Origin of the sequence: Halalkalibacter suaedae (genome assembly GCF_017939705.1) — a bacterium.
Classification (GTDB): Bacteria; Bacillota; Bacilli; order Bacillales; family Bacillaceae_D; genus Halalkalibacter; species Halalkalibacter suaedae.
This window is the reverse complement of sequence record NZ_JAGKSQ010000008.1, coordinates 57,672-115,342: the sequence shown is the minus strand read 5'-3', so window position 1 is coordinate 115,342 and position 57,671 is coordinate 57,672. Positions and strand designations below refer to the sequence as shown.

General features: G+C 38.5%; 56 protein-coding genes, 1 tRNA gene and 1 pseudogene (2 of these 58 cut by a window edge). 16 read left to right on the top strand and 42 right to left on the bottom strand.

The window, feature by feature from the left end; all coding sequences use genetic code 11:
- Positions 1–89 carry the final stretch of a reverse transcriptase-like protein gene (locus tag J7W16_RS17490; protein WP_210598769.1) on the top strand. Its footprint begins 571 nt before the window's first position, so only the last 89 of its 660 coding nucleotides appear in the window; the start codon falls outside the window, past its left edge; it ends in the stop codon at positions 87–89.
- Between the two features lie 23 nt (positions 90–112).
- On the opposite strand, the gene J7W16_RS17485 is transcribed toward J7W16_RS17490, so the two are convergent.
- From J7W16_RS17485 to J7W16_RS17450, 8 genes are all read right to left on the bottom strand, one after another.
- Positions 113–955 (bottom strand): PHP domain-containing protein, encoded by an 843-nt coding sequence (locus J7W16_RS17485; RefSeq protein WP_210598768.1) that lies wholly within the window; start codon positions 953–955, stop codon positions 113–115.
- An 8-nt stretch (positions 956–963) separates the two neighbouring features.
- A complete protein-coding gene (locus J7W16_RS17480) occupies positions 964–1,434 on the bottom strand; it encodes a DUF4352 domain-containing protein (RefSeq protein WP_210598767.1) in 471 nt (156 codons plus the stop codon).
- A gap of 67 nt (positions 1,435–1,501) precedes the next feature.
- Positions 1,502–2,326 (bottom strand): ammonia-dependent NAD(+) synthetase, encoded by an 825-nt coding sequence (nadE, locus tag J7W16_RS17475; RefSeq protein ID WP_210598766.1) that lies wholly within the window; start codon positions 2,324–2,326, stop codon positions 1,502–1,504.
- A 15-nt stretch (positions 2,327–2,341) separates the two neighbouring features.
- Entirely contained in the window at positions 2,342–2,638 is a 297-nt protein-coding gene (locus J7W16_RS17470; protein ID WP_210598765.1) for a hypothetical protein, read from the bottom strand.
- A 505-nt stretch (positions 2,639–3,143) separates the two neighbouring features.
- On the bottom strand, positions 3,144–3,380 hold the full coding sequence (gene tlp / locus J7W16_RS17465) for a small acid-soluble spore protein Tlp (protein WP_210598764.1): 237 nt from the start codon (positions 3,378–3,380) through the stop codon (positions 3,144–3,146).
- Positions 3,381–3,454: 74 nt separating this feature from the next.
- Positions 3,455–3,874 carry an acyl-CoA thioesterase gene (locus tag J7W16_RS17460; protein WP_210598763.1) on the bottom strand — a complete coding sequence of 140 codons (420 nt, stop codon included), beginning with the start codon at positions 3,872–3,874 and terminating at the stop codon, positions 3,455–3,457.
- A gap of 15 nt (positions 3,875–3,889) precedes the next feature.
- Complete coding sequence (locus tag J7W16_RS22310) at positions 3,890–6,181, bottom strand: AAA family ATPase (RefSeq protein WP_210598762.1); 2,292 nt, start codon at positions 6,179–6,181, stop codon at positions 3,890–3,892.
- A gap of 21 nt (positions 6,182–6,202) precedes the next feature.
- Positions 6,203–7,132: a DMT family transporter gene (locus tag J7W16_RS17450; protein WP_210598761.1), complete on the bottom strand. Its 930-nt coding sequence runs from the start codon at positions 7,130–7,132 to the stop codon at positions 6,203–6,205.
- Positions 7,133–7,339: 207 nt separating this feature from the next.
- Here J7W16_RS17450 and J7W16_RS17445 point away from each other — a divergent pair, with 207 nt between their 5' ends.
- Positions 7,340–7,972, top strand: coding sequence for a TVP38/TMEM64 family protein (locus tag J7W16_RS17445; RefSeq protein ID WP_210598760.1), 633 nt, complete (start codon positions 7,340–7,342; stop codon positions 7,970–7,972).
- Here J7W16_RS17445 and J7W16_RS17440 read toward each other — a convergent pair.
- The 6 genes from J7W16_RS17440 to acnA all read right to left on the bottom strand — a co-directional run bounded on the left by J7W16_RS17440 (position 7,957) and on the right by acnA (position 12,752).
- Complete coding sequence (locus J7W16_RS17440; RefSeq protein WP_210598759.1) at positions 7,957–8,412, bottom strand: VanZ family protein; 456 nt, start codon at positions 8,410–8,412, stop codon at positions 7,957–7,959. The genes J7W16_RS17445 and J7W16_RS17440 overlap by 16 nt on opposite strands.
- A gap of 176 nt (positions 8,413–8,588) precedes the next feature.
- A complete protein-coding gene (locus J7W16_RS17435; protein ID WP_210598758.1) occupies positions 8,589–8,735 on the bottom strand; it encodes an acid-soluble spore protein N in 147 nt (48 codons plus the stop codon).
- A 65-nt stretch (positions 8,736–8,800) separates the two neighbouring features.
- The gene (locus J7W16_RS17430) at positions 8,801–8,929 is read right to left on the bottom strand and encodes an FbpB family small basic protein (protein WP_210598757.1); all 129 of its coding nucleotides are present in this window, start codon (positions 8,927–8,929) and stop codon (positions 8,801–8,803) included.
- Between the two features lie 65 nt (positions 8,930–8,994).
- Positions 8,995–9,702: a DUF421 domain-containing protein gene (locus tag J7W16_RS17425; RefSeq protein ID WP_210598756.1), complete on the bottom strand. Its 708-nt coding sequence runs from the start codon at positions 9,700–9,702 to the stop codon at positions 8,995–8,997.
- A gap of 35 nt (positions 9,703–9,737) precedes the next feature.
- The gene (locus J7W16_RS17420; RefSeq protein WP_210598755.1) at positions 9,738–9,881 is read right to left on the bottom strand and encodes a hypothetical protein; all 144 of its coding nucleotides are present in this window, start codon (positions 9,879–9,881) and stop codon (positions 9,738–9,740) included.
- Positions 9,882–10,040: 159 nt separating this feature from the next.
- A complete protein-coding gene (gene acnA / locus J7W16_RS17415; protein ID WP_210598754.1) occupies positions 10,041–12,752 on the bottom strand; it encodes an aconitate hydratase AcnA in 2,712 nt (903 codons plus the stop codon).
- A 279-nt stretch (positions 12,753–13,031) separates the two neighbouring features.
- Here acnA and sspO point away from each other — a divergent pair, with 279 nt between their 5' ends.
- Both sspO and J7W16_RS17405 read left to right on the top strand, forming a co-directional pair.
- Positions 13,032–13,193, top strand: a complete 162-nt coding sequence (sspO, locus tag J7W16_RS17410; RefSeq protein WP_210598753.1) for a small acid-soluble spore protein O — start codon at positions 13,032–13,034, stop codon at positions 13,191–13,193.
- A gap of 27 nt (positions 13,194–13,220) precedes the next feature.
- A complete protein-coding gene (locus J7W16_RS17405; RefSeq protein WP_210598752.1) occupies positions 13,221–13,364 on the top strand; it encodes a small acid-soluble spore protein P in 144 nt (47 codons plus the stop codon).
- A gap of 26 nt (positions 13,365–13,390) precedes the next feature.
- Here J7W16_RS17405 and J7W16_RS17400 read toward each other — a convergent pair whose 3' ends face one another.
- The 3 genes and pseudogenes from J7W16_RS17400 to J7W16_RS17390 all read right to left on the bottom strand — a co-directional run.
- Positions 13,391–13,906 (bottom strand): acyl-CoA thioesterase, encoded by a 516-nt coding sequence (locus J7W16_RS17400; protein ID WP_210598751.1) that lies wholly within the window; start codon positions 13,904–13,906, stop codon positions 13,391–13,393.
- Between the two features lie 17 nt (positions 13,907–13,923).
- Positions 13,924–15,309 (bottom strand): L-seryl-tRNA(Sec) selenium transferase, encoded by a 1,386-nt coding sequence (selA, locus tag J7W16_RS17395; RefSeq protein ID WP_210598750.1) that lies wholly within the window; start codon positions 15,307–15,309, stop codon positions 13,924–13,926.
- 59 nt (positions 15,310–15,368) lie between these two features.
- Positions 15,369–15,560: pseudogene (locus tag J7W16_RS17390) on the bottom strand (Rdx family protein); the annotation flags it as partial.
- 156 nt (positions 15,561–15,716) lie between these two features.
- On the opposite strand from J7W16_RS17390, the gene selD reads away from it, so the two are divergent.
- A complete protein-coding gene (selD, locus tag J7W16_RS17385; RefSeq protein ID WP_210598748.1) occupies positions 15,717–16,766 on the top strand; it encodes a selenide, water dikinase SelD in 1,050 nt (349 codons plus the stop codon).
- A gap of 55 nt (positions 16,767–16,821) precedes the next feature.
- On the opposite strand, the gene phnC is transcribed toward selD, so the two are convergent.
- The 5 genes from phnC to selB all read right to left on the bottom strand — a co-directional run bounded on the left by phnC (position 16,822) and on the right by selB (position 22,279).
- On the bottom strand, positions 16,822–17,556 hold the full coding sequence (gene phnC, locus J7W16_RS17380) for a phosphonate ABC transporter ATP-binding protein (protein WP_210598747.1): 735 nt from the start codon (positions 17,554–17,556) through the stop codon (positions 16,822–16,824).
- A 12-nt stretch (positions 17,557–17,568) separates the two neighbouring features.
- Positions 17,569–18,330 carry a phosphonate ABC transporter, permease protein PhnE gene (gene phnE / locus J7W16_RS17375; protein ID WP_210598746.1) on the bottom strand — a complete coding sequence of 254 codons (762 nt, stop codon included), beginning with the start codon at positions 18,328–18,330 and terminating at the stop codon, positions 17,569–17,571.
- An 11-nt stretch (positions 18,331–18,341) separates the two neighbouring features.
- Positions 18,342–19,280, bottom strand: a complete 939-nt coding sequence (gene phnD / locus J7W16_RS17370) for a phosphate/phosphite/phosphonate ABC transporter substrate-binding protein (protein WP_210598745.1) — start codon at positions 19,278–19,280, stop codon at positions 18,342–18,344.
- A gap of 79 nt (positions 19,281–19,359) precedes the next feature.
- Entirely contained in the window at positions 19,360–20,394 is a 1,035-nt protein-coding gene (locus J7W16_RS17365) for a glycosyltransferase (RefSeq protein ID WP_210598744.1), read from the bottom strand.
- Complete coding sequence (gene selB, locus J7W16_RS17360; protein WP_210598743.1) at positions 20,372–22,279, bottom strand: selenocysteine-specific translation elongation factor; 1,908 nt, start codon at positions 22,277–22,279, stop codon at positions 20,372–20,374. Before selB ends, J7W16_RS17365 begins: the two co-directional genes overlap by 23 nt.
- A gap of 308 nt (positions 22,280–22,587) precedes the next feature.
- Between selB and J7W16_RS17355 the strand changes: the two genes are divergently transcribed.
- Positions 22,588–22,684, top strand: a tRNA-Sec gene (locus J7W16_RS17355).
- A 167-nt stretch (positions 22,685–22,851) separates the two neighbouring features.
- Here the strand turns inward: J7W16_RS17355 and J7W16_RS17350 are convergent.
- On the bottom strand, positions 22,852–23,499 hold the full coding sequence (locus J7W16_RS17350; protein ID WP_210598742.1) for a class F sortase: 648 nt from the start codon (positions 23,497–23,499) through the stop codon (positions 22,852–22,854).
- A gap of 338 nt (positions 23,500–23,837) precedes the next feature.
- A complete protein-coding gene (locus J7W16_RS17345) occupies positions 23,838–25,202 on the bottom strand; it encodes a copper amine oxidase (protein WP_210598741.1) in 1,365 nt (454 codons plus the stop codon).
- Between the two features lie 178 nt (positions 25,203–25,380).
- Between J7W16_RS17345 and J7W16_RS17340 the strand changes: the two genes are divergently transcribed.
- Both J7W16_RS17340 and J7W16_RS17335 read left to right on the top strand, forming a co-directional pair.
- Complete coding sequence (locus J7W16_RS17340) at positions 25,381–26,409, top strand: IS1595 family transposase (protein WP_210598740.1); 1,029 nt, start codon at positions 25,381–25,383, stop codon at positions 26,407–26,409.
- 36 nt (positions 26,410–26,445) lie between these two features.
- The gene (locus J7W16_RS17335; RefSeq protein WP_210598739.1) at positions 26,446–27,009 is read left to right on the top strand and encodes a DMP19 family protein; all 564 of its coding nucleotides are present in this window, start codon (positions 26,446–26,448) and stop codon (positions 27,007–27,009) included.
- 194 nt (positions 27,010–27,203) lie between these two features.
- Here the strand turns inward: J7W16_RS17335 and J7W16_RS17330 are convergent, their stop codons facing one another.
- The 6 genes from J7W16_RS17330 to J7W16_RS17305 all read right to left on the bottom strand — a co-directional run bounded on the left by J7W16_RS17330 (position 27,204) and on the right by J7W16_RS17305 (position 33,588).
- Positions 27,204–27,980 carry an anti-sigma factor gene (locus J7W16_RS17330; RefSeq protein WP_210598738.1) on the bottom strand — a complete coding sequence of 259 codons (777 nt, stop codon included), beginning with the start codon at positions 27,978–27,980 and terminating at the stop codon, positions 27,204–27,206.
- The gene (locus tag J7W16_RS17325; RefSeq protein WP_210598737.1) at positions 27,973–28,536 is read right to left on the bottom strand and encodes an RNA polymerase sigma factor; all 564 of its coding nucleotides are present in this window, start codon (positions 28,534–28,536) and stop codon (positions 27,973–27,975) included. Before J7W16_RS17325 ends, J7W16_RS17330 begins: the two co-directional genes overlap by 8 nt.
- A 360-nt stretch (positions 28,537–28,896) precedes the next feature.
- The gene (locus J7W16_RS17320) at positions 28,897–29,985 is read right to left on the bottom strand and encodes a PQQ-dependent sugar dehydrogenase (RefSeq protein WP_346726958.1); all 1,089 of its coding nucleotides are present in this window, start codon (positions 29,983–29,985) and stop codon (positions 28,897–28,899) included.
- A gap of 345 nt (positions 29,986–30,330) precedes the next feature.
- On the bottom strand, positions 30,331–31,704 hold the full coding sequence (locus tag J7W16_RS17315) for an MFS transporter (RefSeq protein WP_210598736.1): 1,374 nt from the start codon (positions 31,702–31,704) through the stop codon (positions 30,331–30,333).
- 444 nt (positions 31,705–32,148) lie between these two features.
- Positions 32,149–32,736 carry a hypothetical protein gene (locus tag J7W16_RS17310; RefSeq protein ID WP_210598735.1) on the bottom strand — a complete coding sequence of 196 codons (588 nt, stop codon included), beginning with the start codon at positions 32,734–32,736 and terminating at the stop codon, positions 32,149–32,151.
- A 225-nt stretch (positions 32,737–32,961) separates the two neighbouring features.
- Positions 32,962–33,588, bottom strand: a complete 627-nt coding sequence (locus J7W16_RS17305) for a TetR/AcrR family transcriptional regulator (RefSeq protein ID WP_346726957.1) — start codon at positions 33,586–33,588, stop codon at positions 32,962–32,964.
- Positions 33,589–33,856: 268 nt separating this feature from the next.
- On the opposite strand from J7W16_RS17305, the gene J7W16_RS17300 reads away from it, so the two are divergent.
- A complete protein-coding gene (locus J7W16_RS17300) occupies positions 33,857–34,651 on the top strand; it encodes an SDR family NAD(P)-dependent oxidoreductase (RefSeq protein WP_210598734.1) in 795 nt (264 codons plus the stop codon).
- Positions 34,652–35,099: 448 nt separating this feature from the next.
- A complete protein-coding gene (locus J7W16_RS17295) occupies positions 35,100–35,894 on the top strand; it encodes a SurA N-terminal domain-containing protein (protein ID WP_210598733.1) in 795 nt (264 codons plus the stop codon).
- Between the two features lie 75 nt (positions 35,895–35,969).
- On the opposite strand, the gene J7W16_RS17290 is transcribed toward J7W16_RS17295, so the two are convergent.
- A complete protein-coding gene (locus J7W16_RS17290; protein WP_210598732.1) occupies positions 35,970–37,247 on the bottom strand; it encodes a hemolysin family protein in 1,278 nt (425 codons plus the stop codon).
- 378 nt (positions 37,248–37,625) lie between these two features.
- A complete protein-coding gene (locus J7W16_RS17285) occupies positions 37,626–38,411 on the bottom strand; it encodes a TIGR00266 family protein (protein ID WP_210598731.1) in 786 nt (261 codons plus the stop codon).
- Between the two features lie 197 nt (positions 38,412–38,608).
- Here J7W16_RS17285 and J7W16_RS17280 point away from each other — a divergent pair, with 197 nt between their 5' ends.
- Positions 38,609–40,777, top strand: coding sequence for a catalase (locus J7W16_RS17280; RefSeq protein WP_246880088.1), 2,169 nt, complete (start codon positions 38,609–38,611; stop codon positions 40,775–40,777).
- A 78-nt stretch (positions 40,778–40,855) separates the two neighbouring features.
- On the opposite strand, the gene J7W16_RS17275 is transcribed toward J7W16_RS17280, so the two are convergent.
- On the bottom strand, positions 40,856–42,259 hold the full coding sequence (locus tag J7W16_RS17275; RefSeq protein ID WP_246880087.1) for an MFS transporter: 1,404 nt from the start codon (positions 42,257–42,259) through the stop codon (positions 40,856–40,858).
- Between the two features lie 157 nt (positions 42,260–42,416).
- Here J7W16_RS17275 and J7W16_RS17270 point away from each other — a divergent pair, with 157 nt between their 5' ends.
- Together J7W16_RS17270 and J7W16_RS17265 are read left to right on the top strand one after the other, a co-directional pair.
- Complete coding sequence (locus J7W16_RS17270) at positions 42,417–43,574, top strand: MGDG synthase family glycosyltransferase (protein ID WP_210598730.1); 1,158 nt, start codon at positions 42,417–42,419, stop codon at positions 43,572–43,574.
- Positions 43,575–43,766: 192 nt separating this feature from the next.
- Positions 43,767–45,641 (top strand): LTA synthase family protein, encoded by a 1,875-nt coding sequence (locus tag J7W16_RS17265; protein WP_210598729.1) that lies wholly within the window; start codon positions 43,767–43,769, stop codon positions 45,639–45,641.
- Positions 45,642–46,148: 507 nt separating this feature from the next.
- Here the strand turns inward: J7W16_RS17265 and J7W16_RS17260 are convergent.
- Positions 46,149–46,301 (bottom strand): hypothetical protein, encoded by a 153-nt coding sequence (locus tag J7W16_RS17260; RefSeq protein WP_210598728.1) that lies wholly within the window; start codon positions 46,299–46,301, stop codon positions 46,149–46,151.
- Between the two features lie 40 nt (positions 46,302–46,341).
- On the bottom strand, positions 46,342–47,130 hold the full coding sequence (locus J7W16_RS17255) for an alpha/beta fold hydrolase (protein WP_210598727.1): 789 nt from the start codon (positions 47,128–47,130) through the stop codon (positions 46,342–46,344).
- Between the two features lie 226 nt (positions 47,131–47,356).
- Here J7W16_RS17255 and J7W16_RS17250 point away from each other — a divergent pair, with 226 nt between their 5' ends.
- Positions 47,357–47,953, top strand: a complete 597-nt coding sequence (locus J7W16_RS17250) for a spore coat protein (protein ID WP_210598726.1) — start codon at positions 47,357–47,359, stop codon at positions 47,951–47,953.
- 187 nt (positions 47,954–48,140) lie between these two features.
- Positions 48,141–48,980, top strand: a complete 840-nt coding sequence (locus J7W16_RS17245; protein ID WP_246880086.1) for a cupin domain-containing protein — start codon at positions 48,141–48,143, stop codon at positions 48,978–48,980.
- 194 nt (positions 48,981–49,174) lie between these two features.
- Here J7W16_RS17245 and J7W16_RS17240 read toward each other — a convergent pair whose 3' ends face one another.
- Positions 49,175–50,728, bottom strand: coding sequence for a tagaturonate reductase (locus tag J7W16_RS17240; protein WP_210598724.1), 1,554 nt, complete (start codon positions 50,726–50,728; stop codon positions 49,175–49,177).
- Between the two features lie 28 nt (positions 50,729–50,756).
- Positions 50,757–52,262: a UxaA family hydrolase gene (locus J7W16_RS17235; protein WP_210598723.1), complete on the bottom strand. Its 1,506-nt coding sequence runs from the start codon at positions 52,260–52,262 to the stop codon at positions 50,757–50,759.
- Positions 52,263–52,383: 121 nt separating this feature from the next.
- Here J7W16_RS17235 and J7W16_RS17230 point away from each other — a divergent pair, with 121 nt between their 5' ends.
- Positions 52,384–53,379: a LacI family DNA-binding transcriptional regulator gene (locus J7W16_RS17230; protein WP_210598722.1), complete on the top strand. Its 996-nt coding sequence runs from the start codon at positions 52,384–52,386 to the stop codon at positions 53,377–53,379.
- Positions 53,380–53,411: 32 nt separating this feature from the next.
- On the opposite strand, the gene J7W16_RS17225 is transcribed toward J7W16_RS17230, so the two are convergent.
- From J7W16_RS17225 to J7W16_RS17205, 5 genes are all read right to left on the bottom strand, one after another.
- Positions 53,412–54,698, bottom strand: a complete 1,287-nt coding sequence (locus tag J7W16_RS17225; protein WP_210598721.1) for a Gfo/Idh/MocA family protein — start codon at positions 54,696–54,698, stop codon at positions 53,412–53,414.
- Between the two features lie 61 nt (positions 54,699–54,759).
- A complete protein-coding gene (locus J7W16_RS17220) occupies positions 54,760–55,410 on the bottom strand; it encodes a YesL family protein (RefSeq protein WP_210598720.1) in 651 nt (216 codons plus the stop codon).
- An 88-nt stretch (positions 55,411–55,498) separates the two neighbouring features.
- Positions 55,499–56,605, bottom strand: coding sequence for a glycoside hydrolase family 88/105 protein (locus J7W16_RS17215; RefSeq protein WP_210598719.1), 1,107 nt, complete (start codon positions 56,603–56,605; stop codon positions 55,499–55,501).
- A gap of 40 nt (positions 56,606–56,645) precedes the next feature.
- Positions 56,646–56,963 carry a cupin domain-containing protein gene (locus J7W16_RS17210; protein ID WP_210598718.1) on the bottom strand — a complete coding sequence of 106 codons (318 nt, stop codon included), beginning with the start codon at positions 56,961–56,963 and terminating at the stop codon, positions 56,646–56,648.
- A gap of 17 nt (positions 56,964–56,980) precedes the next feature.
- Positions 56,981–57,671, bottom strand: the 3' portion of a protein-coding gene (locus J7W16_RS17205) for an MFS transporter (RefSeq protein ID WP_210598717.1). Its footprint extends 509 nt past the window's final position; 691 of the gene's 1,200 nt are visible here — the last part of the coding sequence; the start codon falls outside the window, past its right edge; its stop codon occupies positions 56,981–56,983.

Below are 57,671 nucleotides of genomic sequence, written 5' to 3'. Positions count from 1 at the left end.
TTGAGCGTACCCAAAACAAAGAAGCAGACCAACTAGCCACTCAAGCCCTTCAAGGGACAAAAATAGAAAGCAAACAAGAAACAAAGTAATGTTCTTTGCTTCTTGTTTGCTTTTACTTAAGTAGCTTTTCGGCAAGTGTATTTTCTAGTCTCGTTACTCCCAGTGGTTCTGGTACACGACCATAGTCTTCATGGTGAAAGTCCGAGCCGCCTGTTCGTAGTAGCGTGACACCAAGCTCTGCTTCAATTACTTCGGTTAACTGTTCAAAACGTTTAACCGCTGCATTATCATGATCGCGATGATACACTTCGATTCCATCTAAGCCGAACATCTTGACCCACTCTTTAATATCATCATCAAAATCATAGTAAACTGGGTGTGCGACAATGGCGACACCACCTGTTTTGTGAATCCAGTCGATTGCTTCTTCAACGGTCATTTCTTTTGCCTTTTCAACATAACCGTGCTGTCCCTCTGCAAGGTATCTCTCAAAGGCTTCAGCTACGTCTTTGACATAGCCTGCATCAATTAATGCTTTGGCCACATGGGGCCTGCCAACAGCTCCACCGTCAACATGCTTTAATACCTGCTCTGGCGTTAAAAATAGTCCAACTTCAGCTAACCTCGATATAATTGTATCCAATCGTTCTCTACGGAGCTTTTTTTGTACTGATAGCATGTCTAATAGAGCTTGGTCCTTTCGATCAAGCTGATAGCCAAGAATGTGTACACTCTTCCCTTTATGCTTTGTCGACAATTCAATCCCAGGAATGACTGTAATGCCGAGCTTATTTCCTACTTGAATCGCTTCATCTATACCATCTACCGTGTCATGATCGGTTAGAGCAATGATTTCTAAGTTTTCTTTTTTACATTTGTGAAGCAGCTCAGATGGGGAGTAACCGCCATCTGAAGCTGTTGAGTGCATATGCAGGTCACTATTAGTACCGCTCATAAAAATATTCAGTCCTTATCTACTGTTAGTTTCCAAATCAATTGTCCAGTACGTAGGTGCTCTGTATAAACTAATTCATAGTTTGTTCCAACTGGTACTAGAAATGCTAGTTCACCTCTTACCATGCGTTCGGGATGAATTTGTCCCCCTAAAACACCCTTTGTTTCAATTGAAGTGTCTCTCTCAAATGCAAACCCTTCCTCATCAACAAGTGTAAATTTAAAAGGTGAAAATTCATATACCTTCTCTGTCGTATTTTGGATAGATAGATCAACAATGATAAACTGCTCCGATTCTGAATATGGTTCAACGTAGAAATCATTTATCAGCATCTCAATACCGTTGATCTCCCTCATTTGATCACTACTTTTACCTAGGCTACCACTAACTCCCGGATCGGCATTTGAAAGGAACATATAGCTTATTAGAGCCAATAAACAAAGGCATAGTAATGTAAACAGAATAATCTTCGTTTTCACTTTTCTCTCCCCCTACTGAACATACAACTTTAAAATATGAGTGAGAGATTCCTTTTATAACCTACTTTTACCTCCACCAATTATCGTAAATTGTAACAGGTGGCTGGCGTTTATGTTCAGTCTTCACATAACGCGACTCGATCTTTTCGGCAATCTCTTCAGCTACGGATTTCCCTTCTAAGTAATCATCTAGTTGGTCGTAGCTCATCCCCAAAGAAACTTCATCTGGAAGACCTGGTTTATCATCTTCTAAATCCGCTGTCGGGACTTTTAAATATAGATGTTCTGGTGCTCCTAGTTCTTTTAGTAACGCCTTACCTTGTCTCTTCGTTAACCCATAAATCGGAGCAACATCACATGCACCATCACCATGCTTCGTAAAGAAACCAGTAATGGCTTCAGCTGCATGGTCTGTGCCAATAACGAGACAACCGTAATGACCAGCTAGATCATACTGAACCTTCATACGTTCTCGAGCTTTTGTATTACCCTTGTTGAAATCTGATAACGGCTCTCCTGTTGCTTCTTCAACTGAGGCGACCGCCGCTTCCACAGCAGCTTTTATATTAACAGTAAGGGCTTTTGTAGGCTTAATGAAAGATATGGCATCCTGAGCATCAGCCTCATCTTGCTGAACACCGTATGGCAATCGAACCGCATAGAAAGAGTATGTTCGCTCTTTTTGCTCAGAATTTAATTCGTCAATCGCCATTTGTGCGAGTTTCCCTGTTAAGGTTGAATCCTGTCCACCAGAAATGCCTAGAACATATCCTGTTGCACCACTATGTACTAAATAATCCTTTAAAAACGTCACACGTTCTTGAATTTGTTTCTTTACGTCAATTGTCGCACTTGTCTGTAGATCCTTAATAATTGATTGTTGCTTACTCATTATATCCATCCTTTCTTACAGTAACCGATTTAACTGTTCTTCTAGACCCTCTTTTACTAGAATTTGACGCTGACGTTCACCTAACAAATCAAAATGAGGATAATGATCTCTTTGGTGAATCCATTCTGCTTTTAGGCCATGCCGTTCACCCCATGTAATGAGCTTGTCTAGGTCAGCACAAGCAACCTTCGTTACAGTGGAGCATTCTGGAAAACGGTCATCGAGCCAATAATGTGTAATAAAAGCAATTTGACCTGTTTGAGCTTGTTTCTTCCAGTCATTTAATTGCTTACGTGAAATGCCAAAAGCCATATGTATCTCCCTACCCTTTAATTGTCTTATTATATCATATTAAAACAAAATGATGAAAAAGGTGAGTGTTTGAGAGCAAAGTCAACCATCTCTAGACAATCGACAAGCTTTCGGCCCCTAGAGAGAATTACCATGATGAGCAGCATCGGCTTCGCTACCGGGATGGGGGGCACGCTTTCCGCAGGCGGGCGTTGAACTAACCGGCTACGCCGGTGGATTTCAACCTGCCCTTTACATCCTGCAGGAGTCGGCCCGCCCATCCCGTCCGCTGTGTAAGAGAATAGATTTATATCAATTTTTTCTTTATAAATATTTTTCAAACAATAGAAGTAGAAGTAAATTGAGGAACACATTGATGTATATTAAGGAGACTGGTTTAACAGTAAGAACCTCTTTGAAAATTTCTCAAAGAGGTTCTGTCTACGGTATTAGCCAACCATTCTCATAGCTAACTTCACTAATATTTAAATACAATTACATATAATTTTAAAACTAATAAACCAGCTTACTTTTGGTTGTTGTAGCCGTTTTCGCGGGCGTTTGCTTCGTCCTTGATTTCAGCTTCGAAAGCCTCGATGCTTTCTTGGCGACGGTGATTTTTTTCTTGAACCATTTGTTTTTGCTCATTAGTCATCTCAGTGTGAGCAACTGATTCTTCAGCAGCTTCGATATTGTGCTCGGTATTTTCCTTCATTTGCTGTAGCTTCTCTACATTATCATTGCGATTATCTGGCTTTGCCATTTCGATACCTTCTCTCAACTAAAATTGTGTTGCACCATTAGTATGGAGAGGCGACATGGCGTTATACATTGTTTTTACTTTTTTTTAATTTCTTCGTACTTTTCATACCAGCTTGGAAAGGCCTTCTTAAAAGCCGTTGGTTTGAATGTATCCTTTTTCACAACAATATGAGTTGTTGTTCCAATGACACATTTGTCACCCTCTCCGTTGATAATGTGATAACCATACACGGTTTTGATGCCATCATTTAATTCAACCCATGTATGTACAAATGCCTTATCGCCATAACGGATCGGCTTCTTGTAGGTAGCTTGAACATCATAAACTGGTGCAAAATAACCTTCTTCTTCCATCTTCATATAATTAAATCCTAACTCTTCAATCAAACTTGCACGACCAAGTTCAAAGTACTTTAAATAGTTAGCGTGATAAATAACACCCATCATATCTGTATCCGCATATAGAATTTGAATTCCTTTTTTCGATATATACAAAGTGAAACATCCTTTCTATGTTGAACGTAAATCTTCATCAGTAATCGTCATTAACTGTTCTTTCGTCATTTCCTCATACGTGCTCAGTCGAATTGACTGGGCCTGGACCATTTGATTAAACAAATCGACCGCGTATCTAGCATTGCCACTACTTACACCTTCACTTAAGCTTCGTCGTAAGCTGTCTTTCGCTTCAGCTGTTAACAAATAGCCCGCATGATCAGCTCGCTGCAAGACAATCTCACACAGCTCGTCTACATTATAATCTTCAAAGTGAATAAATTTCTTGAACCTTGAACGAAGTCCTGGATTGCTTTGAAGAAGTTGATTCATTTCATTCTCATACCCAGCAAAAATAACAACAAGATTTTCTTCATGCTCTGTCATTTCTTGAACAATGGTGTTGATCGCTTCTTTCCCAAAATCACCTTGAGTTTCATTTAGCAGTGCATAGGCTTCGTCTATAAATAAAACCCCACCTAATGCATCCTTGATTTTTTCTCTTGTTTTTTCAGCGGTTTGACCTACATAACCTGCAACAAGATCGGCACGACTTGCAACAATCAAGTGTCCTCTTTTGAGAAATCCTAACTCATTTAGTGCTTGTGCATACAGCTTAGCCACCGTTGTCTTACCAGTTCCGGGATTTCCTGTGAACACTGAATGTAGTTCTAATGGGAGCACATTCAGATTCTGTTCACGCCGTAATTTTTGAATATGAACAAAAGAAGTCAATGATAGAAGCTCCTGTTTCACTTTGTTTAATCCAACTAATTCATTTAACGAATCAATAGCTGGCTTCAAATCTTTTGTATGATCTGAAACCTGGAAGTCAGCTCCCTTTAGGAGAACAAAATCATCTGCCTCAGCATCACTTAGACTTAGGTGAGCACCTTTTTGAAAGATCGCTTCAAGGATAATAGACTTAGCTGTTCTGGCATTTCCAAAGCTCTGATCAACTTTTGCGATTTCTATCTGTTTGGCTAATTCCTTTTTTCCATCGCTCGTTAACAAATAATCATTTTCAATCGCAATTTTCTCAGAGATATCAAGAAGCTCATCAATCGAGTAATCATCGATGTGAACTTGATTATGATCAGGAAAGCGACTTCTCAGTCCTGGGTTAGCTCTTAAGAATGTTCTCATCTCTTCAGGATAGCCAGCAAGAATCACAGCAAATGAGTGAGCCTTAGGTCCAGTCATCGCTGAAACAAGCGTATCAATAACGGTTTGTCCGTAATCGTTTGAAGCGAATGCCTCTCGCTTCAAGCTATAGGCTTCATCTATAAAAAGTACTCCACCACTAGCTCGCTCGATCGCCTTCATTGTTAGTTCTTCCGTTTGACCAACGTATGCTCCAACTAACTGCGATCGATCCATTTCAAACACTTCATTTCTCTTCAGTAGCCCCAATTCATAATAAATCTTCGCGATTAATCGGGCTAAATGTGTTTTTCCTGTCCCTGGGTTCCCCGTTAAAATCATATGTAAGCTAATTCCGTCCTTTGCCTGAAATCCATGTCGAGCTCTCTCTTGCTGATAATGAAGAAATTGATACAATTGCTTAATGCGTACCTTTACATCATCTAATCCAATCATCTTGTCTAGTTCGTCTATAGCCGATTCACTGTTTTGAGTCGCCTGGTTAACAAACAAGTCGCTCCACTGACTATTAATTTGTTCGATCCGCCGAATGATTTTAGTTAATTCAGCAAACAACTTCGCTGAATGATAGACGCCACTTACGGATTTAACGTATTCAGGCGTAACCTTTACAAGTTCATCAAACAAGAGATTTAATTCTTTAAGGTAGGAGAGTGCCTGATATGCATCCTCTTGTTCCCTCACAAGATCTGACTCTGCTATTCCATTCCACAAAGCATGGATTTGTTCATAATAAGGAAAAAATCGCTCTGCGATAGCAAGATAAGAGCTCGTCGTCTCCTTCTTCGTCGCTCCATTATCGGTCTCACGAATTGGTGCAAACTTAGCAGGTAACGGCAATTGCTTAAGCTTGTCAATTAATTGTTCTGCTTTAAGTTCTTTAATTCTCCAGTTCGTCGAGTCGAGTTCTAATGCTCGTTCGACCCAAACTGAGATAAACTGATCAAAATACCCCATTCGCTCAAAGCGAGCTTTTGCCAACCAAGCGAGTAAGATCGATAAGTCCTGTCTAGGAAAATCAGGCTTTTTTTCGGCCACCTTTAAATATTCCCATGCTCTCGCTTCTCGAAGAGGAAACTTCCCTGATTCAATCCCCTCTATCCAATCAAGTACTTCCGCTGCCGTAATTTGCTCTTGTAGCACTATATCACCACTTTCATTTCATTATCCCGTTTTTGTGCTCATATGACTTTGCTTGTGTCTACGTTTTACCGATGTCCCTACGTATACACCACTTATAACAAAACAGGCTCCAATAATCGTTCCAATTGTAAGAACCTCTCCAAGAAATAGTGTTGCCATAACAACAGCGGAAACAGGCATGACATTAATAAAGATAGAAGCCTTAGCTGCACCTATTTTTTGTATACCATAATAATACAGGATAAAACCTAGTACCGTCACAAATACGCTCATATGTCCAATGGCTAACCATGCAGATAATGTACTGTCCGAGAAACGCTCCCACGGTTGTTCGATAAGAGAAAATGGTAGAAGAAATAATGTCCCAAAGCCGACAGCATAGGTTGTAGAAACAATCGAACTATATTTTTGCAAGACAACTCTACCTAATACACTATAGAGTGCCCAAGTAATGACAGCACCTAGTAAAATAAGATCAATAAATTCAAATTGAAACTTCAGTATGACCATCGGATCACCATCCGTTATGATCGTGATTACACCAAAAAAGGCCAAAAGCAAACCAACCACATTTCTTCTTGTAATCGCCTCTTTCAGAAACACTCCTGATAAAAGCATGATCAACATCGGATTTGCCGCAATAAATAATGAACTCTTGATTACCGGAGCATATTTACTCGCATAAAAGAAACAAATATTGTATAGTGCGATTCCCGTTAAACCGAGCAGCATAAATAAAATCCAATCTTTCTTTGTATGTTTCGGTCGATCTTTTTCAAACATCCACATAATCGGGAAGAGTAAAAGTGCTGCACCAAAAAAACGTAAAAATGAGATTGTGGCTGGATCAAAGCTTTCAATTGCGATTTTCCCAGCGATAAATGCACTTCCCCACGTACTCGTTGCGAGTGTAAGCATCCCATAGATGAGCCATCGCTTTTTCCTATCCATCATTCCTGACCCCTTTTTTTCTTTTCATTTTACGCCTTTTCTTCGTAAAACGAAATAACTATTCTCATTAAATCGTTTGATTGTCTCGGATCGAATGTTTGATGACTCGTCCTATGTTGATGCTCATATGAAAAGATCGTTCACATTCGCAAAGCGACTGAAAATATGAGAAAATAAAGACTTATTCATCAAGGAAGGAAGTTTAAGTTGAAGAAAATTATCGTTATTATCGGTTATTTACTGATTGGCCTGCTTATTTATTTATATGGTGAAGGATTACTTGAATGGATTAGAAAAGGAACAGACTATATCATAATCACTTCATTACTTGCTACATTGTTTGCCTTGTTCCCAATCATTCCATATCCACTTATAGGAGGCGTGTTAGGGGCTGCCTATGGTCCATTAACTGGTGGCCTTATTACCTGGATTGGCTCTTCACTTGCTTCAATTATTATGTTTGCATTTGTTAGGTACGGCTTTCAAGACTTAGGAAAGAAATGGCTCTATCGCTATAACAAGCTTTCAAAAATAACTACGATCTTTGAACGGAACGCATTTATGACTATTTTCTTAACAAGGCTTATTCCAGTCATTCCATCAATTGTCGTTAATATTTATTCTGCATTGAGTCGAGTGTCTTTATTGCAATATTCCCTTGCCTCTACAATTGGTAAAGCACCGTCAATGCTGTTATTTGCAGTTGTTGGCAATACACTTGTCACTGAACCAAAAGAGCTTTTCTATATTGCCTTATTCTATATTGTCTTTCTAGTCATAGTGTACATTTCATTTCGTTTCTTTCAAACATTCACCGTTAGAGATCAAACAAAAAAATGAACTTTTCTCTTCAGCCATAACAGTACACTAAAAATCAGATAACCAATAGCGGTTCCTAACGTATTAAGAATGATATCATCAATATTCGAGACGCGATAGGTGAACATAAATTGACTCATTTCAATACACAGGGAAACAAAAGCACCAATGATCACAACTAGAAGAAAGCGACGGAAACGTTTATGTAAGGCTGGTATCAAAAAACCCATAGGTAGAAACATGACAATATTCCCAATAAGGATTCGGATCGGATCAACAATCGTTGGACTAAAGACTGCAATCCGGTAAATACTGCGAAAAGGAATCACATTATAGTTTCTGCCTCCAGGTCCAGCAGGTCCAAGTGATGCACCGTAATTCCACGCAAACAATGTCACGTAAAACAATGCTCCAAGATATAGAATAAACAAAATTGTTAAAATGCGTCGTTGATCTTTCATAGCTTCCCCCTAATACAAATACATAACTCTTCCCATTATTTCGTGATCTCTATTTTCTGACAAGGGCTTTTTTGAAAAAAATGAATATATTTCATTTTATGAATAGCTCGTCAACTATACAACAAAAAAGATCTCTCAAAAGTTAAAAATTAACTTTTAAGAGATCTTCGCTTGATTTATCCTTTTGGAGGAATATAATCTGGTTGTTCATTACTCTTTGTATTCATTTTCTTGCCATTATTTGAACGGGATTTAACTGGTTGCGTCCCAAGGTGATCTGGACGAAACTGGGCAAAATTTGATTTTGTACTGTTGCTTTTCATTATAACCCCTCCTCAAGAATAGGTTACCTCAAAGCAAAAAAACTATTCGACATCATCCAATTCCATTATTTAACCGCAGCTCTACGTTTTTCCCATCTCTCTTCAATTCGATCTAAAGCATCTGGATCGTTCATTAATTTTTCTTTATTTTCCCTGACTAGCTCTTCAAAAGACAATTTCTTAACTTTACGCACAGAAACACTCCTTATGTATCTTTTTAGCCATTCTGATACAAATGATGTGTTTTTATACCTTTTATTTAATCCTTTTTAGGACTAATGAACGTTTGTCCAGATTCATCCGCTGTCATTAAAAAGATTTCTTCAGGATTAGCAAAGCCTTGTTTCTGAATCTCGCCTCTCAGCCAATCAATTGTCCCGACTTTTTTCACATTAGCATGAACAATTTTTCCATCTTCAATAAGGACCGATGGATAGCCTTTTGATTTAACATCTTTTTGCATATCTTTTAATGTAACACTCTCGTAGCTCGATTTCTTTATCACACTAATTTGGCCATTCATCTCTAATATCGCATAATCAATCTCTGATAAATCACTAGCACTATTCAGACGCAAGTCCATCAAAAAGGCCTCTAAGGTTATTTTAGACTTACGAAGCTCTTTGTACAGAATTTCACCATGCTTCATTAATATAATCGGTTCATCTTCAATTACACGCCTAAATCTTGGTGCTTTAAGGGCAATATACGAAAGAGACAAATGCAATGTTGCCGTCATTGCTGCAGCGCCTACAGGACCAGCAAGCGGCAGCTCGCCATCAGTCAGTGGTTCTCCTAAAATGTCTCCAATAACAACCCCAAAGATAAAATCTAATGGGTCAATTGAAGTCATTGTCCGTTGTCCTAATACTTTTACAATTAGAAAAATGTAAACATACACAATAGTTGCACGAATCATGTAGCCATAAACAGGTAACGATTCGGTACCATTCCAAAAATCCAACAATGGTGACCCTCCGTTCTTCGCCCTATAGTTGTAGCTTACTGTTTATTATTACGATCCATTTTCTCCGCTTCACGCTCTGCAAAAGATGTGAATTCTGTTTCAGGATGATTGTCTTTTCCATATTTCTTTGCATTATTATTTCTTTGGGCGTTGGCATTGCCTTTTTTCTGTCTTCCCATTTCTTCTTCATCCTTCCAAGTTTAGATTTAATCTTTTTTAGGATGTATCTTTTTTCTTTTTTTATGTAATTCAAAAAACTAAATACAGTATGTGAAATTTTATTAAGCATTAAAAAGAGGTCTAAAGGAATTCACCTTTAGACCTCTTTTCATATATCTTTAAGCAAGCTTATTACGTAGTACCATTTGTAGGATACCACCATGACGGTAGTAATCCATTTCAACTTCACTGTCAAAGCGAACAAGAACATCAAATTCAGTTACTTTGCCGTCTTTGGCAGTTGCAACAACCTTAACCATTTCGCGAGGCATGACATCATTTGTAATTTGAACATCAAATGACTCTTCCCCTGTTAAACCTAATGATTCAGCACTATCGCCTTCTTTAAATTGAAGCGGAAGAACACCCATAAGCACAAGGTTACTACGGTGAATACGCTCATAGCTCTCAGCGATAACCGTCTTAATACCAAGTAGGTTTGTTCCTTTTGCTGCCCAGTCACGTGAGCTTCCCATTCCGTAATCTTTCCCAGCTAGGATAGCAAGACCAGTACCTTCTTCCTTATACTTCATCGCAGCATCATAGATCGATAACACTTCACCTGTTGGCCAGTAAGTAGTGAATCCACCTTCTGTACCTGGAGCGATTTGGTTGCGGATACGAATGTTTGCAAATGTACCTCTCATCATTACATCATGATTTCCACGTCTTGAACCGTATGAGTTAAAGTCTTTAGGCTCGACACCCTTAGAAATCAAGTATTTACCTGCAGGCGTATCTTTACCAATTGCACCCGCTGGCGAGATATGGTCAGTTGTAACAGAGTCACCAAATTTACCGACAACACGTAATGAAGATAATGGCTTAATATCTTCTGGATCTGGAGACAAGTTTTCAAAGAACGGAGGATTTGCAATGTACGTAGAATCTTCGTTCCACTTGTAAAGTGCTTCATCCGTCGTTTCAATTTTGTTCCAGCTTTCGTTGCTATCAAAGACATCCTTATATTCACGTAGGAATAATTCAGGCGTTACTGTTTCTTTAACAACATCTGAGATTTCTTGTGCAGTTGGCCAAATGTCATCAAAGTAGACTTCTTTGCCATCTTTGTCTTTTCCAAATGAATCCTTACGAAGATCAATATCAACCGTTCCTGCTAATGCATATGCAACAACAAGTGGTGGTGATGCAAGATAATTAGCCTTCACTAATGGATGAATGCGACCTTCAAAGTTACGGTTACCTGAAAGAACAGATGTTACTGTTAAATCATTCTCAGCAATCGCTTCTTCAATTTCTTCTTCAAGTGGACCAGAGTTACCAATACAAGTTGTACAGCCATAACCAACGATGTTGAATCCTAGCTTCTCCATGTATGGAAGAAGTCCAGAATCTGTTAGATAGCCTGTAACAACCTTTGAACCAGGTGCAAGTGATGTTTTAACAAATTCAGGTACTTCTAATCCGCGTTCAACAGCCTTCTTGGCAACAAGACCTGCACCAAGCATTACGTATGGATTAGACGTATTCGTACAGCTAGTAATTGCAGCAATTGCAATTGACCCTGTCTTCATCGTTGTTTCACGACCGTCTTTGTATGAAACCTTAACTTCCTTATCAAACTCAGCTTCTGTTTGCCCTAGACCTTGTGTACCTTGTGGGGCAACTACTGCATCACGGAAAGATTTCTGCATGTCAGTAAGCTTAACAAGATCTTGTGGACGCTTAGGACCTGAAAGATTAGCTTCAATTTCACTTAGATCAATTTCAACAACATCTGTGTAAGTTGGATCTGGTGTTTCACCAGCAACGTAGAACAAGCCATTTGCTCTGTTATAAGCTTCAACAAGCTTGATCTGTTCTTCTGAACGACCAGTTAAACGAAGATAGTTAAGTGCCTCTTCATCAACAGGGAAGAATCCACAAGTAGCTCCGTATTCTGGTGCCATGTTTGAAATCGTTGCACGGTCAGCTAAAGGCATTTCAGCTAAACCAGGACCGAAGAATTCAACAAATTTCCCAACTACCTTCTTCTCACGAAGGACTTGAGTTACCTTCAAGGCAACATCCGTTGCAGTCGTTCCACTTGGAAGTGAACCAATTAATTTCACACCAATTACATCTGGAACTGGGAAGTATGAAGGTTGTCCAAGCATACCAGCTTCAGCTTCAATACCACCAACACCCCAACCAAGTACACCAATACCATTGATCATCGTAGTATGTGAGTCAGTACCAACAAGCGTATCTGGGAATGCAACGGTTTCACCATCTTGCTCAACAGCATGAACAACATTTGCAATGTACTCCAAGTTAACTTGGTGAACGATACCTGTTGCAGGTGGAACAGCATTATAGTTATCAAATGCTTTTTTAGCCCAGCTTAAGAACTCATAACGCTCTTGATTTCGTTTGAATTCAAGGAACATATTGTGCTCTAATGAGTCATCAGTTCCAGCTTTATCAACTTGAACCGAGTGGTCAATAACAAGATCAACCGGAATTTCCGGGTTGATTTGATCTGGGTCTCCACCTAAATCAGCCATTGCTTTTCTTAGAGAAGCAAGATCAACAACCGCCGGAACCCCTGTGAAATCTTGAAGGATAACACGAGACGGCTTAAACGGAACATCAATGTCTTTTAACTCATCAGTTCCCCATTTTGCTAAATTTTCAACATGCTCTTTTTTAATTACATATCCGTCATACTGACGTAAAACAGATTCAAGCAAAACTCTTACTGAATAAGGTAGGGCTGAAACGTTCCCAATTCCTGCCTCTTCTAGAGCTTTTAAAGAATAATAGTTAATTGTCTTTCCATCCAAAGTAAAGGATGAACGTGCCTTAAATACATCATTACTTTTCGACATATGTATGCCCCTCCTTCGCAAAACTATCATACCGCAATCTCTACGTATTGTCTAAAATACGGACTTCAGGCAATTTTTAAAATTAAAGCGCTTAACAAAACGTGCATTTAGTCCTATTTAAGGATATCAAAACTTTACAAAAGAATAAATGTCTTTTTTAAAATTTTTCTAAACTACTTAAAAGCGTTTTCACTTGACATAAAAAGTCTTCATTTTTCCAACGATCCTCTTGTATAACTTTCTGATGAACACAAAAAATAAGATTCGGAGGTGAGGACATTGGCTAAAAAGAAATCAAACCATGAGGTAACACATATGACTGACTCAAATGCACAAGCTAAAAGTGCTGGAATTAACAGCGGATTTATGGAAGAGGCTGCTGGTGAACCGTTAACAGAAATGCAGCGCCAAAATAACAAGAAAACCAAAAAACGTCAATAAAACCACTATACAAGGGGGATCACGATCATGACAGAGCATAATACGTATAAGGACCAGCGTCGTAATTCACCAAAAGGCCAACACACATCTGGACAACCAGAGCCTTTAAGTGGGTCAAAAAAAGTAAAACAACGAAATCATGTCAATCAAGCACATGGTGGACGTGGATAAATATTAAATGGAAACAGGGAACGGGGTTATTCCTCCGTTTCCTGTTTGCTATCCTCAGCTTTTTGTCTCTCTTTACGAATATCACGACGCTTCTGCCTTTGCATATGTCGTTCCTCGGCTCCCGTGTGTTGCCATATTTCTTCCTCTGTCTCAGGAATCACTGGCGGAACAGGTGTTGGCTTGCCGTCATCATCAAGGGCAACAAACGTCAAATACGATGTTGCTGTTAAGCGGCGATCTCCTGTCACTAAGTTCTCGGCTTCAACCTTAACATAGACTTCCATTGAAGTTGTTCGTGTATACGTCACATATCCAACTAAACAAATAGCCTCACCAGCACGAATCGGTGCGATGAAATCAAGGCTATCACTTGACGCAGTAACAACCATTGCTCTTGCATGTCTCATTGCACAAATACTTGCGACTTTATCGACATAGGCCATGACATTTCCACCAAATATCGTCCCGAGAAAATTCGTGTCAGGTGGCAATACAAGATCAGTTAATTCTGTTCTTGACTCAGATGCTTTCTTTCCTTGCATATCATCACTCTTCTCTACTAGTTTGCAAATTCTTGTAAACGAGCCTCTAGATCAGCGAACTCGGCTTCATCAATTGTTCTAAAATCAAATAATAATGCATCTTCTTGGATTCGTCCAACGACTGCGGGACTCCCCTTACGTAACTGTTCCTGGATTTCATGTGACTTTATTGACTGATGGTTTAATTTTAACAAGCAAGTATCTAGTTCCACCTCTGGCATCGTGCCACCACCAACTTGTGATGTTCCATCAATAATCTCAGAAAGAAAGCTTGCTGGGATCTTTGGCTTAAATAATGCGATCCTTGCTCTAACCTCTTCCTTCGTTAATAGTATCGCCTTTAATGTTGGGATTGTCGTTTTAGCCTTATCTAAATCCCGGTACTCACTCAGCGTTGCCTCAAGTGCAGCCAAGGTCATCTTATCAACTCTTAGTACACGTGCAAGCTGATGCTTTTTTAATTTATCAATTAGATCCTTTTTTCCTGCAATCATACCAACTTGAGGTCCACCGAGTAATTTGTCGCCACTAAAGGAAACAATGTCTGCATGCATTAATGCCTCAGAGACAGTTGGTTCATTGCCGATGCCATCCTGACGCAGGTCATAGATTGCCCCACTACCTAAGTCTTCGTATAAGATTACCTTATGTTGTTCGGTTACGTGCTTTAACTCACTTGCTGGAATTTCTTTAGTAAAGCCAATAATCTTAAAATTGCTTGTATGGACTTTCATAATCATTGCTGTGTTTTCGTTAATCGCTTGCTCATAATCTGATTGATGGGTCTTATTTGTTGTTCCAACCTCAATAAGGTGTGCTCCGCTTTCTTCCATAATCGACGAGACACGAAACGAGCCACCAATTTCAACTAACTCTCCTCGTGAAACAATAACCTCTTTTTCCTTCGCTAATGCTTTTAAGATTAAATAAACAGCTGCAGCATTATTATTTACAACCATCGCTGCTTCTGCACCAGTTATTTCTTTGACAATGCCTTCAATCAGATCATGCCTTGAACCACGCTTGCCTTCAATTAAGTTATATTCTAGGTTTGAATATGATTGAGCCGTTTGTGCCACTTGTAGAGTCGCTCGCTCACCGAGTCTAGCTCGTCCAAGATTTGTATGTAATACTGTACCTGTGCCATTAATAACACGTTGAAGACGTTTCATCGAATGTTCACTAAGGCGTTCTGACACACGCATGAAAATCTCATCAACGAAATCAATTATATCGTTTGACTGTACCCACGTTTCTTCCAATAATTCCTTACGTAGTTCAGCAACCGCCTCTTGTACCCATTCTGTTGCTTTCGCCTTCGACCATTTTTCTTCTAGCTTAGCAAAACGCTGATCCTGCTGAAGCTCATGAATGGCAGGGAGATGTCTTAGCATTTGTTTCATTGTTTCTACACCTTTCACTAGGTATTTTCGCAGAAAAAACACCAAAAAGGTGTTTTTTCTTACTCGCTCATTGCTTCCATCTTTTCAATCACTTCTGTTGATTCTGGAAATTCTCCGGTTTCTTTTTTTGAATAGAGCTTTTCTCCATTCACAGTCACTTCAAAAACTCCACCAGAGCTAGTGACTAGCTTAACCTCTTTGACTTTGCCACGAAAATGATCTAAGATATCGTCCGCGAAACTCACGGCTTTCGGTGCATAGTTTCACATCATGCAAAATTCTACAGATAATTTATATTCCATTCCAAATCAAACTCCTTTACTTTGTTTTCCTCTCTATTGTAGGATAATACAAGACAGGATGCAAAAGATAAAGATAGTTATTGAAAGATTGTAGGAGGTGTCCAAATGGACAAGCATGATAACATTAAATTAACTTCATTCTCGACAAAAGCTGGTTGAGGATGCAAAATTGGTCCAGAAGACCTGTCGCAAGTTTTGCGACATTTACCTAAACAAACACATGACCCTAACTTACTCGTTGGGCTCGATACATCTGATGACGCTGGTGCTTATAAATTAACAGACGACTTAGCAATGATTCAGACAGTTGATTATTTTACACCTGTTGTTGATGATCCATATATGTTTGGACAAATCGCAGCAGCTAACGCATTAAGCGATGTCTACGCAATGGGCGGTAAGCCGACAACGGTAATGAACATCGTCGGTTTCCCTATTACAGTTTTGCCACCGGAAGTGTTAGCTAATATTCTCCTCGGTGCTGCAGACAAAACAAAGGAAGCTGGAGCAATTATTGTTGGTGGGCATTCCATCGACGACCAAGAGCCTAAATTCGGGCTATCGGTTACAGGTCTTGCTCATCCAGATCGTATATTTAAAAATGTTGGTGCCATTCCTGGTGATGTTCTCGTGTTAACGAAGCCGATCGGTGTTGGTATTTTAACGACTGGCATTAAGCGGGATGCTGTTACAGAAGCTCAGGAAAAGGCTGTAACTGAAACAATGGCTGAGCTTAATAATATTGCAGCTGAACATCTTGAAGGACTTAATCCACATGCGGTTACGGATGTTACAGGGTTCGGTCTACTCGGTCATAGCTTCGAAATGGCTAAAGGCAGTGATGTAACATTCGAATTACAAATGACAAATGTTCCAATGCTAGAGGGCACGCGTGATCTTGCTGAAAAAGGCATTGTCCCTGGTGGTTCAAAAGCAAACGAACGTTGGTTAAAAGACGAAGTTGATTTCTCTACGAGTATTAGTGATGTTGAGAAGAGCATTTTATGTGACGCGATCACCTCGGGTGGATTGCTGATCGCTCTAACTAGAGAAGAAGCAAACAGCTATGTTCAGAGCATGGAGCAAGCCGGCAAACAAGCGACGATTATTGGAACAGTACTTGAAAAAGGTGAAAAACCAATCGTTGTAAAATAATTATTAAAAAGGGGTGCCACAAACGTCTGTATTTGACGTTTGTGGCACCCCTCTTTTACTGATAAATTTCAGCAAATTGATGCTCATCCACTTGATCTGGTTTCCCATCGAAAATTAATTTCCCATCTCTAAATGCAATGATTCTCGTCGCAAATTCTTTCGCTAAATGAACATCATGGACATTAATAATTGTTAGTAAATTTCGCTCCTGATGAATTCGTTGCAACAGCTCAAAGATTGTTCTGGATGTAGACGGATCTAAGCTTGCAACTGGTTCGTCCCCCAGCACTAGCTGCGGGTCCTGCATCAATGCTCGAGCTATACCAACCCTTTGCTTTTGTCCGCCACTCAAATCTTCCACTCTCTTATGGGCAAATTTACTCAACCCTACTTCTTTCAATGCTTGATATGCTCTTTCTTTTTCTTGCTCTGAGAAAATACCTAGTAAATTCTTAATTGGAGGTCGTTTCCCAAAGGATCCTGTCAGCGTATTCTGAAAAACAGTCATACGCGGAATTAAATTAAAATGCTGGAAAATCATCACCATGTCTGAACGAAGATAACGCATTTTCGCTTCAGATAAGTTCGTTAATTCGGTATTCCCCCAGCTAATTTGACCTGATGTCGGCTTTTGAAGGCGATTAATCGCTCGAATAAAGGTGGACTTACCTGCACCACTCTTGCCAAGTACACAAACAAATTCTCCTTTATCCAGTTCAACAGAAACATGGTCAATCGCATTTTCTTCAGCTTTCGGATATCTAACAACTAAGTCTGAAATTGTTAACATCGACATCCCCTCCTATATGACCCTTGAACGTATCCGACCACCAATAAAGTCAACCATAATCACTAAGATCATGATTAAAATTATATCAACGGTAACGGCTGTATAATAAAAACTCTGGAAATGGTTAAATAATTGCTGACCAATCCCACCACCACCAATGAAACCTAAAATTAAGGAGGTTCTAATAGCAACTTCAAATCTATAGAAGAAATGAGACAAAACATTCGGCCAAATTTGTGGAACAATCGCAAAAAGATGTCCAATCCATTTGGTCGCACCAACCGAACGCATCGCCTCTTGCGGCCCTGCCTCTGCCGCCTCAATTAATTCTGAAATCAATTTTCCTAATACACCAATATTATGGAGAATGATGGCAAGCACTGCAGCAAACGGACCAAGTCCAAATGCGGCAACGAATATTAAACCAAATACAATCTCAGGAATCGAGCGAAGGGCACTTAACCCACCACGAATGGTAGCATACATCCCAACTGTTCCACTTGTGTTTTTAGCAGCAAGAAAGCTGAGTGGCAATGCGACAACTAAGGCAAAGGTTGTCCCTAAAAAAGCAACCGCGAGTGTCACAAGACTATGTAACGCCATTCTCGGAAAAAGTGACCACTCAACAGGAAAGAAGCGAGTGGTCACCATATCAACAATATTTCCGATTTGCGTAAGCTTTCTCCACTCAAAACCAGTCACATCCATGCTCCACCATGTTGCGGCTAAAATAAGCAAGAAATAAATGATATAACGCCTACGAAACCAAACCATTAAGAAAACCTCTATTCTAATGTAAGCATATTAAATTCACGAGCTGCATCAACAATATCTGAGTAATTACTATCTTCAGCTTCGACAAACTTTGTTGCCCCACCAAAGATACTTAAAATTTCGGGATCCTCAATCGCAAAAAATGCTTCTTGAAGCTGCGTCACTAGTTCATCACTTGTTTGTGCAGGAACAACCCAAGGGTATTGGTACAGTTCTTGTGATTCCCAAAGGATTTTAATTTCGTCCGCCGAAACCGTCCCTTGTTCAATTAATTCGTTTAAAATAGCACTGTCAATCGCCCCTGCATCAACATCCTGATTTTGAACAAGGGTTGCAACAACATCATGTGAACCAGCAAATTGAACTTGATTAAATTCATTTTGATCTTCACTCTCATAATAGCCAAGATCACGAAGATGTAAGCCTGGAATTAAATGACCCGATGTTGATGAAATACTACCGAAAGCAAAATCAACTTCACCAGCATCTGCAAGAAGCTCATCTAAGTTCGCCCACTCATTATCAGCATGGGTAATAATGTATGAGTGATAAAATGAACTCCCATCTACTTCAATCGTTACGATTGCTTTTGCACCACTCTGTTCATGAGCAATAACATACGTTAACGGGCCTAAAAAGGCTAAGTCAACATGGTTATAATTTAACGCTTCAACAACTGCATTGTAGTTTGGATACTGCGTTACAACAACTTCACGTTCAAGCTCCTCTGTTAAATAGCTCTGTAAATTATCAAGACCTGTTTGCATCTCACCTGTTGATTGAGAAGGAATAACGGCTATTTCAAAAGTACTATTATCTGTTTCCGTTTCAGCTACTTCTTCTTCAGTCGTTTCTTCATCCGTTGGTGATTCAACGACTTCGTCTGGATCACTTGACCCACATGCTGTTAGAGCAAACGCAAGCCCTAATGTAATTAACCATTTTTTCATTCTATTTCTCCACCTTTTTATCTCTTTTTCTAAGTACATTGAAAAATCTACCATCATCTCATTACCTTTGTAAAGTAACTTAACTCAAGCAATGGGTATATACTTTTAGAAATTTGTTCATCTCACCCTCTAGCGAGTGATGACTATTCATATAAGTTTGTGCATGTTTCACGAGATTTATTTGAATATTTCTATTTTCTAGGAGCTTTTCTAATTTCAAACGAAATTCTTCTGGCGAGTCAAATAGGATTCCTGTGTGACCAGGCTGAATAATGCTTTCATTCCCAGGATTCCTTCTAGCCATCACTATTTTCCCTACTTGCATTGCCTCAAGTAACGCTGTTGATTGCCCCTCTGATAGAGAGGTATTTAAAACGATGTCTGCTTGTTGATAGATTGCAGCCATTTGAGCAAGCGGAACTTCTTTAAGATAGTGAAACCAACTATGCTTTCTAGAACGTGTTTCGACTTCTTCACTGACAGTAGGATCAAGAGCTGCTCCAATAATTGTAAAAGTCAGCTCGGGATAGCGATCATGCAACTCCTTCAGTTCGTCCCATAAGAAAAACACATCCTTGACCGGTCGTAAGCCTGCCGGCAATAACAGAGCAGGCTTCCCAGGTAAAACTGGAACAATTTCAGCTTCATTTTTAGGAAGCCATACACTTTGCGGGATGACGTAGACACGATCATTAAGTTCAGGGTAGGCTTGAAGTAATTTCTGTCTACCATCCTGACTAAATACTGTAATCCCACAAGACCTATTAACAACTGATTCGATTAAGCAAGTTGCCTCAGGGCTTTTTAAGTCTTCGTTAATATCAGTGCCACCAGAGGTTAGAATATACGGCATGTCTAACTTCAAATGAGGGACTGTTTTCAACCATAATGCAAACCGCTTCAAATGAAGGACATGAACTAGATCCGCTTCGTTAAAAAACGCTTCAATCTCCTCGTTCCACTCTTCTTCTTCATAGGCAAAAACCTTTACTGTGGCATCCCACATTTTCAGCCCTTCAACAAGACGAAGAGCCGTTGTTGAATTTCCACGATGCTGTTTAAAAAATGGAGTAAAAAATAGAATGTTCGGTTTAGTGACTGAGCCAATTTTCAACTTTATCAACCTTCCATTTCCGTTCCTGATCTTGACGAATCGTTAATCCTAACTTGTCGAGCTTTTCAACAAACGGAACAAGATACTTCCTTGAAAGCCCTGTTAACTCTTTTGCATCTTGAAGCAAAAAGACATCGTTCGTCTCATTAAAAAGACTTCTGACCGCTTCACGGAACGGCTCATGATGGATTGATAATTTTTCATCTAGCTGAATTAAATGTTCTTGATGATGAAAATATAGACTAATCTCTTCATGCAGTGACTCAGGTATTTGCTGATTATCTAAATGCCGCTTCAATGCTGTGACCTTCAAACCTTCTTCTTTTAAACTCGCAAGCACATTTTCAACTCGTTTTGCCCATTGTCCAGGAGGATGTGGGGTATGCTCAGTTCCTGCAACATATGGTCCCTCGACAACAAACCAACCCTTCGACGTTCCCTCATCCATGAACCATGTCAACAATCGTTTCGGATACGTCGTAGCATAGCTTTGAATCATTTCTGCCTTTTTCATTCCTGGACGTAATGGAAATTCAGAATGATATCGCTCGAATTCTGTTTGAAACGATGTACGTAAAGAACGTAGCACTGCTTCACTTGTGATCTCACCAGAAGGAAGCTGGAGTAGTTCCGGATGGTTCGTTACCTCAGCCTGAAGCTCTTGCTCTGTGAGATGAAGTTCCTTACTCGCTTCCTTCAGCGTTAACATCTTCCGGTCAAGCAGCAGCTGTTGAAATTGCTCTTCAGGAGAGGATTTCATCTTCTGCTCTAATGCATGTACGGTCTCTTCACCAAAACGATATTTTCCGCCATGGGCATCAATGACGACACCACCACCAATCGTTTCCATCGGTGTCGGGCGACGAAGAATAAAGCGATCACCACGTCTTGTCACAATTGAATCATCAAGTCTCAGCTGACAAACAATTTGTTCGTCCCCTTCACTAAGTTCATTACGATCAAAAAAGACCACTTTTCCATATACTTCAGCTGTTCCAATATGTAGTTTGATTGCCCCACGTTGCTTAACAATATAAGAGAGCTCAGAAACAGTCGTTAATGCGACATCAATCGTATCGGTCGTATCATAATGTCCACTAGCCACGAGCACATGCCCACGCTGAACTTCATCCTTTGAAACGCCACCAAGATTAATAGCTACCCGTTGACCTGCTCGTCCTGTTGTTCTTGCTTGATGATGAACCTGGAGCTGTCTAACCCGAACGGGAATACGTTGAGGGTGGAGCTCTAGCATATCTCCCTCTTTCACTAAACCTTCATAGACCGTACCTCTAACGACTGTACCTTGTCCATGAACTGTAAACACCTGATCAATTGGCAGACGAAACGCACCACCTGCATCCTTACTGGGACGATCCCTTAAGCCATCAGCGATCGCTACTTTCAACTCTTCAATTCCGTCCCCACTTAAACTATCAACAAAGATTAACTCTTCATCTTCTAAAAAGGTCCCTTCAATTGCTTCTCGAATATCGAGTTCAACAATTTCTAGCATCTCCTCATCAATACGATCTTTCTTCGTAACAACAACTAAACCTTTCTCAATCCCCAGTAACCGAAGAATGTCTAAGTGCTCACGTGTTTGTGGCATAATCCCTTCATCAGCAGCAATGACAAGCATGACAAGATCAATCCCAGCCACTCCTGCGATCATCTGTCGAACAAAACGCTCATGCCCCGGCACATCAATGAGCGAAACTTCCATCTCGTCCGTCAATTTTAGTGGAGCATATCCAAGTTCAATTGAAATACTCCGCTCCTTCTCTTCCTTCAATCGATCGGTATCTATGTTTGTTAAAGCTTTCGTTAATGTTGTTTTGCCATGATCAATATGACCAGCCATACCAACTGTGTAGTGTTTCATAACGTTTGACCCTTCCTTGTTGCCTATTTTTCACATTACCTAATCATACTATAATCATGAAATGAAAAACAAAGGAAAGGTTGTTGTCTGAGAAAATAGATTGAAAAAGTGGTTGGGAATGGGTAAATAAGGAATGGACTTTATGTTACTCTAACCTCATTTTGCTAGAGTAATTCATTTATAGTGTTAACTTGCAACTTGAAAATTGAGGTGATCAGATAAAGTGTGTCTATTTAACTCTTGCGGAAGGTTGTCGAAGTGTGTATAATAGTTTAAGTCGGATTTAGATTTACTTATTTTTTTAATTTGGGGCTGGCTGTGACACTGGTGTTCGCCACGGTCTTCAAAACCGCTTGGGAGGCGCGTGCCGTCTCCGGTAGGTTCGATTCCTACACAGTCCCGCCAAACCATACATATTAAAGACTTGTGTTTACCTATTTTAATAATAAAAGATAAATGGTGCCGAAAAAAGGTGCCATTTTTTTATTTTCTCTTCATAACCTAAGCTCATTAGAAGGACCTCCAAACAAAGAAAAGCCCCTGTAAAAAACAGGAGCTTCTTCAAAGCTTTACTACAAGTCAGACTTTAACACCGTGTAGACAACCAGCCTTTCGTCATGTGTACCCGCATCTCTATTAAATTCACCAGTACATGTAATCAAATTTAATTGACGTCTAAATGAGTAGCCGAAAATCTTCTGAACAGGTGCTTCTTCTCTTGGGTATGCCACTTTATCTTGGACAATAAACGTTAGAGGTTCACCTTCTTCTCCAGTGACGATGATTTCATCGCCTTTTTCAAGCTTGTGAAGATCATAGAATATGGCTGGCCCTGTTTTACTATCAACATGTCCAGCTAACACTGCACTCCCTTGATCCCCTGGCTTTGTGCCCAGCTCATACCATGCGACCCCATCTATCGTATCAGGCTCTTCCATTTGCCCATTTGGAAGTAACCCCACATTTTCTATCTCAGCTTCAACATCTATTCTAGGGATTGTGACTCGAATAGGCGTAATGCCAACTCGTTCGTCTCGAATGATCTTAGTCTCCTGTTTCGTTTGTTCTGTTTTGGAGCTTTTCTCCGCCGAATCTAGTTGAAATGGCTCGTTTGTTTCGAATGCTGATGCTTGACCGTCTCCCTCCATTTGCTCCTGTCCTCCACAAGCAGAAAGAACGAATGTGACACTAAAAAAAATGATCCCAAGCCAAGTGTTCATTGACTCCCCCTCCCCTCTTTGCCTTCAGAAAATTTGTGCACCCTGTTCGCTCCATTATTCCATTAAAGTGAAACAAAACGAATAGATTTAGAAATCAAACGGACATCCTATCAGTTATTTTTAATATTTTTGGTCATTTAAATAAGCATACGGACATCTATTCCTTTATTCACCTAATACTAGATTCTTTTTTCATATTATCTTCTTATTAACGGAACCGATGTCCGTAAAAAACTAAAAACAGCTTATTTGTTGATAATAACGGAACAAATGTCCTTTAGACACAGATTTCTTAATAACTTCTAGAAGCAAGAGGTGAACTCCCCTTACTTCCGTTCCTATGCCTGCTTGCGTCTTAAAACAAAGAAACTAGATCCTGCTAGTAGGATCACTATCAGAATAGCTGCAAACTCCATGCTAAAGCCTGATTGAGCCGTTCCACCTAGACCTGTTTTTGGCATATCAGTTGGAGTTTTATCCGTAAATGAGTCTGGAAATTGGTCAACAATCGCAGATGATAGGCTTTCTCCAACACCGAACATATGTGCATAAGCCTCTCTCGCATTCTGATAGGCCGCCTCATAATCGCCAGCTACATAACTATCAAATGACATCACCAGTTGGTCAACATGCATCTGTAAGCCATCTGCTAGAGCTGTAGCTTCTAAACGTTCTTCAGTCGCCGTTTCTAGAAACGCTGAGAAATCTTCGCGGTAATTGTCAAGGTTCATCAAGGCTTCTCGGCGTCCTTCTTCATTCTCCTCAGCTGTTGCGACGACGTAGTCAACAAAATAGCCAATATGCTCGCTCCACATTTGTTCAAACACGTCTCCGCCTTCTTCTCCGTAGACAGCAGAAATCGCATCAGATAATTTGCTTGTATTTTCATTTAATGCAGCTGCAATTGCGTCAAAGTCAGCTGCACCATCGATCCCCTTTTGCATCGCAAAAACCGCAAGACCTGCATGTTCGGACAACAAATGATTAAGATTTGCACGAAGATCAGCAGCTGGTGTGGCTGGCGTCGTTTCTTCAAATTCATCAGGGAATTGGTCCGTTATCGCAGTTGAAAGACCTTTTCCAACACCATACATATGATGAACAGCTTCACGTGCATTCTCATATGTCGCATCGTAATTCCCTTCTACATATTGATCAAACGCCCAAACCAATTGATCCACATGCATTTGTAATCCCTCCGCAAGAGCCGAAGCTTCTAGTCGTTCTTCTGTAGCTGTCTCAAGAAAAGTAGAGAAATCAGTTCTATATTGGTCTAGTTCGGCTAATGCAGCTTGGCGACCTTCTTCATTTTCCTCAGCTGTCGATACAACATAGTCCACGAAGAAACCAATATGTGCACTCCACATTTCCTTGAATTGTTCGCCGGCCTCATCACCGTAGACCGAGGCAACTGCAACCGATAGATCTTCTGTGTTTTGGTTTAGCGCTACTGCAATTTCATCAAAATCCTCTGCTCCGTCGACTCCTTTTTGCATCGTGTAAATGGCGAGAAACGCATGTTCAGATAAGTATTGATCTAATGTAGCTCTTAAATCTGATGCTGGCGTTGAAACCGAAACGGAACCATCATGCATATGTCCGTCCGAATGACCTTCATGTGCAAGCCCTGTCATCGTTGGTACAAATAGTAATGATAATGAAAGTGGTACGACCATCATTGATTTTCTAAGATTTTTTTTCATTTCAAACACTCCTTTTATGGTTTTAATATTTAAGATTCATAGAGCTAACGAAGAAAGTTTGAATTTGGATCACTTTTTTTAATAAAAAGGCTCTGATAAAGGTAAATGTTGATATTTGATACCTATCCGAAATCTTAGTATAATCAACACAAGAACAAACATTCGGGAGGTTGTAAGTATGAGCAAAGCGTTTAGTAACTTGTTAAAACACATTGATACACTACCACATACGAAAAAAGAGCAAGTTTATCAGTGGGTTAAACGCTATGTTCAGCCTTCTTCCTCTGTCGGTGGTCATCTAATCAATGAAATGCGAGAAACTCGCTTTAAAGAAGGGATTGAATGTCCTCATTGTGCTTCTGAACACATCGTTCGTTTCGGTACACCCAATGGTCGTCAACGCTATTGTTGTAGGTGTTGTAGTAAGACCTTTACTGATACAACAAATACTGTTCTTTACCGTACTCGAAAAGGAAACGAATGGATTACATTTGTCGATTGTATGTTCAAAGGTTATTCCCTCCGAAAATCTGCTGAAATCGTAGGGGTTACTTGGGTTACTCTTTTTTACTGGAGACACAAGTTGTTAAATGCCCTTAAACAAATGGATTTTGAGCAATTTGAAGGTATCGTTGAAGTTGACGAGACCTATTTCCTATATTCTGAAAAAGGTAAGAGAGGTATTTCAGACCGCAAACCTCGAAAGCGTGGTGGGAAATCAAAACACAGAGGTATTAGCCACGAACAGGTTTGTGTTCTTGTTGCAAGAGACCGCACAAAATCTACTGTATCTAAAGTTGTTTGTATGGGTCGTGTTGTGAAAACGAAAGTTGATAGGATGATTGGTTCTAAACTAACATCTGATAATGTACTTGTTACAGATGCTTGGAGAGCCTACAAAACATATGCAAAAGAAAAAGGTATAGAGCATTATAGAATCAAATCAAATGATGGAAAGCACGTTATAAAAGGCTTGTATCACATTCAGAATGTAAATGGTCTCCATTCTCGCATGAAACGTTGGATAGACCGTTTTAAAGGTGTGGCTACAAAGTATCTCGACAATTACCTTACGTGGTTTCTGTTTGTTGATAGCCGAAGTAACGAAAGCACAAGACACAATATTAAAGAATTTCTATTAACATCATTTGTATTTGAGATGACAGATACCTATGATAGCCTTCGTTTATCTCGTTTTACCACCTAATTAAAGTTAATCCAATAGAAATGGAGGTTAATTTTTATGAATGAATATCGGGAAATAATTAAGGATTTAATCCAACTAAATCTTCTAACGAAGAAATCAGGTGAAGAAATCATCAATGAGATTGCATTAAACTTATACAATGACGAGAATAATCATTTAACCCAAAAGGATGTATTTTATAAATTACCTGTTGTAATAAGAGACATAATACTTGTAATTAACTTAGATACGGAACTGAATATGCAAGGTATATTGGGTTTCTTAGAGAATTCAACAGGATTATTCTTAGGTGATACGATTGACACTTTACAACGAATACAAGCAAAAGAAGATTACGAAATACTAAAGGCAATAAATTCTATACTGGAACAAAACAATGTATCGACACAGGATTTAAGAAATAATGTTGATAATCAAATGGAATACTCTATAACTTCTTTTTCTGAAACTCACAGTTCTAAATATGATGCTATGGTGTTAGAAATTAGTGAAGTAGCTGATAAACTTTATCTTTATGATGGCGATAGAAACTTATTCGATTACCTTATACAATACGTTGATATAAACAAAAATGATTTAGTAGGAGAACTTAATAGTTAAGTAGAAATCCTATCATTTTTACAAGAACCTCCTTGAAGTTAAGGCGGGAATCATGCAGTAATTGATTCCCGATTTATTTTTGTTAATTATCAACATTAAAATTTAACAGAGCCAATAAAAAATATAAAATAAAAAGAACCTACCCATAAAAGCTAGTCAAACTAGCCTTTCAAAAGTAGGTTCTTTCCGTTCCGTTATAGCTCAGAGAGAGTTAGGATCTCACCCTCCGGCTCTTGATTATTAGGTTTCCGCTCACGAGAAATCGCAATTGCCTCTCCAAGAGACTGGTCATTTAAGTCCATCGAAAAGGTTACAGCACCCTGTCCTTGTTCATTTGTGAGAAAAGAACCTGCTGGATACGGAGTCCCATCTCGGATGATCCATACTTGGTATACTTCCGTTTGCTCAAGCTGTGGCAGATCATCCACCTGGACAACAAGCTGATATGAAGACGCATCTTGTAGAATGGACGCTGTTCCTAGTTGTAAGTCTGAATCCATTTGACTTAAAGGTGCAGAGGCCACAAGCTGTGCACTTGATGTGGTTTCTTGGTCGACCACAGCTAGCAATTCATCCCGTTCTTCTTCAAGTGTCGCGACATTTGTTTCTAACTGATTCATAATTGTCATCGTGTAGACATGAAGACCAATTGATAGCACAAGAGCTGCTACGGCAGCATATCCCCACATTGGTGCACTTTTTTTCATTGGAACAACTACTTCTTCTTTTGGTTCTAAAGGTCGAGTATTTTCGTCAGCAAGCACCGTATCAAGAATTCGTTCCTTCATTCCACTAGGAGGGGCGATTATACCATGATGCAAAGCCATCTCTTCATTTAACCCAATCAGATCGGCATAGAGTGCTTGGCAATCTTCACATTCCTGTAAATGATTTTCAAACTGCTTTTGTTCATCCTCTGATAGAGCATTGTTCACGTAATCTAGTAGTTGTACACATTCTTTCTCATTCATGGTTTTCACCTCTCACTTGTTCCCGACTTAGTTTCTTTCGTAGATGTTTAAGTGCTAGCCTAATCCGTCCCTTTACAGTCCCTAATGGAATCTGACAGGTATCAGCTATATGTTTTTGAGTATGACCTTCAAAATAAAAAAGCTTCACAATCGTTTGTTGGTCGTTCGGTAATGTGGACATAGCTTCGTGAATGGTATCATTTTCTTCCTTCTGAACGACCTTCTTCTCAATGTTCTCTGGATCTTCTCGTTGATCTCGTTCCAAAAGCCCATATTCAGTCTTCTTTTGCTTCCTTAAGGCATCAATGGCTGCATTGCGAGCGAGCGTCAACAACCAGGAAGAGAATGAGCCTTTTGTAGAATCATACATTGATTTTTGCTTCCATAGTTTGAGGAAGAGATCCTGCATGATCTCTTCCGTAAGACCAGAGTCCTTAACAAATCGATAAATGAAAGAAAATAAAATACGTTCGTATCTGTCGTAAAGCAACTCTAGGGCCTCTTTATTATGCTGTTTGATTCGAATATAGAGGTCTTCATCATTGTAGTGGTCCATCACAATCTCCTTTAATCGTTACTCCCCTTACTTAGCAAACGGATACTCATACAAGAAGAATCACTCATCTTTAGATTTCCGCTTTGGCAGATTTAGTATAATCGAACTTGCTTAAGGGTGTCCGATCTTAATAATTCCTTATTGAAAAAACTAGCTTAGAAGAAAGGCACTATGACCCGCTCCTACTCATTGGGGGTACCTTTGAAGTTACAGATTCTTTTTTCCAAACAAGCAATGGGCTCAGAAACGAATAAAGCCACTTTATTTTGAAAGTGGCTGTTTTCATCTAACATTCACTTAAAATAATCGAGTTTATCCGTTCACAGAATGAAGAAACTACTATACTAGTTCTGAACTCCTCTATCTTCTTTCCAATTCCGAAAGTGAAATCCTATACAACTTATCATCATTCTCTCTTGGAGTACCTCGCCCATCCTTGTTATTACTAATGAAGTAAAGATAGTTATCCTCTATACGCACATCTCGTATTCTTCCGATACCACTTATCACTTCATAATACTGACCTGTTTCAAGATCAAATTCTAGAACAGCAGAACCTCTTAATGCTGCAACATATAGCTTCCCGTTATGATTGTCCATCCCTGATGGTGCCCATGTTGAACTACTACCAGAAGTGAATTGAGGTGGGACTAACCCATCTTCCTCCTCAGTTCCTTCAATAAGTGGCCATCCGTAGTTTTGACCAGCTTCAATTACATTAATTTCATCGTTAGCCTCGTTACCATGCTCACTGGCATATAGTGTTCCATCAGGTAACCAAGTAATCCCTTGTGGATTTCGATGACCTAGACTATAGACGTATGAATTCGGGAAAGGATTATCACCTGGAATTGAACCATCTAGATTCATTCTTAATATTTTGCCTGCTAATGAGGTAGAATCTTGAGAGATACTTCTTTCATAAGCATCACCTACAGTAATATAAAGGGTTTCGTCCGGGCCAATTTCAAGTCTTCCACCATCATGCCAGGAATTACCTAGGATGTTATCAAGAAGAACATTTTCTTCAGTCCAAATGTTATCCTCTAGACGCAGGGTTACAACCCGGTTAAACTGTCCTCTGTTGTCTTCGTATGTATAATATGCATAAGCAATACTTGATTTCTCAAAGTTAGGAGAGAGCACGAACCCCATTAACCCATCCTCTGACCCAGTAGATAATTCTTTACTGAGTTCTACATCTTGTCTTATCAGTTCGCCATTTTCTATTTTGGCAATGGTCCCTGGTCTTTCTGTCACATAGAATATATCATTATGTCTCTCAATCGACCATGGGACATTCAGATTCCCTATTACCACTTCTATTTTTCCATTTACTTGCTCTTCCTGATTAATTTCCTCGGTATCCAGTGAATCTTGTTGACCAGTTGGAGAGCACCCAACGAAGAAAAGGAAACCGACCATTACTAAACCAAAGACTTTTTTCACTTCTACTCCCCCATTATCTATATTCCAATAATCTTCTTACACCTTTACCTATCTTAGCTATGTATTAACTATACCATGTTACTTGTCACGACTAGGTTAATATTATGGAGATTCTAGCAAACACTCTGATAAAAAAGAGCTCATTTTAATTTAGCTTTGTTCAAACTAAACCTCAGATATATAATATCATCTATCCCCTCTTACAATTTACAGGCAAAAAGCAGGCAACCTCAGTCACCTGCTTCCTTTCAATATTTTCTAACTTCAGGAGTGATGTCCGTACACTCTCTATCTTTGTTCTGTTCTGATTTTATAAATCAGCTTAAGACACTTTCTCCCGTCCCCTTACTTTTTCATTACTAAACGAAAGAAAAGGCAGTTTGCTATTGTCAATATAGCGAGACTTATGAATACATTGCTATACATCGTCTCATTTCCTTCTGCAATGGAAAAAGGATTAATTAAAAAATCGGTTTTGTAATCTAAGGCTTTCCCAATCAATGCTCCACCAAGGGCTCCAGCCATAAAATTAAATAAATTATATATACCCATTCCGACTCCGATTTCACTTTTAGGTAATGCTTCTGATAGTAAGTTAGCCGTAGACGTTTGAATGAACGGAAAGGCGATGAAAACCAATAAAGTAACAAGTGCGATGACCCATGTGTTCTGTCCAACTAAAGTTGATAACAAACCAAAACCAGAAATCATAAAGGCAAATGCAAGATAGACGACTTGCTTACCTCCCCACTTTTCCGTTAAAACACCCGCCCATTTTCCTGTTAATGCCGCTGCCATTGCTGCAGGAAAGATCGTTAAACCAATAGCGAGTGTGTTTAACCCATTGACATCACTTAACATAAGAGGCAATAGAAACATATTGCCCATCATTGTCATCATTGCAAAAAAACTAGTAATAATGGTCGTCCGATAAGAAACACTTCGAAATAAATCCGGTCGGATAAATGGATTATCGTATTTGAAAATTCTTAACACAAACAAAACAAAGAAACCAATACTAATAATAAGATACCACCATACGAGTAGCGTAATAAAAAGAATGATGGACGCAACAGCTATCGCCACTAGAAAAGCACCTAGCAAGTCTACTTTCCCAGCTTTCTTCTCCTCTTTTGGAATCCACATCCAAAAAAACGGAATTGATAATAATACACATGCTGAAATCAAAAATAAGAAATTCCAATGTAAGATCCCCGCGACAAATCCTCCAATGACTGGTCCTATTCCTGAAGCAAATGCCATTGTACTAGATATAATCCCTAATACCTTTCCTCTTTCTTGTGGGAAGTACCTTGAAGGGACAATGAAAACTAAAGCAAGGATTGAAGAGGCACCTGCTGCTTGAACGATTCGTGCTACAATGACCATAAGAAAACTAGGTGAGAAGAATCCTAAAATCGAACCTACTCCAAACAAACTCAATCCTATCGTTAGTAACGTTTTCAACGGATAAATGTCAGCTAGTTTTCCATACATGAGTGCACCAATCGCATAAACAACAATATATGAAGTCACAACCCAACTGACCTGTGATGGCACGAGAGAAAATGAATAGGCGATATCAGGTACAGCAATCATAAACATTGTTCCGTTCATAACTGAAAATAGCAGTACCGTGCACATGATGAATATAATCTTCCTTTTCTCGGATTGACTGAGTCTATTTTCTATACTCGTTTGCCCCGCAATCGTTGTCATGATCATCACTCCTTTTTGCCCTAACTTCGGCTAAAACCCTACCCATCATAAACAAGACAGTCAAAAAAAGCCAATCATTTGTCTTACTTATATTCACGAAACTTATCCTGTGGAATTAAGGTTTTTTTTAGTGGTTGTCCACTTAAATGCCAATAGTAAAAGAGGCTGGGAATAAAGTGATTAACTAATGGAAAATCCGAACAATTGTGGGTGGCGGACGTAAACCGCTCCTGAAATATACTTCGCTTTCCGCGGGAAGCCGGTGAGCCTCCTCGTGCTTCGCACTGCGGGGTCTCACATTTGGCTTTTAGGTCCTGCAGGAGTCTACGTATATTTCATCCGCTACGCGATTGCATTATTCGGTATTTTAGTTAAGCACTTTAGTTATGTCCCAGCCTCTTTTGATAAATATAGAGGTGTTTATAATCGATTTCTTCAGTACACTTAATTATAACGATGTTGTTGATTCTGACCATTCATTTGGCCATTATTTGCCATCTGTCGATACGGCTGAAATCCTTGGGGTGGCATTTGACTAATCGCCTGCTGTTGCTCCGTTGTTGTTGCTACTGGATGTGTCATCCAACCCATTTGCTCAGCTAGCCTTTCATGTTGTTCAGCAAGTTGAAATTGCTGCATTGCCATTTCAATATGAAGATGCTTAACTTGGATATTCTTCATACTAGAAGCAGAGACAAAATTATCATTTGCCATGGCTGTTGCCGTAAAATGGGCATCAAGTGCCATATCTCTATCAGTGATATCGATATCTGCTGGCGTAGGTTGAGGTTGTTGCATCTGCATTCCATTTTGCGGAATGGGCGGCACCGTGATTTGTTGGTTCGTTTGATGAGGATTCAAAAGCATATTCATAACCTGTACATGGTTTTTCATTGCACCGATTTGTTGATTGAATATCTGATTTAGCTGTTGGTTTTTAGTTAGTTTCGTGTACAATTCTAGTCTACGAATTACACCTTGATGTGAAGAAAGATGATTTGCCATAAGCCCAACATCTACTGTTTTTAACATAATCTACCTCCTAAGCTGTATGTACCTGTTAAGTTGTTCAAGTGATCATCTTTTTATTCGTATAATTCCAGTTAATTCAAACATTTAAAACCATACTCTTTTTACTTTAGGACTACAATGGATGTCCCAAGCTATAACTTTAACCAATTTCTTCTGTTTAACATTATTCTCGATTCTCAAACCTTTTCTATTCATGAATTACTGGCATCAGATAGTCTGACTTCCCTAATTTGATTTCTTCTCTACTACTTCAACACTAATCTCCTTTATACTAATCCTCTGGCTATTTCTTATAATTTCTAGCAGTTGTTCAGCCATATATTCTGAACTATATTGATAGTCGGTATGTACCCATTCCATAATCATTCCGACAAGAGCATAGGAATGATAACTCGCAAGGATATTTATATCTATTGTTTGATTTGATAGTGAGTACGCGAAGTCATTAAACAATAACTGTTTGATCTCTTGACATAGTTTATTTTCAAATCCAGCAAAATTAGTTGAAGAAGCTATTAGTGTATAGAACGATGCATGTGTTTCAACATGTTCAAAGATTTTTATTGCTTTTGAAGTTAAGTATCTAACATCAATTTTTTCAAGGTCCTTGTAAGGTTCTCTGAACGACATGATTAAATCATTGGTAACATCACATATAATCTCATCTAATATGTCCTCTTTATAGACATAATTTTTATAAAAGGTTCCCCGATTGACATCTGCCTCATGTACAATTTCCGTGATTGAGATACTTTTGAAATCCTTTTTTTTCATTAAGCTAAGCAAGGCACGTTTCATTGCAGCTCTTGACTTTAGAATTCTTCTATCCACTTGATCGGATCTCTCACCCACCCCAATACCTCCATTCCAATTTAAATGAACAAATAATTTGACCAATGTCTATTAACATACATTATCACTATCTTTTGCTGATTGATCTTAGCTTTCGGTATGAAATATAATTTTGATATGAAAGATAATCAACATTTGTTCGTTATATTTATTCTATTCTAACTAATTTCTGCAAAATAGCAAAATTTTGTTCTATTTTTCATTCTCAAAACGCCTTTTGTATTCGCATACAAAATCATCTCATCAACGAATAAAAGGAGGAAATACAATGAATGTCTTAAATAAAGTCATTGTTGTTACTGGTGCCGGTGGAGGCATTGGACGTGAGATTGTCTTAAATCTTCTTGCTAAGGGAGCGAGTGTCGCTGCTGTCGATATTAATCAAGAGGCACTAGCTGAAACTCTCAAAATAGCAGGAGATAAAGGTTCAAAAGTCTCAATACATGTGGTCAATCTTACTGAAAGAGAAGCGGTCGAAGCACTTCCTGAACAAGTAATTGCTCATCACGGTTCGGTCGATGGAATCATTAATAATGCCGGAATTATCCAACCATTTGTACATGTAAATGAGCTTGACTACGAAAAGATAAAACTCGTCATGGATATTAATTTTTATGGAACTCTTTATATGGTGAAATCCTTCATACCTTATCTCCTAAAAAGACCAGTGGGACATATTACAAACATTTCAAGTATGGGCGGTTTCTTACCAGTACCAGGTCAATCAATATATGGGGCTTCCAAGGCCGCTGTAAAACTTCTAACAGAAGCTTTACACTCCGAGCTTAAAGATACAAACGTAAAAGTCACTGTCGTATTTCCTGGAGGTGTAGGTACCAACATTATGAAAAATTCAGGTGCAGAGCGTTCAAATCAACCTGTAGATGAAAAACAAAGGCAAAAAATACTAACACCAAAAGAAGCTGCCGAAATAATTGTAACTGGCATGGAGAAAGATAAGTTCAGTGTTCTTGCAGGAAAAGATGTATACCTAATGGATAAGATTTACCGAGTAAACCCTAAAAAGGCAGCTGAATTAATTGCAAAAAAATTAAAGCACTAATTAGTACATTCTGCGGCCATTAAATGTAAGGAAGTAGCCGTACATTGATCGAAAAAGCTAAATGACAATCAACTTATATGTCTTTTAGCTTTTTTTACTTATATTCTACTAATTTATCTCTTTTATAGCCGATTAAAAACAAACTACTCATATATTTACTGTTTTTTTCAATACGATTCTTCTCTTCTAACTAAGATATCCAATCTTATTTACCTCTTCTTATTTGTCTAAAAAAGTAGGATCTAATCAAAAAAAATCAAATGTTATCCTTTGTGTAAATAAGGTCATAATTTCACACATTAATATAAATTCATACAGAAACTTGATATGGCAAGGGTTTAACAGATCAATAACTTCTATTTCCCTTGGCGTCAGTCTTGTTAGTATTACATACAGCAATAATAGATGTTACAATGACAAACATCACGTAATGGAAGGGGAATAATTAATGAACAAGAAATGGTTATTAGGTTTATCACTTGCAGGACTGCTAGCAGTTTCAACAGCTTGCAACTCAGATGAACCAGCTGAAAATAGTAGTGAGGAAGCCGAGTCAACAGAAGAAGTAGCGGAAGGGGAACAAGCTGAGAGTGATGTAGCTAGTGAGCAACCTGAAATGCCTGAACCGGATTTGGAAGGGATTCCAGAGGTTGTGGCAGCAGTGAACGGTGAAGAAATTCTTAAAGAGGAATTTATTGCTACATATCAGGGACAATTCCAGCAAGCTATGCTGCAAGCACAAATGAGCGGGCAAGAGATAGACCAAGATCAATTGAAAGAGCAAATAGCAGAAAGTATGATTGGTCAAACACTTCTAATCCAAGAAGCAAACGATAGAGATCTTCAAGTTTCGGAAGAAGAAATCAATCAAATACTTGATCGAATACAAGAGCAAAACGGGCTCGAATCCAGAGAAGCGCTTATGTCAGCTTTCGAACAACAAGGTTTGAGTGAAGCACAAGTAATGTCAGAGGTTGAAATGCAAGTGAAAATAGATCAGATGATTGCAAATGAATCTGGTGAAATTGAAGTCACTGACGAGGAACTTAATGAGCTTTATGAAATGTTTGTTGCTCAACAAGAGCAAATGGGTGGAGAAGATGGACAAGAAGTAGAGGTCCCCTCTTTTGATGAAATCAAATCAGAGCTTGAAAACCAAGTAAGAAGCCAGAAAGAAGCAGAATTAGCACAAGCGTTTGTTGAAAGTCTTCGTGCAGATGCAGACGTCACTGTAAACTTATAATTTCAAGATTTATTTAGGTTCCTGCCATCGTGAGTCATCATCATTGGCAGGAACCTTGTTATAATTTAATAGAAACTATTCATTTATATTAGTATCAATAGATGGTTCTTCATTCAACATCACTCTAACGTTTATCACTCTTCTTTCATCTGCCTTAGTGACAACTAGTTTTACACCCTCATAGTTAAGCTCTTCCCCTGTAACTGGTACATAATGAAACTCCTCAGCTATCCAACCACCAAGAGTAATATTCCTGCTATCTGGCAGTTCCATTTCCACCATTCTTGCAAAATCATCCAACGGAAAATCACCATAGAATTCATATTCATTCGGGCCTACCTGTTTGGCCTCATTTACTTTCTCGTCATGTTCATCCCAAATTTCGCCTACTAGCTCCTCTAGTATATCCTCTAGGGTAATGATCCCAGAAGTCCCTCCAAATTCATCTATGACAACAGCCATATGGACTCGTTCTTTTTGTAACTTTGGCAAAAGTGAAGAGATACCTAATGTTCCTATCACGTACAATGGCTTTCTAATTATTTTTCTTATGTCTACCTCTTGTTTTTTAACAAGCTGTGAAAGAAATTCTCTTTCAGATAAAACGCCGATGATGTTATCAATTGACTTTTCATATACGGGCACTCGAGAAAATCTTTCTCTCATTAGTATCGCTGTAACTTCTTCAATCGGCATGTCAACATCAATTGCTACAATATCGGTACGTGGTGTTAATATTTCGAGTACTTTTATATCATTAAAGTCTAAGGTATTATGAAGGAGCTCTTTTTCATTTTGTTCAAGTACGCCCTCTTCCTCACTTATCGTGAACATCTCTTTTAATTCTTCCTCCGTTACTGAAGGACTTTGTTCTGATCTCTTCACAAATTTTGTAAGAGAGTTCTTTAATTTAACTAGCAGCCACGTAAAGGGTGTAAATAGTTTCATTAATAGAAGTAAGATAGCTGAAACCCCGAGAGCTAGAGACTCAGCATTTTCTTTGGCTAAGGACTTCGGTAGAACTTCTCCAAAGATAAGAATGACGATTGTCATTACAATCGTACTGATAAGTGGTCCAGTACTTCCACCTAATAATTCTGTTGCTAACTGTGCAGAAATCGTAGCAGCTGCAATATTCACCAAATTATTACCGATTAATATAGTAGAAAGAGCATGATCAAAATTTTGCGAGATATAAAGGGCTTTAGACCCTCCACGCCGATTCTCATCTGCATAGCTTTTTAGTCTTAATTTGTTTGCACTTGAGTACGCCGTTTCTATCGATGAAAAAAACGCAGATAATATAATTAATACGAAAAGTATCACAACTAAATTCAGTGGTATTTCTGACAAGTAGAACCTCTCCCAACCAAAATGAACTACTGTTAACCTACCCGATAATGAGTTATCAAAACGTCTCTATTTCATTAGAGGATGATAAATTGTAGATTAAAAATAAAAAGAGTCCAGGATACAATAAAGTGTCTAACTCAAATCTCGAACAAAACAATCATGTAACGGTTGACATATTGTTCAGATATTCTATTATCACTTTTATCCCAGTCTCAGACCTACTTATCCATTTTAAAGAGAGGATTACTGTTTTTATAACTTTAATCCATAGCCATACGTTTTGAAAACAAAGCTATTTACCATTAATACAACAAAAAGAAACTCCTTAATCCAGCTTACCGATTAAAGAGTTTCTTTGTTTAACATTCGGTTCGCTTCTTACCTGCCATCAAGCATATTAAAGAGTCCCTTCGCGATACTACCCTCGTCCTTTGAACCATCATTATGAGGCATCGCTGCAAAGACACGACTAGCAAGTCTACTAAATGGTAACGACTGAACCCAAACCGTTCCTGGCCCTTCCAATGTTGCAAAGAACAACCCTTCCCCACCGAATAATGCTGTTTTGACCCCTTTAACAAACTCAATATTGTAGTCAATCCCACTTGTCATAGCGACTAAGCAACCTGTATCAACTCTTAATTTATCTCCACGCTTCAGCTCTTTTTTATGAATCGTTCCACCTGCATGAACAAATGCCATGCCATCACCTTCAAGCTTCTGCATAATGAAGCCTTCACCACCGAAGAAGCCGGCACCAATTTTCTTCTGAAATTCAATTCCGACCGACACGCCTTTGGCCGCGGCTAAAAATGCATCCTTTTGACATATAATTTTTCCATTTAATTCCGAGAGGTCCATTGGGATAATTTTCCCAGGATACGGTGATGCAAAGGAAACGTGCTTTTTTTCAGACCCTTGATTCGTAAACGTCGTCATGAAAAGACTTTCTCCAGTGAGAACTCGTTTGCCCGCACCAAAGAGCTTTCCTACCAATCCACCTGAACTTGCACCATCGCCAAAGATTGTCTCCATTCGAATATCATGATCCATCATCATTAAACTCCCTGCTTCCGCAACGACGGTTTCGTCTGGATCCAATTCAACCTCGACAAACTGCATATCATCACCGTAAATCTTGTAATCAATTTCATGATTATTCAAAATAGACTCCTCCAGAAATTTCAAATTAACTTCATATCCTTATAGTAAAAGATTCCAATTGCAAGTGCTATTGTTTTTTGTCGATTCGACCAGTTTGTTTTGTCCCTTAACCATTTGTTTCTATGCTTGAGTGACATGTTCCCTTGTAGACGTGCATATACAATCAATAGTAGATATAGGTGATCCTACATACAGTTATGAAGAAACAGAAAGGGATGAAAATCATGTCAGATCATGAGCGACTCCATAGTAATGAGAATCAGAAAAAGCTAAATAACTTAGATGCTAAGGAAAAGCAATTAGAATCATTTACTATTGATCATACCGGTAAAAGGATGACAACAAATCAAGGACTCCGTGTCTCAAATGATGATGATTCATTAAGAGCTGGTAGACGTGGACCAACAATTATGGAGGATTTTCATTTCAGAGAGAAGATGACTCATTTTGATCATGAACGCATTCCAGAACGAGTCGTACATGCAAGAGGAAGTGGTGCTCATGGCTATTTCCAAGTATATGAGCCAATGCATGAGCTTACTGAAGCAGGGTTCCTACAGGATCCCTCGAAGAAAACACCAGTCTTTGTCCGTTTCTCAACTGTTCTCGGTTCAAAAGGCTCTCCAGATACCGCTAGAGATGTACGAGGATTTGCGACAAAATTCTATACAGAAGAAGGAATTTTTGATCTAGTCGGCAATAACATCCCGATTTTTTTCATACAGGATGCAATGAAGTTCCCTGATGTGATTCATGCCGGAAAACCTGAACCTAACAGAGAAATCCCACAAGCTGCCACGGCACATGATACATTTTGGGATTTCGTTGTTAACAATACCGAAACAGCCCATATGGTCCTATGGGTACTTTCTGATCGAGGTATTCCAAGAAGCTTTCGAATGATGGAAGGCTTTGGCGTTCACACATTTCGCTTTGTCAATAAACAAGGGAAGGCTCGCTTTGTGAAGTTCCACTGGAAGCCTATTCTCGGTGTTCACTCACTTGTATGGGAGGAAGCTCAACAACTAGCTGGAAAGGATCCTGACTATCACCGACGTGATTTATGGAACGCGATTGATGCTGAACATTTTCCAGAATACGAGCTTGGCGTACAAATTCTTGAGGAAGAAGATGAGTTTGCGTTTGATTTTGACATTTTAGATCCAACTAAATTTTGGCCAGAGGAAGACATTCCTGTTAGAAAGATTGGCAAGCTTACATTAGATCGCAATGTTGATAACTTCTTTGCTGAAACAGAACAGGTTGCCTTCCATGTAGCGAATGTCGTTCCAGGTATTGATTTTACTAATGATCCTCTTCTTCAAGGAAGATTGTTCTCGTATTTGGATACACAATTAATTCGATTAGGCGGTCCTAACTTTCATGAAATTCCAATTAATCGTTCTGTCTCAGCTGTTGTCAATAATCAACGCGATGGCTATCACCGTATGACAATTAACCGCGGTGTCACGAGCTATTCCGTCAATTCATTACAGAATAACGATCCTAAACCATCAAGTGAAAAAGAGGGCGGCTATGTTCATTACGCTGAAAAAGTAGACGGACGAAAAATTCGTGAGCGAAGCCCAAGTTTTAATGACCATTATAGTCAAGCGACTTTCTTTTGGAATAGTATGTCTGAGGTTGAAAAACAACATATCATTAATGCATTCCACTTCGAAGTTGGAAACGTTGAAAACAAGCAAATTAGACAACGAGTTGTTGAGGTATTTAACAACGTTGATAGTGAACTTGCTACTCTTATTGCCGCTGGTATTGGAGTAGATCCACCTATGGCACCAGGAGGTACTGGCGTAAAGGCAAGCTCACCAGCTGTTAGCCAGATGACAACAAAAAAGTCTCCGAAATCAAGAACAGTAGCTATTTTAGCTGAAAACGGGGTTAAGTATGAAGAGATCACCCAAGTAATAAAGAATTTGAATATTGAAGGTGTGTCAGCTAATATTATCAGCAAAACACTTGGCTTTATTACGTGTGAGAACGGACAAGAGATTAAAGTAGACAAAACATTCACTACTAGTGACTCTGTGATGTATGATGCAGTCTATCTTCCTGGTGGGACCGAAAGTGTAACTAAACTAAGCGAAGAGGCAAAAGCCCTACAATTTATTAAAGAAGCATATACTCACGCAAAAACAATCGGGGCTTCTAATGAAGGAGTCGAATTAATAGCAGATGCACAAATTTATGGAATCGCGATTGCTTCAGTGGAAAGTTCTTCATCGCCAATCAACTCTCTAGGTGTCATTACGATCAGAAACGCAACAAACATGCAAAGCTTTACACATGCGTTTACTCAAGGTATTGCCAAACATCGTCACTGGAGTCGCGAAATGAACTTGTAGTGTCTAATTACACACCTAGCTTTTAGTCGTGTCACAGAAGATACACTATTAATCTTTTGTGACACGTTCGAAAAAAGATTATCCTTCTTGCTGTGCTCGTTGTTGCAATGTACTTTTGACTTGTTTAATATCTGTTACATTTTTGTTCGCCATTTTAAAGTAACAAATCGCTGATGGAATAATAAATATTTGTAAAAGCGACAACGTGACAATATGATTATACGGTTCTGTTACATGAACCGAGACAACTCCGAGTATGATTCCAACACCTACATTGCCTAAGGTCCTTCCTAAACTATTAAATAAATTAGCAACACTAAAGGCAGTTCCTCTATGTTCAGGTAAATTCACATCTGTAATCAGTGCTAACCAATTTGGCGTATTCGCTGATTGAAAAGCAGATGCAAAGAATGCAAGTACGAATAGTAGAGCAACCAATGGATTCATCACGATTTGTTTAAGCAGACTAATCAAAATGAGCCATGCACTACCCTGATTAGGTATATCCAGATCGGTCATCGGGATTAGAAAAAACAAACAGTAGAGTGGTAAGGTTAACAAGATGAACACACCTGACAAATACGCTCTACCTTTATAGCTTTTACGTTGGGCCTTGTCACCAAGATGACCTAGATAGACTGATGCCATACCACCAATTTGGAAGATCGCATACAAATAACCAGAAGCTATGACTGCTGTCTCCATACTATAGCCCTGCTGAATAATCTTATATATGTACAAGGTTGGAATCCAAATAAGGCTACCTGTTGCAATATTCATAAAGAACGCTTGAATATATAAGTAGACATTGCTTGCCTTTAAGAGAATTAGCTTTAGATGCTCGGCTTTAATAACATAATCATACGATTGCTTGTCTCCCTTAAGACGTTTGAATTCAGGTTCAGCACCTCCCCTATTTGGTTCGGTTACAAATAGATATAAAATTATTAAAAATACGCCAATCAATGCAGTTAGTTCGAATGGCCACCGCCAACTGGTGGACGTCGCAGTTAAGGATGCGATAATTGAACCAGCAATGCCCCCCAGTCCTTGGGCCATCCCCCACAAGCTAAGAATAAGTCCTCTTTTCCGATAAGGGATATAGTCTGTTAAGACACTAAATCCAATTGCCGCCATGCAGCCAAGCCCAATACCAGTTATAATTTGATAGATCAGTAGTTGAACAAAATTTTGACTTAGCGAAGTTAAATAAACTGACAATACCCAAAGAATAGTTCCAATGATTATAAGCATTTTACGCTTATATTTACCAGACAAGTACCCCCATACGAGAGCAGAAATAGCAGTAACTAGAATGTTGACTCCCGAAACAAATCCCAAATCAGCAACATCTATATTCAAATCTGATGCGATGTATTGAAACAGTGGAGGAAATAATCCGATGATAATATGCTCAAAGGCAGCTAGAGCAATAAACACGAAAACAGTATAGTACATTTTGAATTTAGTCGTATGCCTCAATGATTTAATGCTCCTTTACTAGACGTCAGCTAAATTGTTTATTTTTTCCATTCTATCACATTGTACAAACTTACAATATATTTACAAATAATATTATTACGTTTACAATCTTTTGGTATACTTGTTTCAGAAGTGCACGGAAGGATGGATTTAACGAATGAGGAAAAAAATACTAATTATCTCTTCTGAGAATACAGGTCATGGTCATAAAAGTATTACAGAGTCATTATGCGAAAAGATTATTCTCGATACGAATGTCGACATCCATGTCGTCGACGGTTTTTCCCTTGGTGGACGACTTCTTTCAACCATTGGCAATTCCTATGGTCCAATCACAAGAAGCGCCGAAAAACTTTGGGAAATTATTTGGAAACTTACAGCAATCAAAGCATCTTTAGTAAATACATACATAGAAGCAGCTATTCAAAAGAATTTCTTACAATTGATTAAAGATATTGAACCAGATGTGATTGTCTCTGTCCATCCTAATTTTAATGGTTCCATACTGAACATATTAGAGAAAGAAAGATTAGACATCCCTTTCCTAACATTAATTGCAGATTTAGTTAATATCTATCCACTTTGGGCAGATAAACGGGCTAACTGTATTATCAGTCCGACATCCGAGGCTAGAGACAAATGTTTGGAATACGGAATTCCTAAGGAAAAAATCGTTATTTCCGGTTTCCCTGTCAGGTCAAGATTCTTTGCTAGTAACAGAAACTTACTTGAAGTCAAAGAAAGTCATTCTCCCCTTACCTGCTTAATTATGAGTGGCGGTGAAGGCTCCGGTAACATGAAAACAATCGCAGAAAACCTACTTAATAATTTTGATTGCAGAGTGAAAATCGTTGCAGGCAGAAACGCAAAACTAAAAGCTAATTTAGAAGAATCACTGCGTCAATACGAGGACAAAGTAGAAATCTATGGTTTTACTAAGGATATTCAAGACTTGATGTTTGATTCTGACATTGCTTTTACGAGAGGGAGTCCAAATGTGATGTTTGAGGCAATTGCTTCTAATACACCTCTCATTATCACTGGGGCCCTGCCAGGTCAAGAGGAAGATAATCCCGCATTTGTTGAAAAGCGTAATCTAGGTGTAATCTGTAAGGATACGGATCACATCAAGCAAGTCATCGGTGAACTATTAGAAAATGACGCACAGAAACTTAACAACATTAAACAATCACAGCAAGCATTTATTAACAGAGAAGCCGCTGAAGATATTGTAAGAATCATCTTACAAACTAGAAGTTCTTATCAGTATTCAGAAAGTATTAGTCAAATTAGTGCTTCGACCATTCATTCCTAATAAGTCAGACAGTAAGCCTACTAAAAATTGTTAGTTGGTTTACTGTCTTTTTTAGAGACTCTTTCCGAATACTTTGTTACTATTTAAGAGAAAGTAAAATTTGATAATATTTGTTATGTTTAACCACAGGTTCTATTAAGCTACTTATGTTTGTAAAATAAAAATAGTTTTCTATTAATACGGAGGAATACGATGTTAAAGAAATTTGAAAACGTTCCACTTTATGTGATGGCTACAGCGTTGTTTGGACTAAAAACCTTTTTAGTCTATTGGCTTTTGTTTGATTTATCGATTGAGAACCCTTTGCAAGCGTTTATTTTATTTATTAATCCATTCGCTTCCGCATTTTTCTTTTTTGCTCTTAGCGTATGGTTGAAAGAGAAGAACCAATTAAGATTAATTCGTTATGGTTCATTGATAGGAACAATCATTCTTTGGGCAAATTTGATGTTCTATCGTGATTACACTGACTTCCTTACTATTCCTGTCCTATTTCAAGCAAATAATGCCGGTGATGTTGGGAACAGCATCTTCATGCTTTTTCAGGCAACAGATCTATTATTATTTCTGGATGTTATTATTATTTGGTACCTAAGTAAGAATCGATCTCGAATTTCCGTTCATACTCGAAAAGCCCGAGTATTGAGCTTCTCAATTATCTTGTTAGTAATGAATTTCACGTTAGCAGAAATTGAAAGACCTCAGTTATTGCAACGGACGTTTGATCGAGAATATTTAGTCAAAAATATCGGTGTCTTTCATTTTCATTTATTCGATATCGTTCAGCAGTCTTTGATGAGAAGTCAAAAAGTTTTCGCAACGGAAGATGATACGAACATCTCTGAGATTGTTGATTATATAGAGGAAAATGTAAAAAGCGAGCAATCCTCTGAGTTATTTGGTGTAGCTAAAGATAAAAATTTGATCTTTATTTCTCTAGAGTCTCTCCAAAGCTTTGTAATCAATAACAAAGTTAATGGTGAAGAGGTCACCCCATTTTTAAATAATTTAATCGAGGATAGCTATTATTTCGAGAACTTCTATCATCAAACAGCACAAGGAAAAACATCTGATTCAGAATTTCTAGTAGATAATTCATTATACCCACTTTCCGGTGGTGCTGTCTTCTTCACACATGGCCAAAATGAGTACCATGCAATTCCTGAGATTCTAGGTGATAAAGGTTATAGTACCTCTGTATTTCATGCAAATAATAAAGACTTTTGGAATCGAGATGTAATGTACACTAGCCTTGGCTACGATCACTTTTTCGACGAAACCGCATTTGAATTAACTGAGCAAAACCAAGTCGGTTGGGGGTTAAAAGATAAGGATTTTTTTGACCAATCTATCGAACACTTACAAACATTGCCTAAGCCTTTTTACAGTAAATTTATCACGTTAACGAACCACCATCCATATGTCCTAAGTGAAGAGGATGCATCAATTGAGCCATTTTCTTCAGAATCAGAAACCTTGAATAACTATTTTGTGACCGCACGCTATACCGATGAAGCTATTGAACAGTTTTTTAAACAATTAAAAGAAACCGGAATGTATCAAGAATCAATCATTGTACTAATGGGTGATCATTATGGTATTAGTGAGTATGAGAACGATGCCCTCTCCTTGTATTTTGATAAAAAAGAGCTTACAGAGTATGAGAGCATGCAGTTGCAACGAGTACCATTCATCATTCACATTCCAGGTGAGGATGGCAAGGTCTTTTCTGATATCGCAGGCCAAATTAATGTAAAACCAACATTACTACACTTACTCGGGATTGATACAACCGATGAAATCGGTTTTGGGGTCGATCTATTTGGAGATAAACAGAAGGAGTTTATTGCACAGCGGGATGGAAGTTTTGTCAGCGACGAATATGTCTATGTCAATGAACAATGCTACAACCGAGAGTCAGGAGAGCGTTTAGATACCGATAAGGGTTCGTTTGAACTATCAATCCCCTCCTCCCCATGTGATCCAATTAAAGAAAAAGTAATCGATGAATTGAAATATTCTGACCAGATTATCTATGGTGATTTGTTCAGGTTTCATACCTTTTAATAAGAGGAAAAGGGATTTGTCCCACTAGGTTTAATCTAACCTTTTGGGCGGATCCCTTTTCTTTTACTATTCGGTGATAGTGATAATTACTCCATCGACATTGTTTCCCGAGATTAAAAGGTAGCATAAGTTTAGAATTCCCAAAAATAAAAGTCTTGTTACTTTCGACAGCACGACATAAATAACCAGGAAAAATCAGCACAAATAAATGCCTCCTTTCATACACTGCTTATATAGCTGTGAGATTGGAGGCCTTTATGAAAATCGAGAAGAAAACCACACCTTATGGATATGACCTTCTTATTAATAACATTCTTCATAAACGTTGTATTTCTTGCAAAATATGGTTTAAGTTTGATGGGGAAATGGGCTGTTGTCCTCATTGCGTGAATAATATTAGGAGTAAAATATTTAAATAAGATAGGCTATAGTCTGCCTCTTCTTTTGATAATGACTACATAAGAAATTTTAATTTAATTTTACCTGTCTTTAATATAAATGTTATGTTTACAATCTATCGTCCTCGTATTGTTTATAATATTCACCCTTATTTGGCTTGTTTTCTTTTGGAAATAGAGTAAGTTCGACTCCTAATTCCAGTTCTATTTTGTTGATTTTTTCTAATTTTTCTTTGCTTAAATTCGCATTATTTTGATCCATTACATATCCTCCTCCTTTTTCGTTCATTCCAATGGTGCTATCAATCAGAATTAGGTACTAGCTTCTTTCTCTTCAACCAGTCTCTTATTGCAGCATTACATTCATCTGGGGCTTTTGTTGGAACCTGATGCTTTACTCCATGAATATAGACAATCTCAACATCTTCAATCAGTTGTTTAAAGAGATGTTGATATTCGTGCAGATAATAGTCTCTTGATCCGTAAATTAATAACAGCGGTACATTAATCTGTTGGAGACGGCTTTCACTGCTAAAGTGTAAGCCTATTTGATATTGCTGTGCTAACATTTGTGGGTTGGTTTTCTTTATTTCTCGATAATGCTCCTCAGCCGCTTGCTTGTCCGAAAAATGATTTCTCGAAAGAGCTTTTGCGAGGAATGTCATTAAGCCATTTTTGGCAGCCCAGATCCCTATTTGGTATTCCTTTTCTAATAAGAAACTGTTTACTGCATAATAGCCACCAATAAGAATCAAACCCATTGTCCGTTCTGGATAAGTCAGGGTAAACTCCTGAGCTATGCAGGCTCCATTAGAGTAGCCACAAATAACTGCTCTCTTGATATGATTCGTATCTAAGACACGTTTTACGTCAGAAATTAGTTGATCCATCGTCATCAGCTCACTGCTTCTTTCACTTTGACCGTCCCCTCTTATGTCGAAACTGATCAGTTGGCATTGATCGATCAGTTTCACTTGATATCGAAAGGTTAAGTGTCCGACACCTGGTGGAGGAATAAGGATAATTGGGGTTCCCCTTCCGATTTCTTCATAATAAATTGCTGGTTGATGTCTTTCTACTGTGTAGGGCAATCACGACTCACATCCTCCATAATCTTGATAGTCATTCATGTAACCGCTAAAACTCTCCTTCAATCCTTATATAGCATTTCCATTTTTCTGGGATACAAATAAGGAATTAATGGTAATCGCACTTTTCAGTTAGAGTAATAATTAATTTTTTGTGATCCGTATGTAATATCTGCCTATGTGTAAACTAGCTTTGGGTCGTATCCCACAACACATAGGAGGAATGAATATGAATTTAGCAGCACATGAACTTTTAGAAACACAGGAAGCGTTGCGGACGAAAGCAGCAGAAATTGAGCAACATGGTTTATTCGCTAATCAATGTAATGATCAACGCCTGAAAGCGATCTTAGCAAAGCATCAGCAACAAATGATTAATGCTTATCAACAAGGCATTAATTTAATGCAAGGTAAAGGAGCTCAAATGACTCATTCAATTCCGAGTTTCCATACCCAAAATCATAATCCATATGCCCATCATCAAGTAACAATGTCAGCTCCAATGATGAATACTCAAGCTCTATCAGATCAAACCATTGCTACTCTAGCTCTTAATGTCCATAAATCAGGTTCTGTCATGGGAATGCAGTGGGCGAACGAGTGCGTCGATCCACAAGTTCGCACCTATCATGTAAATGGGGCTAACCTATGTCAAGAAATGGCCTACGAAATTTGGTCTTGGATGAATCAAAATGGGTACTACCAGCCACCGACCTTTAATACTGCTCAAACAACTCAAATCATGGGTATGTTTCAACCAATGGAATCAATTAATCAGCAAAATATGATGAACATCCAAGGACAACATACAGGATATATGCAATAGTTGTTTTCTTTCTCTGATAGAACGGGCTTGTCCCGTTCTATTACTTCTTCTAATAACGGATCCCTTCTACATTTCCTCACTCAATAAAGACTCTTGCCCAATTTATAGAAGCATGACAATATGTAAAGGCCATTCTCCAAACATAGGCATAGGATGATTTGAAAACCTACGGAGGGGAATGAACATTATGTACGATCAAAACACTCAAGACCAGAAACAAGTTGTTGATGCCATTCAGAATGGCATTAGAAAAGAGGTTACAGCAATTAATTTATATGAGCGATTGCTAGAATCAGCACCGAATCAGGTTCATAAAGAGGGTATTGTTCACACACTCGAATCGAAAAAGAGTCATCTAACACAAATAACTAATTTGTTTACGCACCTAACTGGCCAAAGGCCTAATGATGAACTAGCTGACCAAGTTTCATTTACAGATTACAGTGATGGGCTTGAAAAGGTCTATCAAACTGAAGTACAAGGATATGAAGAATTTCAAAGAAGTGGCCTCTTTACTCCTAACGACCATACTAACCGCCATTTATCATGGGCATCGTCTCATGGTCAAGTGAGTGGCAATAGACATCATTCCAATCAACAGATCGTTTCAGATTCAATTGATTATGGATCATCACCATTTGTCGTAGATATTGAAAAGGCTACACAAGAAAACACTTTCTTTCGTACTGCATTGTGGACAGGAACTCAGTTGCAAGTAACATTAATGAGCATTGATGTTGGTGAAGATATCGGGTTAGAGCAACATCCAAATCTCGATCAGTTTATTCGCATCGAAGAAGGTCAGGGACTTGTTCAAATGGGAGATCAAAAAGATCAATTGAACTTTCAAAAGAGAGCTTTCGCAGACGATGCTATTCTTATACCAGCTGGGAAATGGCATAATTTAACGAACACGGGGAATAACCTATTAAAGCTTTACTCGATCTACGCTCCACCAGAGCATCCATACGGAACTGTTCATGAAACGAAAGAAGATGCAATGGCTGCCGAAAATAACCACTATTAAACTGAAAAGAGGCCCGGACACAAGTATCTGAACCGACTCAAAACCCGAACAAAGATAGATGAGCGAACACCATTCCTGAAATATACTTTGCTTCCCGCGGAAAGCGAAGTATATTTTAGGAGCGGTTTGCGTCAGCCATCATCGTTGTTCGGATTTCTTTTTGTGAAATTCCTTTGTCCAGCCTCTTATACCTATTACTGTTTCTCTGTTGGACTAAAAATTTCACTGCTATTAACTTGTTGTGCTATCTCTTTGACGCTCTCCTTCATTCCATTCCTGATAACCCTTTGTACATCGTAGGTGACCATGTCAGTCAAGCCAGTGATTTCATTTAAATCAAGGTCCCAGAGCTGTTTATTCGCTAAAATAGTTGTTACGACATTCTTCAGTTCTTCATCCGTTTCGCTCTCAATTTTCCATGCTTGTAAACATGCGAGAATGGCTTCACCATTATCACGAATCTCGTAATCCTCCTCTCCTCTTTTCCCAACTAGTAGATTTCCCTTACGTTCGCTTGAACGATAATAGACGATTAACGCCGCTAGTGAAAATACAATCGCTCGAGGGAGTTGTTTATTTGTTTCATGGTATGCTAGTAAAGGTGGCAACAATCTTGATTTAAATTTATAGATAGCATTCATTCCAATATCGACTAGATAATGTTTATTGAATGGGTTTAAAAAGCGCTCGAATACTGATCGAACAAAAGAAAGTGTTTCTGAATCGTCCATATTGACGGTCGGAAGAATTTCATGAAAGACACCCTGTTCTACTAATATACGAAGATCCTTATCATTCATCACCTCTTGTACCGTATTTACACCTGATAGAAAACCAACAGCAAACATCATCGTATGTGGTCCGTTCAACAGCCTTACTTTTATTTCACGATACGGGCTTATATCCCCCCATTTCACATTCAATCCAGCTTGAGCAAATGGTAGCCTGCGAGCAATGTCTTCATTCCCATCAATAGCAAATAGGTGATATGGTTCACCTACAGTTAACAGAGTATCTTCGTAGCCAAGCAACTCGTTAAACTGTTCAATTTTATCCTTTGGAAATCCTGTCACTATACGATCAACCAATGTATTACAAAATTGATTATATTCCTTCACCCACTCAATAAACTCACTCGCTAATTTCCAATCAGTAGCATACTGTAATACAAGTTCTTTCAACACTTCACCATTTCTCTCTACTAATTCACAGGGGATAAATACGAGTCCTGCTTTTGAATCTCCACCAAAGACTTGAAAGCGGCGATATAGAAACGCCGTTATCTTACCAGGAAAGGAGAGGGGTGATTTTTCTGATAGCTCCTCTTCCATATAAGTTAGACCCGCTTCGGTTGTATTGGAAAAAACAAACTCAATATCCTTTGATTCAGCTAAGGATAACACTTGATCCCAATCTTCATACGGATTAATCCCTCTAGATATCGAAGAGATAATTTCATTGCTTTCTACTTTTTGACCATCTTCAAAGCCTCTTAACGCAACAGTGTATAGACCATCTTGCTTATTTAGTTTAGGAACAACCTTTCCATGGGGAGTAGGCTGAATTGCGACCACCTTACCATTAAATAGACCCTGCTTATTCATCTGATGGATCATCCAATCGACAAATCCTCTAATGAAATTTCCTTCTCCAAATTGAAGAACCTTCTCTGGTAAGCTATCTAGTTTTTCATAGGTAACATGATTAGGAAGATTCTTTTTTTCTATTGATTGATTCAGCTGTTCCATCCAATCTCTCCTTCTTTGTTATCACTGCCTATAAAATCACACCATCTTTAAAAATCGAGATTTCTTTAAATCCATTTTTCTCATTATTCGTTCTGACCTCACCTGAAGCCAATTGAATGATATAGTCAAACAATTCATCAGTTAGTTGAGCGAGCTCTTTCCCATTTACTAATTGCCCTGCATCAAAGTCAATCCAGTTCTTCTTCTTCTGAAACAAAGCGGTATTTGTCGACATCTTCACTGTTGGAACAGGACCACCAAAAGGTGTACCTCTCCCTGTCGTAAAAATCACAATATGAGCCCCTGATGCGGCAAGTGCCGTCACAGATACTAAATCATTTCCAGGTCCTTGTACTAAATTCAAACCAGGTGATGTTACACGGCCACCATATGGTAAGACATCATTCACTGTTGAAAATCCACCCTTTTGTACACAGCCCAATGACTTCTCCTCGAGTGTCGTAATCCCACCTTTTTTATTACCAGGTGAAGGATTCTCATAGACTACTTGATTGTGTTTAATGAAGTATGCTTTGAAGTCATTTACTAAATCAACAATCATCTCAAATACTCGTTCATTCTTCGCTCGCTCCATCAAAATTGTCTCTGCCCCGAACATTTCTGGCACTTCGGTTAATACCGTAGTTCCACCATAGGATATTAGCTTATCTGAGAACGAACCAACTAATGGATTAGCTGTAATACCAGAAAAGCCATCCGAGCCCCCACATTTCAAACCGACCTTAAGTTTTGACACTGGAATATCTTCGCGTGTGAATTTCTGTGCATAATCAATCAGTTCTTCCATTAATTCCATTGCTTCTTCCAACTCATCATCCGCTTCTTGCACACTTAAAAATTTCACTCGCTTATTGTCATGGTCACCGATTACCTTTTTAAATTCCTCTATATAATTATTTTCACAACCTAATCCAAGTACGAGCACAGCAGCGGCATTAGGATGATGAACTAAATTACTCAATATTTTCTGTGTGTGATGGAGGTCATCTCCTAGCTGAGAGCAACCAAATAGATGTGGATAATGATAGACACCATCGATACCCTTGCCACGGTATTGATCGTCTGCTGTTTTGGCGACTAGTTCCGATGTTTTATTAATACAGCCAACCGTATTAATAACCCAAATCTCATTTCTAATGCCTACGTCCCCATTTGCTCGTTGATAGCCTTTAAATGTTCGTTCTTCCACCACAGTCGCAGTAGAAGTTGGATCCTCTCCCTCTTTCGGATAAAAGGTATAATCTAATTCTCCCGATAGATTCGTTTTTGTATTATGAGTATGAACCCAGCAGCCTGCTTTAATGTCTTCTGTTGCATGGCCAATTGGAAATCCATACTTGATTAAATTTTGACCTTGGTTGATTTGTCTTATCGCAATCTTATGGCCAACATCAATATCTTCTTTTACAACAATCTCTTTGCCTTCAAATAGTAATCGTTCATCTTTATGATAATGTTTAAGAGTGACGACGACATTATCGGCTTTGTTGACTAATAGATAATCTGTTTTCATATTAACCTCCTTAATATTTAAGAAATTCAAAGGTTTTCGGGCAACACCTTTTTACAATTGGTTCTCTTTGCTATAATAGGTTCATCAATAACAACGTTGTTAATTAATTGGAGGATGTTTCATGAGTGTGACGATTAAAGATATCGCTAAACAAGCTGGTGTAAGCTATTCGACCGTTTCAAAAGCATTAAGAGATAGCCCTCTCGTAAAATCGCCTACAAAAAAGAAAATAATTAAAATAGCTGAAGAACTCGGCTATCAACCTAATATTGCAGCTCGTAGCCTAGTACAAAAAAAGTCATATACAATTGGTGTCATTTGGCCAAGTGTTAAGCGAATGGCTCCTGCAGTATTAATTACGAAAATAACTGATTTGTTAGAGGAACATTCGTATTCAACCCTTCTCTCTATTAATAAAATAGACTCAGCTATCGCAACCTTTAATCGTTTTCAAATCGATGCGATCGTTGTCTTTGGTGATAATAGAGGAACGATTCATCATTCTTCCTTCAAGACAAAGGTTCCAATTTTATATTATGGAATCAAGGAACATACTCTGTTCCCAACGATTGATGTGAACCGCCGCTTTGCAATAAAAATGGCGACAGAATATTTGCAAAGGATTGGTCATCAACGGATTGCTTATATTGGCGATTTAACAGATGAGGATCCGTTACAAATAGAAAAGAGATTAGGGTACTTAGAAGCAATGAATGTAAATCAGACTGAAAATAGTAAGCATTTCCTTGTTCCGACAAATGGATTAGATATTCATGATGGCTATCAGGCTGCGAAATCCTTGCTTTCTGACAAACAATCAGTGACAGCGATCATTAGTGGAAGCTACGATTTAACAAGAGGTATTTTGCGAGCAACGACTGAGCTTGGTCTAAAAATACCTAGTGACTTATCGATAATAAGCTATGATAATATTACACTGACAGAAGAATTTGATGTGCAAGTAACCCGAGTCGGAGTTCCGATTCCCCGTATCGCACAAAAAATCTGCGAGACATTATTATCCATTATTGAAGAGGATGAAATAGAGAATTCAATCATTCTTGAACCAGAGCTTAGCAGTGGTGATTCCTGTGCCACTATTAAAAGTAGGACATAAGTAGATAAGTTCTATGTCCTACTTCCTTCTGCCTATTGCTTCACCCTAGAACCTTTAAGAAGATCTTCGATATTCATTGGTTTGTTTTCGATACTTGATCTCCAGACACCCTCGCCGACAGCAATCGAGTAAGCACCCGCTTCTGCCCCAGCTAAAATATCATAACGTCGATATGGATCACTACCTAAAAAAAGATCTTCTTGAATAATTGGATCTCCTCCACCATGACCGCCTTCAGACTGAACGACGTGAATAATTTCTTTTGAACCAAACAGAGGGAAATAATCAATGGTTTGCTCAGGGACTGGAAACGGAACCCTTGATAATTCATGAAATTCCTGTGTTTCAAGTCTTCCTTTTGTGCCATTGATTGCTAGGCGATACCCTTCATATGGAAGAGAGAAATTAATTGAATAACTCAATAGAGCACCCAGATCATATTTCACTGTAGCGACATACGTATCTTCAATTTCAATTTCATGATCGAAAATACAGGCATCTGTCCGGTAGTTAGTATATGGCTGGTTCCCTCCAGATTTTATATGATCATCTTTCACAGCTAACGAATCTGTTCGGTTTGTCCAGCGCGTGTAATAATCACATTCGCGCCTCTGACTACAGGTGCCACAATAGCGATTGTCAATTGGACTAGGATTTAATTCACCATCTTTTCCATAGTAATTTAAGGCACCGTATGCAAACACCTGCTCAGGCTTCTGATCAATCCACCAGTTCACTAAATCAAAATGATGTGTCGACTTATGGACAGATAACCCTCCTGAATACTCTCTCATTCGGTTCCAGCGCTTAAAATAACTAGCCCCATGATACGTATCAATATACCAATTTAAGTCAATCGATGTAATCCGACCAAGCTTTCCATCTAAAATCATTTCTTTTATTTTGCGATGGAATGGATTGTATCGGTAATTGAACGCTACAGTCACTTTTCCCTTGCTCTTCTTCTCTGCCTCCATAACCCTATTTGCATCAGTACAGGTTGTGACCATTGGCTTTTCACTAATAATATCTAAATCATGCTCCAACCCTTGAATGATATAATCGACATGGGTGTCATCCCGACTTGTGACAATAACCGTTGTTGCACCAGTTTCCTTTACCATCTGAGAAAATTGCTCTGGTCTGTACGTTCTAATCATCGCTAATTCTGGAAATACTTGCTGACAAAGCTCGATTCGCTTTTGATCAGAGTCTAGTAAACCTACAATTTCATTTTCCTCAGAAAACTTTGTCTGTACCGGCTTAATAAACATATCAAGTGCTCGATTACTTAAACCACATACTACGATTTTTTGCATTGTGCTCCCCCTAATAACAACGTTGTTATTTTCATAAAAAGATATTCTTCTTGTTCGTTACCTACATGCTTGTAATTTCTGTTGCTTCATTAAGCATATGTTCCTTCTTTCTTTCAACAACCTTAAAAATAATATTTACAACTCGAGTGATAAAATAACTTACTAAACTAGCAGCAAAGAATAGAGTTAATCCAGGCAGGGTCATCATCATATACTGAATCCCAACAATTCCGATAACGATCATACAAGTATACTGAGGATAAGCCACCCCAAGTAGCAGGGCTGTTTTAATATACTGCGTGCCCTGGAGCTCTAGACGAACATAAATGGGAAAAAACAATAAAAGCGTCGTGATAAATAAAATACTAACCACAAGTAGACAATACCTTACTACCATCATCCAAATCACTTGATCGGCGGCGAGAATAAAATTGACATATAAGATATAGCCAACAAAGATAAAAAACAAACCATATAAATTTGATTTAATAAACTCAGATTTATATGTTTGTAGAAATGTTTTAAAAATTGGAACATCTTCTGTGTCAAGCCACTTTCTCATGACCGTAAACATCGCAACAGTTGCCGGCATTACACCGATTACAACAAGTCCAACGAGTGAAAAGAAGATCCATAACAAATTTATATACGCAAGCCGCGATATAAACACACTCACTCTGTAGAAGCTCCCCATTAAGCCAGTCATCTCCATGAAGCAATCCTCCTCTCAGTAACTTCAGCTCTATAGCTTTATATTACAAGTATATATGTTTATCCAGGTTTTGAAAACGCTTTACTAACTATTTATTACATTTTTGAAGTTGTACACTGGCTAAAATAAAAGCCCCAACTCCGTGTAGATCATTTTCACTAGTTTCACGATTGACATAATAATCATATATGCCAATTGACGTCCCAATACAAATTCCAGTCAAATTAACATGACCATCTTCATCTAATTTTATAGCGTGTTTAATTACACCTTGATAGCCCTTATTGGCATGCTCAAGATACCTTTTATCAATATAGCCTTCATTAACTGCCTTAGCAATCGTATAAATAAACAAACATGAACACGAGCTCTCCAACCAATTATCCTCTTCATAGCCTTTATCAATAACTTGATACCATAGCCCTGTTTCATCATCTTGATAACGAACGATATTCTCTACTAATTGTTGCAACACACTTGTTAACTCTGCCTTTTTGCTATGAGTATCTGAAAGCATACTAATAATATCTACAAGTGCCAATCCGTACCAACCTAATGATCGTCCCCATATTTCTGGAGCTGTATTCGTTTCCGGCACACTCCAAGGCGTTTGACCTCTTTCATCCCAGCCATGAAAGTATAAGCCTGTTCGTGCATCCTTTGTGTTCTTTCTCATTAATTCTTCTTGATGCAACACAAGGTCTATTAATTCAGGTTCATTAAATTGTTGACCGAATTGTAGCGTGAACGGTCCAGCCATATATAGCCCATCAAGCCACATTTGATAAGGATACTTATCTTTATGCCAAAACCCACCTTCACTTGTCTTGTTAATCGTATTTAGTATGTTTCGGAGCTTAGTTGCCGCTATTTTGTATCGTTCTTCTCCTGTCAATTCATATAAAGGTAACAATAATAAACCCGGCTGTATTGCATCTAATTGATCACGTTCAAAATAAAAATTTCCGTTTTCATCGATGAGCTTATCTACATATTCTTTAAAATAATCAAAGTAGACTTTGTCTTTTGTTTCTTGCCAAAGACTATAAATGCCGCATAAGAACACACCTTGATGATAATGCCATCTATTTTCAGGCGGTAAAAGGATCGGCTCAAATTGAGTCATTAAGCTTTCACTTGCTCTTTCTGCCCATTCTAATGCAGTTATCCCATTGGTGCTGAATTGATTCTTCATAAAATCTCTCCTCTAATTTCAGAATTCTATTCATATCGATTTAGTTATTTAGCAAGTCCTCTCTTAAAGGGGTAAATATATCTAACAAAGATCCCGCTCTGATTGCTACGACGCCATGAACAGCTCCACCTTGAATATTGAGGGACTCACCTTTTTTTAATATGATTTCTTTTCCATCAACCTTAAATTGAAATTCACCAGCCAAGCAATACGTATACTGCTCATGTGGATGACTATGTTCAGCCCCTATTCCCCCTTGCTCAAACTGCACTTCCATCATCATTAATTGTTTTCCTGGTTGATGAATCAGTCGCTTCACACCATTATCAACTACTTCCCACTCTCCAATTAGCCCCATAACTATGGCCTCCTTTTTTATTTTTCTTTAATAAGTACAGGAATGTATAATTGAATTCCCATCACGAAAACAAGAATCCAAGGAATTGTATCAAGATTAATGCTTGTTGAGAAAATCATAAATATAAAAATCCCCATCGCTCTTCCGAAATTAATGATCGCTTCACGTAAAACAACTGACTCGACACGGAAGTTATCCTTCAAAGGAATTAGATCAAGCCAAGAATAGTAATAGACTGCATATGTTGTAGCCTGAAGCGGTCTGAAAATTGATTGAACAGTCATAAACAACACAACTGACCATATCGCAATTTCCCACAAGAGGAACGTAGCTGCACATACCATTCCAAATGCGGCAATGAACAGATAGAACTTAGTTGAATCAAGCTTGGCAACCCTCGCTAATAAATAACTAGCGATAATTGATAGACTAAGAAAGAACACATTCATATAACCAATGAAGCTTTCATTGGGTAGAATCGTAAATAGTAAAATCGAAGGTACATACATTAATATTCCTTGTGGAAACCCGATGATAAACCAACCGATAAGGGACGTTCCAAAGTGCCTCTTCTTCTTGATCATTAATGAGAGATACTTCATGTAGTACTCTTTATGATGCTTGAGTTCCATATTCAAGCGAAAGCTGCCAATAGTAGCAAAAAAGAAAAGGATAAACGCCATAATAAAGACAATGATATACCCAGTT

Excerpts from the sequence above, each read along its gene's own strand:
- J7W16_RS17485 (WP_210598768.1), bottom strand. The coding sequence starts at position 955 with ATGAGCGGTACTAATAGTGACCTGCATATGCACTCAACAGCTTCAGAT.
- nadE (WP_210598766.1), bottom strand. The coding sequence starts at position 2,326 with ATGAGTAAGCAACAATCAATTATTAAGGATCTACAGACAAGTGCGACA.
- J7W16_RS17470 (WP_210598765.1), bottom strand. The coding sequence starts at position 2,638 with ATGGCTTTTGGCATTTCACGTAAGCAATTAAATGACTGGAAGAAACAA.
- tlp (WP_210598764.1), bottom strand. The coding sequence starts at position 3,380 with ATGGCAAAGCCAGATAATCGCAATGATAATGTAGAGAAGCTACAGCAA.
- J7W16_RS17450 (WP_210598761.1), bottom strand. The coding sequence starts at position 7,132 with ATGGATAGGAAAAAGCGATGGCTCATCTATGGGATGCTTACACTCGCA.
- J7W16_RS17440 (WP_210598759.1), bottom strand. The coding sequence starts at position 8,412 with ATGAAAGATCAACGACGCATTTTAACAATTTTGTTTATTCTATATCTT.
- J7W16_RS17435 (WP_210598758.1), bottom strand. The coding sequence starts at position 8,735 with ATGAAAAGCAACAGTACAAAATCAAATTTTGCCCAGTTTCGTCCAGAT.
- J7W16_RS17420 (WP_210598755.1), bottom strand. The coding sequence starts at position 9,881 with ATGGGAAGACAGAAAAAAGGCAATGCCAACGCCCAAAGAAATAATAAT.
- acnA (WP_210598754.1), bottom strand. The coding sequence starts at position 12,752 with ATGTCGAAAAGTAATGATGTATTTAAGGCACGTTCATCCTTTACTTTG.
- J7W16_RS17405 (WP_210598752.1), top strand. The coding sequence starts at position 13,221 with ATGACAGAGCATAATACGTATAAGGACCAGCGTCGTAATTCACCAAAA.
- J7W16_RS17400 (WP_210598751.1), bottom strand. The coding sequence starts at position 13,906 with ATGCAAGGAAAGAAAGCATCTGAGTCAAGAACAGAATTAACTGATCTT.
- selA (WP_210598750.1), bottom strand. The coding sequence starts at position 15,309 with ATGAAACAAATGCTAAGACATCTCCCTGCCATTCATGAGCTTCAGCAG.
- phnC (WP_210598747.1), bottom strand. The coding sequence starts at position 17,556 with ATGTTAACAATTTCAGACTTAGTTGTTAGATATCCGAAAGCTGAAGAA.
- phnE (WP_210598746.1), bottom strand. The coding sequence starts at position 18,330 with ATGGTTTGGTTTCGTAGGCGTTATATCATTTATTTCTTGCTTATTTTA.
- phnD (WP_210598745.1), bottom strand. The coding sequence starts at position 19,280 with ATGAAAAAATGGTTAATTACATTAGGGCTTGCGTTTGCTCTAACAGCA.
- selB (WP_210598743.1), bottom strand. The coding sequence starts at position 22,279 with ATGAAACACTACACAGTTGGTATGGCTGGTCATATTGATCATGGCAAA.
- J7W16_RS17350 (WP_210598742.1), bottom strand. The coding sequence starts at position 23,499 with ATGAACACTTGGCTTGGGATCATTTTTTTTAGTGTCACATTCGTTCTT.
- J7W16_RS17345 (WP_210598741.1), bottom strand. The coding sequence starts at position 25,202 with ATGAAAAAAAATCTTAGAAAATCAATGATGGTCGTACCACTTTCATTA.
- J7W16_RS17340 (WP_210598740.1), top strand. The coding sequence starts at position 25,381 with ATGAGCAAAGCGTTTAGTAACTTGTTAAAACACATTGATACACTACCA.
- J7W16_RS17335 (WP_210598739.1), top strand. The coding sequence starts at position 26,446 with ATGAATGAATATCGGGAAATAATTAAGGATTTAATCCAACTAAATCTT.
- J7W16_RS17330 (WP_210598738.1), bottom strand. The coding sequence starts at position 27,980 with ATGAATGAGAAAGAATGTGTACAACTACTAGATTACGTGAACAATGCT.
- J7W16_RS17325 (WP_210598737.1), bottom strand. The coding sequence starts at position 28,536 with ATGGACCACTACAATGATGAAGACCTCTATATTCGAATCAAACAGCAT.
- J7W16_RS17315 (WP_210598736.1), bottom strand. The coding sequence starts at position 31,704 with ATGACAACGATTGCGGGGCAAACGAGTATAGAAAATAGACTCAGTCAA.
- J7W16_RS17310 (WP_210598735.1), bottom strand. The coding sequence starts at position 32,736 with ATGTTAAAAACAGTAGATGTTGGGCTTATGGCAAATCATCTTTCTTCA.
- J7W16_RS17300 (WP_210598734.1), top strand. The coding sequence starts at position 33,857 with ATGAATGTCTTAAATAAAGTCATTGTTGTTACTGGTGCCGGTGGAGGC.
- J7W16_RS17295 (WP_210598733.1), top strand. The coding sequence starts at position 35,100 with ATGAACAAGAAATGGTTATTAGGTTTATCACTTGCAGGACTGCTAGCA.
- J7W16_RS17280 (WP_246880088.1), top strand. The coding sequence starts at position 38,609 with ATGAAGAAACAGAAAGGGATGAAAATCATGTCAGATCATGAGCGACTC.
- J7W16_RS17270 (WP_210598730.1), top strand. The coding sequence starts at position 42,417 with ATGAGGAAAAAAATACTAATTATCTCTTCTGAGAATACAGGTCATGGT.
- J7W16_RS17265 (WP_210598729.1), top strand. The coding sequence starts at position 43,767 with ATGTTAAAGAAATTTGAAAACGTTCCACTTTATGTGATGGCTACAGCG.
- J7W16_RS17260 (WP_210598728.1), bottom strand. The coding sequence starts at position 46,301 with ATGGATCAAAATAATGCGAATTTAAGCAAAGAAAAATTAGAAAAAATC.
- J7W16_RS17250 (WP_210598726.1), top strand. The coding sequence starts at position 47,357 with ATGAATTTAGCAGCACATGAACTTTTAGAAACACAGGAAGCGTTGCGG.
- J7W16_RS17245 (WP_246880086.1), top strand. The coding sequence starts at position 48,141 with ATGTACGATCAAAACACTCAAGACCAGAAACAAGTTGTTGATGCCATT.
- J7W16_RS17240 (WP_210598724.1), bottom strand. The coding sequence starts at position 50,728 with ATGGAACAGCTGAATCAATCAATAGAAAAAAAGAATCTTCCTAATCAT.
- J7W16_RS17235 (WP_210598723.1), bottom strand. The coding sequence starts at position 52,262 with ATGAAAACAGATTATCTATTAGTCAACAAAGCCGATAATGTCGTCGTC.
- J7W16_RS17230 (WP_210598722.1), top strand. The coding sequence starts at position 52,384 with ATGAGTGTGACGATTAAAGATATCGCTAAACAAGCTGGTGTAAGCTAT.
- J7W16_RS17225 (WP_210598721.1), bottom strand. The coding sequence starts at position 54,698 with ATGCAAAAAATCGTAGTATGTGGTTTAAGTAATCGAGCACTTGATATG.
- J7W16_RS17220 (WP_210598720.1), bottom strand. The coding sequence starts at position 55,410 with ATGGAGATGACTGGCTTAATGGGGAGCTTCTACAGAGTGAGTGTGTTT.
- J7W16_RS17215 (WP_210598719.1), bottom strand. The coding sequence starts at position 56,605 with ATGAAGAATCAATTCAGCACCAATGGGATAACTGCATTAGAATGGGCA.
- J7W16_RS17210 (WP_210598718.1), bottom strand. The coding sequence starts at position 56,963 with ATGGGGCTAATTGGAGAGTGGGAAGTAGTTGATAATGGTGTGAAGCGA.